This window comes from Pseudomonas sp. CFBP13509, from assembly GCF_005233485.1.
In the GTDB taxonomy this organism is placed as follows: Bacteria; Pseudomonadota; Gammaproteobacteria; order Pseudomonadales; family Pseudomonadaceae; genus Aquipseudomonas; species Aquipseudomonas marginalis.
The window spans coordinates 55,909-109,433 of record NZ_QGAA01000005.1; the positions used below are offsets into that span (position 1 = coordinate 55,909).

A 53,525-nucleotide genomic window follows, 5' to 3' on the forward strand; every position below is an offset into this window, starting at 1 on the left:
TATGCGAATGCGCCTTATGTTACTGGGCGGCGGGAATGCCCTCGGGCAGGCGCTGATTCGCCTCGGTGCAGAGGAAGACATTGGTTTCCTCGCACCCAAACCGCCCCAAGACGGCTGGGATGCCGCAAGCCTCACCCAATTGCTCGACGACACCCGTCCCGATGCGTTGATCAACCTCGCCTACTATTTCGACTGGTTCCAGGCCGAAGCCGTCAGCGAAACCCGCCTGGCCGCCCAGGAGTTCGCCATCGAGCGCCTGGCTGAACTGTGCCAGCACCACAACATTACCCTGCTGCAACCGTCCAGCTACCGCGTGTTCGATGGCTCCCGCGCCACCGCCTACAGCGAAAAGGACGAGCCGGTGCCCCTGGGCCTGCGCGGCCAGGCGTTATGGCGGATCGAACAGAGCGTGCGCGCGACGTGCCCGCAACATGTGCTGTTGCGTTTTGGCTGGCTGTTGGATGACAGCGTCGACGGCACCCTCGGGCGCTTCCTGGCCCGGGCCGAGAAACCGGATGAGTTGTTGATGGCGGACGACCGCCGCGGTAACCCGACGCCGGTGGACGATGCCGCACGGGTGATCATCTCGGTGCTCAAGCAACTCGATTGCGCGGCGCCGCTGTGGGGCACTTACCACTACGCCGGGCATGAGGCGACCACGCCGCTGGCGCTGGGCCAGGCGATCCTCACCGAAGCGCGCAGCTACCATGCGCTGGCCATCGAAGCGCCCACCGCCCAGGCCCACGCGGCACGGCCGGATGCAGCAGACGAACCGCAGCATGCGGTGCTGGCCTGCAAGAAAATCCTCCACACCTTCGGCATCAAGCCGCGGGCGTGGCGGGCGGGGCTACCGGCATTGCTGGACCGGTTCTACCGCCACAGCTGACTCAATACAAAACCAAATGTGGGAGGGGGATTGCTGTAGTGAGCGGGCTTGCCCCGCGCCGGACTGCGCAGCAGTCCCATTGGACCGCGGTGCACCCAGCGCGGGACAAGCCCCCTCACTACAGCAGCCCCCCTCCCACATTGGTTATGCAGTGTTGCTTAGAACTTGTAGCCGATACCCACCATGTAAACCATCGGGTCCACGTCCACATTGACCTTGGCCCGAGTGCCAGGCGCCACGGCGTTGTTTTCCACGGTGGCCTTGGTGCTGATGTCGATGTAACGCGCCTGGGCGTTGATCATCCACTTGTCGTTGATCATGTAGTCCGCGCCGATCTGCGCAGCCCAGCCCCAGGAGTTCTCGGCCTTGAAGTTGCTGAAACCGGCTTCGGAGGCGCGGCTGCCGACGTGTTCGTCGTAGATCCAGGTGTAGTTGATACCGGCGCCTACGTACGGCTGGAACGGGGATTTATTGTCCAGTGGGTAGTACACGACGCTCAGGGTCGGCGGCAGGTGTTTCAGCGTACCGAGCTTGCCGTTGGCGGCGCCGAGGGCGGTGTTCTTAAGCTTCACGTCATGCTCGAACGGCGTGGCCGCCAGCAGTTCGATACCGACATGGCTGGTGAGCATGTAGGCGAAGTTCAAACCCAGCTGGGTGTCGCTGCTCATGGTCGCCTTGCCGCCCAGGTTGGCGCCGGCCAGTGGACCCTGGTCAACTTTGACGGTGCCGCTGTCTGCCTTCGGGTTCACGGTGATTGCACCGGCACGAATCAGAATGTCGCCCGCTTCGTGAGCGTGGACGGCAGGGGCGGCGAGTGCGAGGGCGAAGAGGGACGCGCCGAGCAGAGACTTGTTCATGGGAGCTCCAGAGGACGTTTAGAAGTTGTACGTCCAATGGTAAAGATCGTTCCGTCCGGTCTGTTGACTCAGCTCAATGAAAGGGCGATCAGCGTTATTCCGGCAGTTCGTAGATATAAATTTTCTCGGCATCCATTTGGTAGCCGGCGTCGGCCAGTTCACTGGTGGACGGTTTGACCTGCATCGCACCCTCGATCCAGTACGGCTGGTAGAGCTCATCGAGTTTCACGCCGAGTTCGCTTTTCACGTGCACGATCTGGTTCGATGGCGGTGGCGGCACATGGATGCACGCGCCGAAATACGGCACCAGCAGGAACTCGGTGGTGCGGCCTTCTTCACTGACTTCCAGCGGCACGATATACCCGGGCAGGCGGATGTGCTGGCCATCGAGGCTCTGCACCACCGGCGCATTGGGCAGATCCTGCTTGGCCGCTGGCGCCGCTTCGACGGACAAGGCATCGGCCATGTTCGACAGGTCGTGCAGCGGTTTCATGTTGGGGATTTCCGGTGGCGCGTCCGGCGGGATCATCTCCTGCCAGGACAAATCCCTGGGCTGGTCCTCCGCCCAGGCCGGCACGGCCACCAGCAGCAATAACGCAAACAGAGCGCGACGCATCGAAGCCTTCCTCATAAACGTATGGACAGCCCATCGGCCAGGGATTGTCGGTAGGCGCGCCAGGCGGGCACGCTGCCCATCAATAGCGCTGCCGCCAGGATACCGGCGAGCAGGGTCCATTCATATTCGCTGGGCCACGACATCGGCAGGTCGAGGCCGTAATTGGCCTGCAAATACCCGCGCGATGCGGCGATGCACACATACAGCAAGCCCACGCCTGCGATCACGCCGGACAGGGCCAGGGCGAAGGCTTCGAAAATCAGCAAGGTTGCGATATGCCACGGCCGCGCGCCCACCGAGCGCAGGATCGCCATTTCGCGGCGGCGTTCGTTGAGGCTGGTGAGGATCGCCGTGAGCATGCCGATCAAACCGGTCAACACCACGAACAGCGAGATCACGAACAAGGCTTTTTCGGCGGTGCCCATCATGCTCCACAGCTCTTGCAGCGCCACGCCGGGCAGGATCGCCAGCATCGGTTCGCCACGGAATTCGTTGATCTCCCGCTGCAGGGCGAAGGTGGAAATCTTGTTGTTCAGGCCGAGCATAAAGGCCGTGATGGCTTGCGGGGTGAGGTCCATGTTGCGCGCCTGGTCGGCGCTGATGCGGCCTTTGCCCTGGGCCGGTACGCCGTTGTGCCAATCGATATGGATCGCCTCCATACCGCCGAGGCTGATATGCAGCGTGCGGTCCACCGGCGTGCCGGTGCGCTTGAGAATACCGACCACGGTGAACGGTTTGTCATCGTGTTTTACCAGGCTGACCACCGCCACGCCGTGGGCCAGCACCAGCTTGTCACCGAGCTTGTAGTGCAGGGCATCGGCGACTTCGGCGCCGAGTACTACTTCGAACGGGTCGGTGGCGAAGGCGCGGCCGCTGGCCAGTTCCAGGTTTTGCTTGCGCCCGTACTGGTAGTGCTCGAAGTAGGATTCGTTGGTGCCCATGACGCGGTAGCCACGATGGGAGTCGCCGAGAGAAATCGGGATCGCCCATTTCACCTGGGGGCTGGCGGCGAAGTGCTCGTAGCTGTCCCACCGAATGTTGTTGGTGGCGTTGCCGATGCGGAACACCGAGTACAGCAGCAGGTTGACCGAACCGGAGCGGGCGCCGACGATCAGGTCGGTGCCGCTGATGGTGCTGGCGAAACTGTTGCGCGCCTCAACGCGCACGCGTTCCACCGCCAGCAGCAGGCACACCGACAAGGCGATGGCGAAGGCGGTGAGGATCGCGGTAAAGCGGCGGTTAGCCAGGCTGGCCATGGCTAGACGAAACAGATACATCTCAAACCTCTGCGGGCGTGGCGGCGCGATTGAGTTCGGCCAGCGACAGGTTACGGTCGAACAGCGGCGCCAGGCTCTGGTCATGGCTGACAAACAACAGGCTGGCGCCGGCTTCGCGGCATTCGGCGAACAGCAGTCGAATGAAGGCTTCGCGGGCGTCGTAGTCCAGGGCCGAGGTGGGCTCGTCGGCGATCACCAACTCCGGTTGGCCGATCAGCGCACGGGCGGCGGCCACCCGTTGCTGTTGGCCGATGGACAGCGAGTCGGCGCGGCGCTCCAGCAAGTCCTTATCCTTCAGGCCCAGGTGCGCCAGCAATGTGGCGGCGGCTGTGTCGACACTGCCGTGGCGCAGCTTTGCCCGTTGCGCGCGCAGCTTGGAAAAGTGACAGGGCAGCTCGACGTTCTCGCGCACCGACAGGAACGGCAGCAGGTTGAACTGCTGGAAGATATAGCCGGTGTGGTCAACGCGAAAGCGGTCCCGGGCGCCGGCCGAAAGTTCGGTCAGCTCCTGGCCGAGCAGGCGGATACTGCCCAGGCTGGGCTTCTGCACACCGCCGAGCAGGCCGAGCAAGGTGGTTTTGCCACTGCCGCTCGGCCCCTTGAGAAACAGGGTTTCCCCCGCTTCCAGGCGGAACGCGGGGATGTCCAGCAACTGTGGGTGACCGGGCCAGTTAAAGCCCAGGTCAGACAGTTCGATCAATGGGTGGGTCATGGGCACTCAGAACTTCAGGGTGGCTGCTGTGGCCGTCGCTTCAACACCTTGCTGGCCGCTCGGGCCGATCAGTTGTACCTGAATTTTCTGGGTGGCGGGGAAGGTCTTGAACACCTGGGTCAGGTCCAGGTTGCCCAGGGCGGTCGGCGTGGCGCAGGTGAATTGGTAGTGGGCGTGGATTTCACTGTGATCGTGATGATGCTCGTGGGCGCCGTCTTTGGCGTCGTGGTCATCATCGTCGTCGTGGTCGGCTTCAGGTTTGTCGCCGAACAGCGGGCTGTTGAGTTCCTGGGAGCTGATCACGCAACCCGCGGCCTTGGGCAGGTTGAACAGGGCCAGTGGGTTCTCCAGCTGTTTGCGGGCGGCGGCGACCTTGGCTTTGTCGGCTGCGCTGGTGGCGAGGTGTTCGAAGCCCACCAGGTTCATCGCCGGGCTGTCCAGTTCAAGCTCCAGGGCCTGGCCGTCGAGTACCGCGTTAAGGCGGCCTACGCCATGCTCGTGGGCGCCGAGGCTGCCGTGTTCGTGATCGTGGTCATGCTCGTCAGCGGCGTGAGCGATGGCGAGTGGCAACAGGGCAAACGGCAAAGCAAGCAACAGACGGCGCATGGGAAAGCTCCAGGAGATGAAAGTTTTGTTATGTGATCTTATAACAATAGTGCCGAGAGTTTGACCGCCCGCTTGGCGTTGCGCAAGCCGCATGGGAGCATGCTCGTCAGAAAAAATGCAGGAGTAAGGACGATGTTGCGAATTCGTGGAACCATCGGCGACCTGCCAGTGGACTTGACCCTGGAGCTGGACGACGGCGATTGGGCACGACTCGGCGCGCAGCTGCAGGCGACGCCAGTGGCAAGCGCGACCGCCGCGCCGGCAGCGCCGGTCAAGCCGAACGATGATCTGTGGCAGAACGCCCAGGACCTGTTGCGCAACGCCGGGCAACTCAGCGGCCTGGAACTGCTTGATCGACTGGAAGGTTTGGCGGGGGATGCCGCGGCGGGCAAGCGCCTGTTGGTGCGCCTGCGCCATAGCGCCAAGGTCAAGGTGGCCAGCGGCGGGGATACGCCGCTGTACAGTTGGATCGGCGATTAGTACAGCGCGGCGAACAACTTGCGGCGGTACACGGTCACCAGCGGGTGATCATTGCCCAACAGCTCGAACACCTGCAGCAAGGTCTTGTGCGGCAGGCCTTCGCTGTAGCTGCGGTTGCGGATAAACAGCTTGAGCAAGCCTTCCAGCGCCGCGTCGTACTGCTGGCGCGCCAGCTGCTGGATGGCCAGTTGATAGGCGGCTTCGTCGTCCTGCGGGTTTTGCGCCAGGCGGCTTTTCAGCTCGGCGGTGTCCGGCAGGTCGGCGGCCTGGCGCAGGAAGGTGATTTGCGCCTTGGCGCCGGCGAGGGCGGCTTTGTGGTCATCGCTCTTCACTGCATCGAGCACGGTTTGGGCTTCACCCAACTCACCGCGTTCGGCCAGGCAGCGCGCGTATAGAATCAACGCGGCAGCGTTGGTGTTGTCTTCACCCAGCAGCGCCACCAGCACGGCCTCGGCGTCGCTGATGCGGCCATCGGTAAACAGCGCCTGGGCCTGCTCCAGTGGGTCAGCCGCCGCCGGTGGTGGCATCTTCACGTGAGGCTCCAGCAGCGCCCGCACCGCCGACTCCGGCTGCGCCCCGGCAAACCCATCCACCGGCTGGCCATCCTTGAACAGCACCACCGTCGGCAGGCTTTGAATGCCAAAGCGCGCGACGATGTCCTGCTCGGCCTCGCAATCGACCTTGGCGAGCAGCAACTCGCCCTGATAACTCTGGGCAATCTGCGCCAGCATCGGCATCAACGCCTTGCACGGCGCGCACCACTCGGCCCAGAAATCCACGAGCACGGGTTTTTCGAAGGAGTTCTGGATCACGGCCTGGTCGAAATTGGCGCTGGTGACGTCGAAGATGTACGGCGTGGGCTCACTCATGGGGCGTCTCGAATAAAGCGGGAATGGGGCAACTATAAGGGCTGGCGAAGGCTACCGGAAGCAGCGGGGTGTTCTGTTTCCAAGCGCATGCCAAAAAGGGTCCTGATACCAATCGAGAGGGAAGCCCATCGCTTTCAGGCTAACTTCCGGAAATTCGTAAATAAGGCGATGCAGGCGTTGATCCCAGTGACTGTGGGGGCTCACCTGATGCATCAAGTGATTCAGAATGCAGAGTGCTGCAAAAATGCGGGTGTGTGGCCCTGGCTGAAAGAGCTGTCCCGGCCATAAGAAGTTGGCTTTCCTTGGCAGTACGGGACGAATGCCTAACTCTCGGTTCCACAGTCGTGAATGATGGGCGCACATGTTTCGAATGGTGGTCAGGGTGTGCAGCCAGGACTGCATGAGGGGGGCCGCAAGTCCCAGGCGCTTGGCAATGGCCTTTTTATCCGCGTCTTTCGCCAAGCCCTTATATAAGTGGGATAAATCACCCAGCGTCAGTTCCTCCAACATGGCCCAGCCTGGCATAAGAGGTGGGTGGACGTAGGTTGCTGGGTAGTAACGGGCGTAGCTTTCTTTAGCTCTTTGGCGTTTAAGGAGGCGTTTTCTCATGTCGTCCGCGCGCAATCGATCGATGCTCTCGCATTCGCGCTGGAAGTGACGCATGGCTGTGGATTGTTTGAGGGACAGCGTCGTAAGCAGCCGCTGATGATCGAACATCTGATGGAACATCTGCGAGTTTATATACCAGTGACTGCCATGGGCGGGCCCCATGTGGTTGCTGATGGCCGAGCGCGATGCTATTTCGACTCTCTCGATGGCATCCATGGTCAGCAAGCGAAGCTGTCGGTCGAAGTCGTAGAGACGAGTTAACTGTTCAAACTGGCTACCGTCACGAAAACGATGGTTGACATCCTCCGGCTGCTGAAACGGCCGCATATAGGGGGTGAGCCGAAAGAAGCTGACCGATTGCAAAAAAGACGCGGCGCCAACCTCGTCCTGAACATTCAATCCGCGGTGCTTGAGCAGCTCAAGCTGGGCAGGAACGTCAATGGCGGGTTTGCTGAATGTCCTCATACCCAAAAAATACCGGGCATAAAAAACCCGCACAATTTGTGCTTGGCTACTGACGCAACCAGAGGCATGGCGGGTGTATTGCCGCAAAGATTAGTGAGCTGCCCGTTTTTTTGCAAGCGGGTTGCGTGGTCAGCAATGAGTGAAACTGTTTGGAAAAGCATGCAGGTCGATTGTCCAAGCCGCGTGCGAAAGGAGGGCATTTTCCATGCGCCTCTTTTCGTTGTCTTAACCAATCTATTGCTGAACATTTGTAAGGTGCAGCTTTAACGCCGCGAATGGTACAGGCTCACCTTGCGAAACTCCCAAGGCTCGGCCAGGTCCGGCAACGTCAGTGCATCGAGTATCTCCAGCCGCCGATAAGCCGGGTGCTGGAAGTCCCGCACGCGCGAGTCCGCCACCAGCGCTTCGCGGCCTCGGCTGAGGAAGTGGTCGAGCAACGGCAGGTTGGCGCGGTCGTAGAGCACGTCGGCGACCAGGATCAGGTCGAAGCGGTCGGCTTCGGCGAAAAAGTCCGGCGAGTAACTCAGTTCCACACCGTTGAGTTCGGCATTCGCCCGGCAGGACGCTAACGCCAGCGGATCCAGGTCGCAGGCCACCACTTCCAGCGCGCCGGCTTTAACCGCCGCAATCCCGGCCACACCGGAGCCCGCGCCGAAATCCAGCACGCGCTTACCTTTCACCCATTGCGGGTTCGCCGCCAGATACCGCGCCAGCGCCAAGCCGCTGGCCCAGCAAAAACTCCAGTAGGGCGGTTCATGCAGGATGCGCCGGGTTTCCTCGGGGCTGAAGGCGCGGTCCATGTTGTCCGCATCCAGCAGCCACAATGAAAGCGTGGTATCCGGCAGCGGGCAGGGCAGCAGTTGGGCGTCGCCGATCAGCGCGCTCAGGGCGCGCTGCAAGTCCAGCGGCGGCGTCATGGTGCCTTGACGAGTTCCAGGGGGCCGGTGGTCTGGGTGATCGCCTGGGTGATGCGTACGGCAGGCAGGTGCAGGATCAACTGGCCGGATTGGCTGGCACGGCCACGCAATTCAACCCGCGCACCGGCTGGGAACGCCTCGGGGTTGTAGCGCAGGCGGAAGGCCAGGGGCTTGCCATTGCCGGTCAAGACGCTGCTCGCCAACAGTTGTTGCGGGCGCGAACGGTCATCGATCACCAGCAGCGCCATCTCGACTTCGGCGCCGGCCGGCACGTTGGTGAGGCTGCCGCTGATTTCGCGTTGATAGGCGGGCAGGGGACCGAGGTCTTCAATGCCGGGGACTTTTTTCTCTTGTGCGGGCGTCGGTTGAGGGGCGGCCGGCTTGGGGGCTTCGCTGCTGCAGGCGACCAGGACACTGAACACGGTGAGCAAAACAAGTGGTCGTAACTGCATGTACGGCTCCAGAAAAGGACAAAATCCGTGGCTTGAAATATAAGAAACATATAGGCCTGCCTATATACCGTAAAGGCTATAGCTTGTCTTGCCACAGGGATGCGCTACCATGGCCCTCCCTTTTTTTGTTGCCTGCCACCATGCACTGTCCCTTCTGCGGTGCCAACGACACCAAGGTCATTGACTCGCGTCTGGTCGCCGAGGGCGATCAAGTGCGTCGCCGGCGCGAATGCCTGGCCTCTGGCTGCGGTGAACGTTTCACCACCTTCGAAACCGCCGAACTGGTATTGCCGCGCCTGATCAAGTCCGACGGCAGCCGCCAGCCTTTCGACGAAGAAAAACTGCGCGCCGGTATGCAGCGCGCCCTGGAAAAACGCCCGGTGAGTGTCGAGCGGCTGGAGGCGGCGCTGGCGCATATCAAGCACAAGCTGCGCGCCACCGGCGAACGCGAGGTCAAGAGCCTGGTGGTGGGAGAGCTGGTGATGGGCGAGCTGCAAAAGCTCGACGAAGTCGCCTATATCCGTTTCGCCTCGGTGTATCGACGCTTCCAGGACCTCAACGAGTTCCGCGAAGAGATCGACCGCCTGGCCCGTGAGCCGGTCAAAGAATGAACCCACTTTCTGCTGAACAGGCTGTGCTGGACGCCCATTACATGGCCCGCGCCCTCGAACTGGCGCGCAACGGCCTGTACACCACCCACCCCAACCCGCGTGTGGGCTGCGTGATTGTCCGCGCTGGGCAGATTGTCGGCGAAGGCTGGCATGTGCGCACCGGCGAGCCCCATGCGGAAGTGCATGCCTTGCGGGCTGCCGGTGACAAGGCGCGCGGCGCCACGGCGTACGTAACCCTCGAGCCCTGCAGCCACTACGGCCACACCCCGCCGTGCGCCGATGCGCTGGTGAGTGCCGGGCTGGCGCGGGTGGTCGCAGCGATGCAGGACCCCAACCCGGAAGTCGCCGGGCGCGGCATGCAGCGCCTGGCCCAGGCCGGGATCGTGGTGCGCAGCGGCGTGCTGGAAGGTGAAGCCAGGGCCCTGAATAAGGGCTTCCTCAAGCGTATGGAGCATGGCCTGCCGTTTGTGCGGGTCAAGCTGGCGATGAGTTTGGACGGCCGCACTGCCATGGCCAGCGGCGAAAGCCAATGGATCACCGGCCCCGCCGCCCGCGCCGCCGTGCAGCGCCTGCGTGCCGAGGCCAGCGTGGTGCTGACCGGTGCCGACACCGTATTGGCCGACGGCGCACGCCTGACCGTACGCGCCGCCGAACTCGGCCTGGACGACGCCACCACGGCCCTGGCCATGTCGCGCCCGCCGCTGCGTGTGCTGATCGACGGCCGTTTGCGCGTGCCGCTCAACGCACCGTTCTTTAAAGCCGGCCCGGCGCTGGTCATCACCTGTGTCACTGCGGAAAACCAGTTCCCCCGTGGCCCCGAGTGCCTGGTGGTGCCGGGCGTGGACGGCCAGGTCGACCTGCGCTCGGCGCTGGTGGCGCTGGCCGCCCGTGGCGTCAACGACGTACTGGTGGAAGCCGGCCCAAGCCTGGCGGGCGCGTTTGCCCAGCAGGGCCTGGTGGACGAATACGTGATTTTCGTCGCCGGCAAGTTCCTCGGCTCCGCTGCCCGGCCTTTGCTGGACTGGCCACTTGAGAAGCTGGCCGACGCTCCCCAACTCAAGATCACTGAAATGCGCGCTGTAGGCGACGACTGGCGAGTCACTGCCATCCCTGTGCCAGCAGCGAGCGTATAATTCTGACCGGGCGCTCAAGTGCCCGCACCGTTTTCCAGGAGAAGGCCATGTTCACCGGCATTATCGAATCCATCGGCAGCATCCGCGCCATGACCCCCAAGGGCGGCGACGTGCGCCTGCTGGTTGAAACCGGCAAGCTCGACCTCGGCGACGTCAAGCTGGGCGACAGCATCGCCGTCAGCGGCGTGTGCCTGACCGTCGTCGAACTGCCGGGCAACGGCTTTGCCGCCGACGTCAGCCGGGAAACCCTGGACTGCACCGCGATGAACGACCTCAAGGCCGGCAGCCCGGTCAACCTGGAAAAAGCCCTGACCCCGACCACCCGCCTGGGCGGCCACCTGGTCAGTGGCCACGTCGACGGCGTCGGCGAAGTGGTGGCCCGCAGCGAAAATGCGCGTGCCGTGGAATTCCGCATCCGCGCGCCCAAAGAGCTGGCCAAGTACATTGCCCACAAAGGTTCGATCACCGTCGACGGCACCAGCCTGACCGTGAACGCCGTGAATGGCGCCGAATTCGAACTGACCATCATTCCCCACACCCTGAGCGAGACCATCATGGCGTCGTACCAGCCTGGTCGCCGGGTGAACCTGGAAGTCGACTTGCTTGCCCGTTACCTGGAGCGCCTGCTTATGGGCGATAAGGCCGCAGAGCCTGCCGCCGGTAACATCACTGAAAGTTTTCTGGCCGCTAACGGCTACCTGAAATCCTGACCAAGGGGGTGCCCTGTGGCGCTCAATAGCATCGAAGAACTGGTTGAAGACATCCGCCAAGGCAAGATGGTCATCCTGATGGATGACGAAGACCGCGAAAACGAAGGCGATATCATCATGGCCGCCGAGGCCTGCAAGCCTGAGCACATCAACTTCATGGCCAAGCACGCCCGTGGGTTGATCTGCATGCCCATGAGCCGCGAGCGCTGCGAGCTGCTCAAGCTGCCGTTGATGGCGCCGCGCAATGGTTCAGGGTTTGGTACCAAGTTCACCGTATCGATTGAAGCGACCACCGGCGTCACCACCGGCATTTCCGCCGCCGATCGTGCCCGTACCGTGCAAGCCGCTGCCGCCAAGGACGCCAAGGCCGAAGACATCGTCAGCCCCGGCCACATCTTCCCGTTGATGGCTCAACCGGGCGGCACCCTCGCTCGCGCCGGCCACACCGAAGCCGCCTGCGACCTGGCGCGCATGGCCGGTTTCGAGCCCTGCGGCGTGATCTGCGAAGTGATGAACGACGACGGCACCATGGCCCGCCGCGCCGAACTCGAAGCCTTTGCCGCCGAACACAACATCAAGGTCGGCACCATTGCCGACCTGATTCACTACCGGATGATCCACGAACGTACCGTTCAGCGGATTGCCGAGCAGCCACTGGACAGCGAACTGGGCCAATTCAATTTGGTGACCTACCGTGATTCGGTGGAAGGCGACGTGCACATGGCCCTGACCCTGGGCAGCATCTGCGCCGACGAGCCGACCCTGGTGCGCGTGCACAACATGGACCCGTTGCGCGACCTGCTGATGGTCAAGCAACCGGGCCGCTGGAGCCTGCGCGCCGCCATGGCTGCGGTGTCCGAGGCCGGCAGCGGTGTGGTGCTGCTGCTGGGTAACCCGGTGGATGGCGACGTGTTGCTCGCACATATTCGCGAAACCGCCGAGCAGACCCAGGTGAAAACGCCGACCACCTACAGCATCGTCGGCGCCGGTTCGCAGATCCTGCGTGACCTCGGTGTGCGCAAAATGCGCCTGATGAGCGCACCGATGAAATTTAATGCGATATCCGGATTCGATCTGGAAGTTGTAGAATACGTGCCCTCCGAATAAAGGCCGGCGCTTTTTGCCCCTTGTTCGCGGTTAAATCATCACTGAGGGACGCACTTTTCGCGTCCCGGCTCTTTAAGAGATTTGTCGAATGACCCTGAAGACCATCGAAGGTACCTTCATCGCCCCCAAAGGCCGCTATGCCCTGGTGGTTGGCCGCTTCAACAGCTTCGTGGTTGAAAGCCTGGTAAGCGGTGCCGTGGATGCCCTGGTTCGCCACGGTGTGAGCGAGAGCGACATCACTATCATCCGCGCCCCTGGCGCCTTCGAAATTCCACTGGTTGCGCAAAAAGTTGCTCAGCAGGGTGAATACGCGGCGATCATCGCCCTGGGCGCGGTCATTCGTGGCGGTACTCCGCACTTCGAATACGTGGCCGGCGAATGCACCAAGGGCCTGGCCCAGGTGTCCATGGAGTTCGGCGTGCCAGTCGCTTTCGGCGTACTGACCGTGGACTCCATCGAGCAAGCCATCGAGCGTTCCGGCACCAAGGCCGGCAACAAAGGCGCTGAAGCTGCCCTGTCCGCCCTGGAAATGGTCAGCCTGCTGTCGCAGTTGGAGGCCAAGTGATTTCCGACGAGAGCGATTGCTTCAACCCACGCGACGAGCGCCCAGCGGACGCCGGCAAGCCGTCGAAAAGCGAAAAGCGCCGTGCTGCCCGCCAGCTCGCCACCCAGGCGCTGTACCAGCGTCACATGGCTGGTACCTCGCTGAACGAGATCGAAGCGCAGTTTCGCGTCGATAACGACTTCACGTTTGCCGACCAGAGCTACTTCCACGACATCCTGCACGGCGTTCCGGCCAACCTGGCCGAGATCGATGCGGCATTGACGCCGTGCCTGGACCTGACCCTCGAAGAACTGGACCCGGTTGAACTGGCTGTACTGCGCCTGTCCACCTGGGAGCTGCTCAAGCGCGTCGACGTGCCGTACCGCGTGGTGATCAACGAAGGCATCGAACTGGCGAAAGTCTACGGTTCGACCGACGGTCACAAGTTCGTCAACGGCGTGCTCGACAAGCTGGCCCCGCGCCTGCGTGAAGCCGAAGTGAAGGCGTACAAGCGCTAACCTGCGCTTGAGTCCTGAATGGGCGAGTTCGAGCTGATCCACCAGTACTTCGCCGCCGCGCCGTGCGCACAGGGCGGCGAGGGCATTGCCCTGGGGATCGGCGACGACTGTGCCCTGCTGGCGCTCCCCGCCGGGGAGCAACTGGCAATTTCCACCGATACCTTAGTGGCCGGCGTGCACTTTGCCGACCCCTGCGACCCGTTCCTGCTCGGCCAGCGCTCGCTGGCCGTGGCGGTCAGCGACCTGGCCGCCATGGGCGCCCACCCCCTCGCGTTTACCCTCGCACTCACTACGCCGACCGTCGATGCCGATTGGCTGCAACGCTATGCCCAGGGGTTGAACGCCATGGCGCAAAACTGCGGTGTGGGCCTGGTGGGCGGCGACACCACGCGCGGTCCGCTGAGCCTGACCCTGACCGTGTTTGGTCGTGTCCCGGCCGGTCAAGCGTTGACCCGCAGCGGCGCACAGCCGGGCGACCTCTTGTGTGTCGGCGGCGAGTTGGGTAATGCCGCCGGTGCCTTGCCGCTGGTATTGAGGCAGCGCAGCGCCGATGCCGCGATTGCCGACCCGCTGCTGGCCCATTACTGGTCGCCACAACCGCAGTTGGCCTTGGGCTTGGCTCTACGGGGCAAGGCCACATCGGCGATGGATATTTCTGACGGTCTTCTGGCCGATTGCGGGCATATCGCCAAGGCCTCGGCTGTCAGCCTGTTGATCGAGCGCCAGAAGCTGCCGCTGTCCCACGCGTTGCTGGCGTTTGTCGGTGATGACGAGGCGCGGGTCGCCGCATTGAGCGGCGGCGATGACTACGTGCTGGTGTTCACCCTGCCGCCCGTCGAGTTGGCGCCGTTGCTGGCTGACGGTTGGCCGGTGCATGTTATCGGCCAGGTCCAGGCGGGGCAGGGCGTAACGCTGCTTGACGCTCTCGGGCAAGACATCACCCCGGCCATCCGGGGCTATCAACATTTTTGCCCGGCACCTTGAATCGCGTGCTGCGCTACGCTCTATTACGTCGTTCTGGATGCTGGATTTGCAGGAGATCATCGCCATGGATGTACGCCGCTGGCTGCTGATGCTGCTGTGTGCCCTTCCGGCATGGTCCCAGGCGCAGGAGGTGCCGGTGGTGCCCGGCAAGGTCATGCTGGCCAGCGAGGCCTGGGACGACTACACCAATGCCGACGGCAGCGGCCTGGCCTGGGATGTGTTGCGGCACGTCTTCGAACCGGTCGGGATCACCCTGCAAACCCGCATTGAGCCCTATACCCGCTCGGTCGGCCTGGCCCAGCGCGGTGAAGTGGATGGCTGGGTCGGTTCCTACCGCGATGAAGTCAAGGGTGTGCTCTACCCGCACTGGAACTTCGATTCCGACCCCATCTACGCCCTTGGGCTGGCGACCTCGCCGATACCGAGCGCCGCGACGCTGGGGGATTATCGCCTGGCCTGGGTGCGGGGCTACAAGTACGAGGCGTATTTGCCCCATGTGCGCCGTTTCAATCAGATCCAGCGGCGCGATGGTATCTTGCCGATGCTGCAGCACGGTCGTGTCGACTTCTACATTGATGCGCTCACCGAAGCCCGATACATCCTCAGTCAGGCGGATGTCCCGTCCCAGTTCCGACTTACCCACATCATTGACCTGCCGCTCTACGTGGGTTTTGCCGATACCGAGCGTGGGCGGGCATTACGCACCGTGTTTGACCAGCGCATGGCGGTCCTGGTGAACAGCGGCGAGCTGAAGCCGATTTTCCTGCGCTGGAAACTGCCTTATCCGTTCTGACCTGCATAGAACCGGGACGAAGGCCAATCAAACCGATTGATCTTTATCAGCGATAATTCAGCTTAAGCGTCTGTAGGAACCTGCTGTTACAATGCCCGCCTCTGTGAAATCTGAAATCAGGAGCACACGGTGCCCGTCGTTTTCGTCGCTGCTTCCAAGCTGCCTACCCCTTTTGCCACGTTCACCATGAGCGGCTTTCTCGAAGAAGCCACCGGGCGCGAGCACGTTGTGCTCAGCCTCGGCGATATCGCCGATGGCGCACCGGTTCTCGGTCGCGTGCACTCCGAGTGCCTGACCGGCGATGCGCTGTTCAGCCAGCGCTGTGACTGCGGCTCGCAACTTGAAGCGGCGATGCGCGCCATCGCCCGTGAAGGCCGTGGGGTGCTGTTGTACTTGCGTCAGGAAGGCCGTGGCATTGGCCTGCTGAACAAGATTCGCGCCTACGAGCTGCAAGACGGCGGCGCCGATACCGTCGAGGCCAACGAGCGCCTGGGCTTCGCCGCCGACCAGCGTGACTACGCGATCTGCCTGCCGATGCTGGAGCACCTGGGCGTGAAGTCCCTGCGCCTGATGACCAACAACCCGCGCAAGGTCAAAGCCTTGACCGAGATGGGCATCACCGTGGCCGAGCGCGTACCGCTGCACACCGGGCACAACCCGCACAACAAGCTCTACCTGGCGACCAAGGCCAGCAAGCTCGACCACATGATGGGCAACGAGCATCAAGGCGAGGTCGACCGCGCGTGACCCGTGGCCAGGTGAAACGGCGACTGTCCTTCAACTGGTGGCAGTACCTGGCCCTGGCGCTGCTCCCGCTGTTCGTGATCAACCTGCTGTTTGGCCAGGCCGAGCCCTTGTTGCCGGTGCTGGCCATGCCGTTCTTCATCGCCGGCGTGGCGTCGATGTTTCTCAGCCTGCGCTACTTCAACGGCTATAAACACGCCCTGATCGCCACCTCCAAAGCCCTCGATACCGCTGAAGAACCGGCTGCCTGGATCACCCTGGCGGCCCGTCGGCGCACGGCCTTGATGGTGGCGGCCGTGCCGGCGTGGGTGGGCGCACTGGCGGTGTTCGTCGGCCTGGAGGCGGTGCCGCTTTTCCTGTTGGCGCTGTCGACGACGGTGCTGTTTTACCTCTACCGCATCCCGCGTCAGTTGGGATGATGCGCCGCTGGCTGGCGATTCTGCTGCTGGCATTCAGTGCCCAGGGCCTGGCGGTCGAACGGGTCGTGAGCCTGGCGCCCTCCCTGTCTGAAATCGTGGTTGAGCTGGGTGCTACCGACCTGCTGGTGGGCGTGCTCGATGGCGGTGAGCGGCCAGCGGCGCTGGCGAACGTGCCGTCGGTTGGGCGTTATGGGCAGTTGGACATGGAGCGCCTGCTGAGCCTCAAGCCCGACCTGATCCTGCTCTGGCCCGGCAGCGTCGGCCCCGCCCAGCGCGAGCAACTGCAGCGCCTGAATATCCCGGTGTATGTCGCCGAACCCCATAGCCTTGAACAAATGACCACCCAGGTCCAGGCCATCGCCGAGCAATTGGGCCGTGCCGACGCCGGCCGGCAATTGGCCGCGCACCTGCGCCAGCGCCTGGCGCAGTTGCGTCAGCGTTATCAGCGGGCCGAACCGTTGCGGGTGTTCTACCAGGTGTGGAACCAGCCGCTGTACACCGTGGGCGGCGGCCAGATCATCAGCGACGCGCTGAGCGTGTGCGGTGCGCGCAATGTGTTTGACGACCTGAAGCTGCCCGCGCCGCAGGTCAGCATCGAGTCGGTATTGCAGCGCAATCCCGAGATGATCCTGGTGGGCGATCAGGCTCAGAGGGAAGCCTGGAAGATCTGGCCAGCGATGGCGGCGCGGGTGCGGCTGGTTCCGGATAAAGGCCTGGAACGGCCCAGCGGGCAGATGCTGGAAGCGCTGGCGCGGCTGTGTCAGGTGATCGCTCCGAGCCGTTGAGACCAGTCCGGGCGACAATCAGATTTCAGGTGTCCAGGTCACGCCAAACATCCACGTCCGGCCTTCTTCACGGTAATCGTGATTGTTGACGAATGCCGGATCGTTGTAGCTGTAGCGCGCCCGCGCATAAGACTTGTCCAGCAGGTTGTCGACCTTCAGCGACAGCCCCACTTCCCGCGTCACCGCCCAACTGCCGCGCAGCCCGAGCAACCCATAGCCGCCCAGGCGCTGGGTGTTGGCTTCATCGTCATAGCTGTGGCTGATCGCCTGCCAACTGGCGCCCACGCCCACCTGGTCGAATTGCCGGTCCAGGTCCAGGCTCAACGTACGCCGCGCCCGGCGGGCCAGGGTGTGGCCACTGTCGCGGTCGCGCGGGTCGATGATCGACAGTCCGAGGTTGCCTTGCCAGCCGAACAGGTCCTGCTTGAGCGCCGCCTCAACACCGTTGAGGCGTGCCGACGCCACATTCTGCGGCTTGCCGGTTTGGTCGAGAATGATCGCATCGCTCAAATCGGTGCGGTACAGGGACGCTTCCAGGCGCGTGCTGTCACTCAACTGGCTGCGCCACTGCAGTTCGTAGCTCTTTGATGTTTCGGGCTGCAGGTGGGGGTTGCTGTACTTCGTGTCCGGATAATAGAGGTCGTTGAAGGTCGGCGCGCGGAAGCCTTCGCTGTAGCTCAGCAGCACGTCATTGTCGGGGTTGACCGGCAAGGTCAGGATGCCGCTCCAGCTGTTCTGCCCGCCGAACTGCTGGTTCTGGTCGTGACGCAGGCCCAGTTCGGTGGAAAACCACGCGCTGTGAAAGCGATGCTGCATAAAGGCGGCGCGGTTCCAGCGGCTGTTTTCGGTAAAGGTGGTGGAGCCGTGGAAGCGGTCTTCGTACCAGTCGCCGCCGAGGATCAGGCTGTTCTGCTCATCCAGCCTCAGGTCGTTCTGCCAGTTGACCGAATCACGGTAGGTGTTGAATACGCTGAAATCCTCGCTGAGGGTGTCGCGCTTGGTGTCGCGGTTCTCGCTGTGGCCCAGCTCCAGGCGCGATTGCCAGTGCTCATTGAGCGTGGCGTCGACATAGCCGCTGGCGCTGCTCACGGCGTAGTCGGTGTAGGGTTTCTGGCTAACGGTTTGCCCGGTGGCGGCGTCGTAGCGGCCGAAGCTGTTGTCGTACTCCGATTTGCCGCGGTTATCCAACAGATTGAAGCCCACCTCCAGTTCATCGCTGAAGGAGTGGCTGAGGTTCAGGCTCACGGACTGGTTGCGATAAGCATCATGGTCACCGTCGCTGGGGAACGACTGGCGGGTTGAGTTGATGCCGGCAGTGTCATCCAGGCTCGCGCCCAGGTTGAAGCGCGTCTGTTTGTCACCGCCCGAAAGGCCAAGGCTGCGCTCCCAGGTGTTGTGGCTGCCGAACCCGAGTTTCACGCGCGGTTGCACGCCTTGCTCGGCATTGCGCCGGGTGAATACCTGGATCACGCCGCCAATCGCGTCGCTGCCGTAGATCACCGAGCGCGAGCCGCGCAGCACTTCCACCCGCTCAATCTGGTCGACGTTGAGGTATTGCAGGCCGCTGTCGCCGGAGGTGGTGTTGGCGATGCGCTGGCCGTCTACCAGCACCAGGCTTTGGGCGGACTTGGTGCCCCGCAGGTAGATGCCCGGCAAATTGCCACGGCCGCCGGAGGGTGCGACTTGTACACCGGGCACACGGCTGAGCAGGTCGGTGAGGCTGGTGGGTTGCAGGCGGTCGATGTCGTCGCGGGTGAACACGGTGTTGGCGGCGCTGCTGTCGTTGCGTGCCTGGACCTGGCGGTTGGCGCTGATGACGACGTCGGGGAGTTTCAGGGCGTTGTCGCGGGTGTCGGAGAGCAATTCAGGGGAGGGCAGAAGCAGCAGGGCAAGGTACAGGTGTTTCATGGGCTGTCCATAGCGCTTGAGGATGGCACCAATCAAATGTGGGAGGGGGCAAGTCGAATCGTCGCACCGCCCCTCCCACATTGGGTCCCGGTTTCTACTGGGCCAGCAGCGCCAGGCGCTCGCGCACCGAAGCCTCGATCCCTGCTTCATCCAGCCCGCACTCAGCCAGCATCTGCGCCGGCTTGGCATGTTCGACGTAGGTATCCGGCAAGCCCAGGTGCAGCACCGACCTGAGGATGTTTTCCCGCGCCAGGAACTCACTGACCGCCGCACCGGCACCGCCCATGATGGCGTTCTCCTCGACGGTCACCAGCAGCTCATGACTGCCGGCGATGTCGCGCACCAGGGCTTCATCCAGCGGCTTGACGAAGCGCATGTCGACCACGGTGGCGTCGATCTTCTCGGCCACCTTGAGCGCTTCGGCCAATTGCACGCCAAACACCAGGAACGCGGTCCTGCTGCCCTGGCGACGCACAATGCCCTTGCCGATTTCGATCGGCTCCAGGTCCTTCTCGATCAGCGCGTTGGGGCCGTTGCCCCGTGGGTAACGCACGGCGGCCGGGCCGTTATACAGGTGGCCGGTGCTGAGCATCTTGCGCAGTTCGTTTTCGTCGCTCGGCGTCATCACCAGCATGCCGGGGATGCAGCGCAAGTAGGACAGGTCGAAGCTGCCCGCGTGAGTCGGGCCGTCTTCGCCGACTAGACCGGCGCGGTCGATGGCAAACAGCACGTCGAGGTTCTGCACGGCGACGTCATGCACCAACTGGTCATAACCCCGCTGCAGGAACGTTGAGTAGATTGCCACCACCGGCTTGGCGCCTTCGCAGGCCATACCGGCCGCGAACGTGACAGCGTGCTGCTCGGCAATGGCCACGTCGAAATAGCGCAGCGGGAAACGCTCGCTGAACGCCACCAGGTCGGAGCCTTCCTTCATCGCCGGGGTAATGCCCACCAGGCGTGGGTCGACGGCGGCCATGTCACACAACCATTCGCCGAACACACCGGAGTACTTCGGCCCGCTGGCTTTTTTCGGCGCAGCGGCGGGGGCGTCCAGGGGTTCCAGCTTGGTGATCGCGTGGTAGCCGATCGGGTCGACTTCCGCCGGGGCGAAGCCTTTGCCTTTCTTGGTGACGATGTGCAGGAACTGCGGGCCCTTGAGGTCGCGCATGTTGCGCAGTGTGGCAATCAGGGTCGGCAGGTCATGGCCGTCGATGGGGCCGATGTAGTTCCAGCCCAGCTCTTCGAACAGCGTGCCGGGGACCAGCATGCCCTTGGCATATTCTTCGGTACGCCGGGCAATTTCCCAGGCGCCGGGCAGACGCGAGAGCACCTTCTTGCTGCCTTCGCGCATGCTGGCATAGGTGCGGCTGGAGAGAATCTTGGCCAGGTAATTGGACAGGCCACCGACATTGCGCGAGATCGACATGTCGTTGTCGTTGAGGATCACCAGCATGTTGGCGTTCACTTCCGGCGCATGGTTCAGCGCTTCGAAGGCCATGCCGGCAGTCAGCGCGCCATCACCGATCACGGCGATTGCCTTGCGGTCGCTGCCTTGCAGCCGGGCGGCAATCGCCATGCCCAGCGCTGCGCTGATCGAGGTGCTGGAGTGGCCGACGCCAAAGGTGTCGTACTCGCTTTCGGCGCGGCGCGGGAAGGCGGCAACGCCGTCCTTCTGGCGCAGCGTGCCCATGCGCTCGCGGCGGCCCGTGAGGATCTTGTGCGGATACGCCTGATGGCCCACGTCCCACACCAGCCGGTCATCCGGGGTGTCGAACACGTAGTGCAACGCGATGGTCAGCTCGATGACGCCCAGGCCGGCACCGAAATGCCCACCGGTCTGGCCGACCGTGTAGAGCAATTCCAGGCGCAACTCATCGGCCAGGGTTTCCAGCTCGGCTTCACCCAGACGACGCAGGCCGTCCGGCGTGGCAGCACGGTCGAGCAGGGGCGTGGACGGGCGCTTGCGGGGAATCTCTTGAAACGTCGTGGGCATCAGGCGAATCGTTATAGGTATAGAAGAGGCGGCAGTTTACCTCAAGCATCGCAAACTGCCCACGCAGAGCGCCGAACTTGGCCGATATGCGGTTGCAATGGCCGCCGTAATCAGTGGCGGCGTTCGACGATATACCGCGCCAGGTCACGCAGTGGCTCGGCCGCCGCGTCGAAAGGTCGCAGGGCGTCCAGCGCCTGGTCGCGTAGTTCCACGGCGTAGGCCTTGGCGGCTTGCAGCCCGAGCAGCGCAGGATAAGTCGGTTTGTCCCGTGCGATATCGGCGCCCTGGCGTTTGCCCAGGGTGGCGGTATCGCTTTCCACGTCGAGAATGTCGTCCTGCACCTGAAACGCCAGGCCAATGGCCCGGGAATAGGTCTGCAGCGCCGCCAATTGCGTGGCTTCGGCATGTCCGCTGGCCAGCGCGCCCAAGTGCACGGCGGCTTCGATCAGTGCGCCGGTCTTGTGGCGGTGCATGTGCTCAAGGGCTTTTTGATCCAGCTTGACGCTGACTGAACCCATGTCGATCGCCTGCCCGCCCACCATGCCCGCAGGGCCGGCAGCCAGGGCCAGTGCGGTGACCATGCGCAGGCGGATCTCGGCGTTGACGCTGCTCAGGCGTGGGTCCAGCAACGCGCTGAACGCCAGGCTCTGCAAGCCATCACCGGCGAGGATCGCATAGGCTTCATCAAAGGCTTTATGGGTGGTGGGCTGGCCGCGACGCAGATCGTCATCGTCCATCGCCGGCAAATCGTCGTGTACCAGGGAATAGGCGTGAATCAGCTCGACCGCACAGGCGGCACCGTTGGCCTGTTCGGCCGGCGCGCCCAGCGCTTCACAGGCCGCATACGCCAGCAACGGGCGCACGCGCTTGCCGCCATTCATCACGCTGTAGCGCATGGCTTCATACAGACGCTTCATTTCCGGGCTTGGCGCAACAAACAAGGGCTCCAGCGCCGCATTCACCCGGGCTTGGCTACTGGCCTGATACGCGTCGATCATTCCGGCTGTTCCGCGTCGAAAGGTTCTTCGGCCAACTCTCCGTCACGCTCCAGCAATACCTGGACCTTCTGCTCCGCCTGCGCCAACGCGCTCTGGCAGTCACGGGTCAGGCCGATGCCTTGCTCAAACGCCGTCAGCGAGTCCTCCAGCGACAACTCGCCGTTCTCCAGACGCTCGACCAATGTTTGCAGGTCGGCGAGGGATTGTTCGAAATCGAGTGCAACTTTTTTGCGGGCCATGGCGGCTATTCCGGTAGACGGTAAACCGGCGCGACACTAGCAGACATGGGGATTCTGGGCAAATGAGTGGGGCGTCACTCGCCCCCTGTATTGACCTGATAACGCGTGCTGCGGCCGCCTCCGGGGAGACGGACCAGGCAGTTTTTTTCCAGCAGGTCCGCCAGGTGTCGCGTCGCTGTCGCCTTGGAGACCTTGGCCACCGCCTGGTACTGCGCCGCGCTGATGCCGTGTTCGAAGCCCTTCTCACCACCGTCGAGCAGTCGATTGAGGACCTTGATCTGTTCAGCCGACAAAGGGAGGTCGCGGTGTTGCTGCCAGAACCGACTCTTTTCCAGCACCCGGTCAATCCGCCCCATGGCCTGCTGCACGCTGCGTAACAGGGTTTTAAGGAACCACTCCAGCCAGGCAGTGATATCCAGGGAGGCCTTCTGGCTGGATTCCAGCGCGTTGTAGTAGCCGGTGCGGTCTTCGAGGATGCTGGCTGACATGGCATAGAAACGGATGGCCTGGTGTTCACCCTGGGCCAGTGCCAAATCGGTGATAGCGCGTGTCAGGCGACCATTGCCGTCATCGAAGGGGTGCAGTGTGACAAACCAGAAGTGCGCGACGCCGGCGCGTACCAATGGGTCCAGTTCCGGCTGATCGCGGCTGGTTTCGAACCACTCCAGGAAATCCGCCAGTGCCTGCTCCAGTCCCAGACGTGGCGGGGCCTCGAAATGCACGGTCGGCCGATCAAGCCGGCCCGACACCACTTGCATCGGCTCATCTCCCCTCAAGGATCCAATATTGAGCGCTCGAGCGGCATAGCCCGCTTCCGGGGCCGGGAACAATAAGTGATGCCAGTTCAATAGGCGGGCGAGGGTAAACGGCTGGGTGAATTGTTGAGTGGCATCCATCATCAACTCGGCGAGGCCTTCGCTGCGGCGGCTTACCTGACCGTCTTCCATCGCTTCCAGGCCCATCCGCCTTGCCAGGGACGAGCGCACCGAGCCGACATTCAACTGCTCACCCTCAATCGCCGAGGACGTCAGGATATTTTGCAGCAGCGCATCCAGTTCATTCTGTGCGCTGACTGCCTGGCTGACGGAGCCGAGCATGCCCAACAACTTGCCCTGGGCTTGTCCGCACTCGCGCAGCAAAGCCGCGAGGCGACCGGGTTGCCAGTGGAAGTGAGGCCAGTCGGCGCGTTGCCAGATCCAGTGCGGATGAGCCATAGTGGGATGCCTGGGGTGCGTGAGCCGAATAAAGAGGTTATTCGGCTCATTTTGTGAGCCGATTGTGCTGCGGATTTGGCTCAGGGTCTAGTCTGGTGATCGGTGTTTTCTGTAGTTTTTGTGATGTGAAATTTTGACTTATGCCCCTAGACCATATGGCTATCAGCAACCATTAGAAGATTACCTATCTGGCATCTAACAGTGGAAGCGTGGTCATTTGTCGTTAGAATATCAAAGGCAATATTTTGGGGTCTCAGCCCGTAATTAGCTCGTTATCAAAATAGCTGATTTTTTTGCGAACCTTTAGTGAGTTGTAATACTCGTTGTCCTAGACACCGGACACACAAGTTAATCCCAGCGAGCCTATCTATTGTATGCGATCCATAAACCCCACCTACCCAACAGTGGGTTAACGATTTACCGTGGCATTTCTGGCGAGCAGTTCCACGGCAGCAAGGCTTCATCATCTTCAAGCGACGAAGCCTGAGGCAGCCACGTATAGGGCTCCTGGCCGTTGACCTTGGCGGTCTCGACCAAGCTGTAGATCTTTGCGCTGGCGGCGGCGCCGTTGATGGTATCGCTCGCCAGGCCAAGCAGGGTTGGGGCAGCAAGGTTATTGAACGTCTTTCCCAGGATTTACGCGCAGCCTTCCCGAACATGAAGGGTTTTTCTCCACGTAATTTGAAGTACATGCGTGCTTTTGCCGAAGCTTGGCCGGATTCGGAATTTGTGCAAGAGGTGCTTGCACAATTGCCCTGGTATCACCAACTGGCGCTGCAGGACAAACTCCCTGGCCCCGAAACCCGTCGCTGGTACGTCGGCCAGGCAATTGAACACAACTGGTCGCGCAACACGCTGGTCATGCACATCGAAAACCGTTTGCTGGAGCGCAGTGGTAAAGCTGTCAGCAACTTCGAAATCCATCTGCCCAAACCTCAATCCGATCTGGCGCGTGAATCGCTGAAAGACCCTTACCGCTTTGACTTCCTCAGTCTGACCTTGGGTGCGCAGGAGCGCGATATTGAAAACGCCTTGATCAAGCACGTCACCGACTTTTTATTAGCGCTTGGTGCGGGTTTCGCTTTCGTTGGTCAGCAGGTGTTGCTGGATGTCGGCGGTGACGAGTTCTTCGTTGACCTGCTGTTCTATCACTTGAAGCTGCGCTGCTACGTCGTGATCGAGCTCAAGGCCGGCAAGTTCAAGCCCGAGCATCTGGGCAAGTTGAGTTTCTATCTCGCCGCCGTGGATGCCCAACTTAAGCATCCACAGGATGGCCCGACAATTGGTCTGCTGCTGTGCAAGAGCAAGAACGAAGTGGTAGCCGAATATGCGCTTCGCGATAACAACCGGCCCATAGGTGTGGCGCAGTATCAGTTGGTGGAGTCCTTGCCAGCGGAGCTGCAAACCAGTTTGCCGAGCATAGAGCAGATAGAGCGCGAGCTTGCCAAATAACAACAAAGCCTGCTTTTGAAGGCAGGCTTATCGCGAATCTCGGCTCACTTACTTCTGATGCGCCGTCAACGCCGCATACCCATTCATCAGGTTGCGATAGTTGGGAATGCGCTGGGACAACAGATTGCCCAGGCCTTCGATATCGTTGCGCCAGTCGCGGTGCAGCTCACAGGCTACCGAGAACCAATTCATCAACTGTGCACCGGCCTGGGTCATCCGGCTCCACGCCGCCTGCTGCACCGTGGTATTGAACGTGCCGGAGGCATCGGTCACCACAAACACCTCAAACCCTTCCGCCAGTGCCGACAAGGTCGGGAACGCTACGCATACATCCGTGACCACGCCGGCGATGATGATCTGCTTGCGGCCGGTGGCTTTGATTGCCTTGACGAAGTCTTCGTTGTCCCAGGCATTGATCTGGCCGGGGCGGGCGATGTACGGCGCGTCCGGGAACATCTCTTTCAACTCCGGTACCAGCGGGCCGTTGGGGCCTTGTTCGAAGCTGGTGGTGAGGATGGTCGGCAGGTTGAAGAACTTGGCCAAGTCGGCCAGGGCCAGCACGTTGTTCTTGAACTCGTTGGGCGAGAAGTCCTGCACCAGGGAAATCAGGCCGGTCTGGTGGTCGACCAGCAGGACTACGGCGTCGTCTTTGTTCAAGCGGTTGTAGGTTGGAGTGCTCATGGTTGAATCCTTTTTTGTTCAGGTTGGTTGGGCGTTGCGTTCAACATGGGCACAGATTAATGGGTGGATGCTGGGGGATAAATCGGCTGGAATGGGTAATACCGTCAACTCAAAGGCGACAATTCATGGATTGTCAGTAGGACTGATCCTTTTAGCGGTCGGGAAGGTAAGTCAAAAAATCTCACGCGTGAGCTATTGAGTGTGGCAAAAAATGCCTGTAGATTTTCTCACGCGTGAGTTTTTCACAGCGAGGTCAGTACCATGGAAAGCAGCTCTCCATCGAGTCCGCCTAAAGGGCCCGATACCGATTCAGCAAGCCTCAAGGGAGAGCGCTTGAAGCCGTCCGCCAAAAAGCCATCGAGCTTTTACATGAAGCAGATGCGTGCAGGCCTGGCGGCCGCCGGCTACGTGAAACACGAGACTTGGGTGCTTCCCGAAAACCGAAGCCTGCTCAAGCAGATGGAGAAACAGCTTCGCCAGCCGATTCTGGCTGGCTCATTCATGTCGGAGAATTTCATGAGCGCAGGTACCAACTGGAATATCGATCGCCTCTTCACCGCTCTTCAGGCCCTGGACGACGTGGTGTCCAAGGACATTACGCTTTCTCTGGTTCAAGGCTCCGAGTCCAGCATCAAGCTGGAAATGAACGACTTCGGTGGCCTGCCGATTTACATCGCGGTGGTGGGCGAGCAGATCATCGTTGACACCGTGCTGGTCGATGTCGAGTCCATCAACGATGTCGCTAAATTCAATGACGCGGTGTTGCGCAGCCGGGAAATGTTCCCGCTGTCCTCCATCGGCATCGAGTCCATGCCTAACGGGCAAGTGGTCTACAACATGTTCGGTGCATTGAGCTCCGACTCCAGCCTGACCAATATCGTCACCGAGGTGAAAACCCTGGTCGACAACGTGCAGCGCGCCAGCGAAGCCTTCGAACGTTTCTTCAATTAAGTATTCGGGAGTATCCAATGACTCAGTCCATCTGGAGCAAATTGTTCACCGCGCTGCGTGGCGGTGCCAACGAAGTCGGCGAATCGATCGTCGACCAACAGGCCCTGCGCATCCTCGATCAGGAAATCCGCGATGCCGACACCGCGCTGGCCAACGCCAAGCGTGAGCTGGTGAGCATCATGGCCAAGCACAAATTGGCGACTGATCGCGTCAATGAGTACGACGCCAAGATCAAGGACCTGGAGTCCAAGGCCGTAGCTGCCCTGCAGGCCAATCGTGAAGACCTCGCCCTGGAAGTGGCCGAAGCCATCTCGACCCTGACCAACGAGCGGGATGTCGAGCATAAGCAAGCCACCGAGTTCGGTGGCTATGCGGAAGGCATGCGCAAGGACATCACCAAGGCCGAAAGCCGGATCAAAAGCCTGCGTCAGCAAGTGGACATGGCCAAGGCGCGCGACAGCGTACAGAAGGCCCAGGTCAGCGCCTCCATCGCCAGCGGCGGTGCCAACGGCAAGCTGGAAACCGCCGTCGGTACGCTGAATCGTTTGCAGGCCAAGCAGCAGCAACGCGCCGCTGAACTGCAAGCCCAGGATGAACTGGCAGATGCATCGACCGGGACCGACCTGGAGCGCAAGCTGCGCGACGCCGGCATCACGCCGAACGAAGGCAGCGCCAATGCGATTCTGGAGCGTTTGAAGCAAAAATCGGCCGAGTAAGCAACGTCGCCGCAGGAAGGGCAGTGTCTGCCCTTCTTTTTTTACGTCGAGGTCAGGATGGGCGCCCTGAAGGGTTTCAAGACAATCGCAGGCCTGGCGCTGTTCATGGTCGCGCTGCAACTGCTCAATGCAGCGACCGGTTACAGCCTGATGGCGTTCGGCCTGATCCCGAGAACGCTGCAGGGGCTGCCGGGCATCCTCACCTCACCGTTTTTGCACGGCTCGTTCGCCCACCTGAGCGCGAACCTGGTTGCCTTTTTGATCCTGGGCACCCTGGTGATTATCGAAGGGCTCAATCGGTTTGTGACCGTCAGCGCGATCATCATCCTGCTGGGCGGTTCGCTGGTCTGGCTGTTCGGTTTTGCGGGTGTGCACGTGGGGGCCAGCGGCTGGGTGTTCGGGTTGTGGGCCTACCTGTTGTCTCGCGCCTGGTTCCGCAGGAGCTGGAGCAACCTGATCACTGCCGGTGTGGTGGCGGTACTGTATGGCGGACTGGTCCTTGGCTTCCTGCCTCGCCAAGGCGTTTCCTTCGAAGGGCATCTGTTTGGTGCCTTCGCCGGATTTATTGCCGCCAAGGTACTTCTCTCTCAACCACGCAGCAGGTTTAATGCCGGCTGAACGCACTTGAGCACCCAGGGAGTCAGGGACGCAATGCCGATTTTTCTTTTGTTGCGCAGGTACGCCGCTTCCCTCTTTCACCGCTTCGGCTGGGCAGGCCTGGTCATCGCCTTGGGGGTACACCTGAGCACGGCTTATCTGGGCCTGGTGGTTCTGGGCGAACAACACCTCACCGCGCCCGCCACGTTCGTTTACTTCTATCTCACCACCACGCTGACCGTCGGCTATGGCGATCTATCGCCGCAGACCTCTTTGGGACGCTTGTTCGTGGCGACCTGGGTCATGCTCGGAGGCATTGCGCTGCTGACGGCAGCCATCGGCAAAACCACCAGCACTGTCATCGATGCATGGAGAAAAGGCATGAAGGGCAAAGGCGATTTCACCGGCAAAATCGGCCATACCGTGCTCATTGGCTGGGAGGGCGCGTCCAGTGAACGGGTCATCGAGTTGTTGCTGCAAGACGAAACCTCGAACGACAACCTGATCGTCATCTGCGATTGCACCCTCGAAGAAAACCCGATGCCGGGCAAGGCGGCCTTTATCCGGGGTGAGAGCTTGTCCTCCACAGCGCTGTTGCTGCGTGCCGGTGTGGCCGGTGCCGAGCGTGTGCTGGTGCGAACCCCGTCTGACGATCTGACGCTGGCCACCGTGCTGGCGGTGAATCAATTGAATCCGGTCGGGCATGTGGTCGCCCACTTCAATGCAAGTGAGATCGCCGCACTGGCCAGTTCCTACGCCCCCAGCCTGGAATGCACCTCAAGCATGGCTATCGAAATGCTGGTGCGCGCCTCTCAGGACCCGGGCTCGTCGGTGGTCATTAATGAGCTACTGTGCGTGGGGCAGGGGGCCACCCAATACTTGATGAGATTGCCCGAGGCGTTTGAAGCCACGTTCGGCGATCTGTACACCCAGATGAAAGAACGCCACAACGCCACCCTCATCGGCTATCGCGCCAAAGGTGCCCCGCAACCGTCGATCAACCCGCCCAGTGCCACGCGCGTTGAAGGCGGCGAGCTCTTCTACATTGCCTCCACCCGCCTCAAGGAAATCTCCAATGGGATGGTTTAAACAGTTGATGGGGCTTGAGGCCCCGCAAGCGAATACACACTCGAAAGGCGCCGCCGAACCGCTGCCGACCACCGGGCCGCTTGGCCTGGCGCCGGGCAAAGGCGTGATATTCGACACGACCCTGAAGTTGTTGCTCGAAGGGAAGACCACGGTGGTTATCCCCGGCTCCCAGGAAATCTGGAGTAACGGCACCGTTGACCTCGGGCAGTCGACCTGGCTGTCGCGCTACTACATGAACGACGAAGATTACTGGCTGCAGGTGCACACCACGGGCGACATCGCCGGGCAGGTCGAGTCTGTGATCCTGTTCAACTACCTGAGCTACGTCACTATCAGCAGCGAAGCTGAATTGCGCCGGCTGGCGGGGCCGCAGAGTCCGATCGGGTTGCCGACCTACACCCATAACGGCGTCGAATACGCGCGCGTGTGGGGCAGCGAGGCTGGCCAGACAGAATTGGTGGCCATGAGCGAGCAGGTGATAAACCCCGAGGACTCCTACAGCGTCGAACACCGCTCGATGCTATATGCCCGTGACACCGGCCTGACCGATCGACGGGAGTTTCTGCTGTTCTCTGTCGAAGAAGACGCTGAAGGCACTGTCAGCCTGAGCACCTCCCTGGGCATTTCACTGTACACAACCGACTTGAATGCGCTCTAAAAAAGGAAGAAATCCATGCTAGAAGCTCTCTCCATCTCCCTGAACAAAGCCGCCGTGCTCGGGTTTGTCACCTACATCCTGGGGGCTGCCGTACTGTTTGCGCTGTTCCAGTTCATCTACACCCGCGTCACCCCGCACAAGGAATTCGAGCTGATCCGGGCGGGCAACGTTTCCGCGGCAGTCGCCTTGGGCGGCGCCATCGTCGGTTTCGCCATTCCGGCCAGCAACGTGATTGCCTACTCGATCAGCATCGTCGACTTCGTCGTCTGGGCGGTGATCGCAGCCGTCGTCCAACTGTTGGCATTTCTGCTGACCAGCCTCGTGCTCAAAGGCACTTCCGAGCGCATCAAGAGAGGCGAGCTCGCAGCGGGCATCTATGTGGCGGCGGTGGCCATCAGCGTCGGCATGTTGAATGCCGCCTGCATGACACCTACCCAGAACTGATTGCGCACGGAGCTCCCGATGAAACGAAGCAAGTACGTCCAGCTTTCGCTGGCAGCGTCGGTCGCCATGGCGATATCCGGTTGTGGGCCGACGGAAAAAACCTACGATTTGCAGAAGAAGTACAACTTCCAGTCGGTGCAGCAATGCGCCGATGAAAAACTGCCGGTGGACGTCTGTTCGGACGCCTACATGACGGCCCTGGCCGAGCATCGCCGCATCGCCCCGGTATACGCCAGCCAGGCCGATTGCGATGCCGACTTTGTCGCCGGCTGGTGCCAGCTGGACTCCAATGGCCAGTTCATTCCCAAGCTGGGCGGTTTCGAACTGACCGCCGAAGGCCAGGTGACACAATCCCAGGTAGACGCGGCCAACGCCCAGGCGGGCAACGCTCAGGCAAGCGGCGGCTCCGGCTTCTCCACTAGCAGCCTGCTGACCGGTCTGCTGATCGGCAACATGCTGAGCAGCAATCGCAACAGCTACCGCTCTGAGCCCGTGTATCGCTATCGCGATGATCGCGGTGATTACGGCAACTCGACGCTCAATCAGCGCGTCTCCAATGGCGCGACGTTTGGCCGCTCGAATCAGGCCCGTTACGGCAGCAGCAATTACACCAACACGCTGCGCACCTCCAGCCAGTCGAGCTCCGTGGCGTCGGCCACCTCCCGTGGCGGCTTCGGCAGCAAGGCCAGCGCACGCAGCGGCTGGGGCGGTGGCGGGTCGAGCAGTTAAGGAAACCGGGCCATGAAGAAAATCCATTGTGCAGAACGTCATGACTGGAAACAGACGGCTGAAAACCTCGGCTTTCTGTTCCATACCATCGACAACGAACCCTACTGGGACGAGCGCGCGTATTACCAGTTCACGCTCAAGCAAATCGAGCACGACCTCGAAGACCCGACCACCGAGATCCACGACATGTGCATGGACCTCGTCGCCCGCGTGGTCCAGAGCGAAGAGCTGCTCGAACGCCTGAGCATTCCCGCGCCCTTCTTCGACATGATCAAAACCTCATGGCTCGAAGGCCACCCGCACCTGTACGGGCGCATGGACTTCTCCTACAACGGCACCGGGCCCGCCAAGCTGCTGGAACTCAACTACGACACACCGACCAGCCTCTACGAGGCCGCGGCGTTCCAATGGGGTTGGCTCGAGCAATGCATCGAACGCGGCCTGCTGCCCAAGCATGCCGACCAGTTCAACAGCATCGACACCAAACTGCACCAGGCCTTCGCCCAACTGCAAATCAACCAGCCGTTCTACTTCGCCTCGATGAAAGACTCGGTCGAAGACAAAGGCACCACCGACTACCTGCGCCTCGTCGCGGAAAAAGTCGGCATCGAATCACGCCACATCGACATCGAAGACATCGGCCTGACCAGCGAAGGCCGCTTCGTCGACCTCCAGGACCGCTGGATTCCCCACCTGTTCAAACTGCACGCCTGGGAATTCATCTTCCACGAACCCTTCGGCGCCGCGATTGCCGAGAGCGACACCCAGTTTTTCGAGCCTGCGTGGAAATCCATCATTTCCAACAAAGGCATCCTGCCGCTGCTGTGGGAATTCAACAAAGGCCACCCGAATCTGCTCGCGGCCCACCTGGATACCGAATCGGGTAAAGCTGTGCCGAAGGGCTGGGTGCGCAAGCCATTCTTCTCGCGGGAAGGGGCGAATATCGAGCTGCAAACGGCCGATGGGCTGATTGTTAAGGAGGACGGGCCCTATACGGATGCGCCGTTTATTCTCCAGGAGTTTGCGCCGTTGCCGCGGTTTGGGGACAGCTACACGTTGATTGGGTCTTGGGTGATTGGGGACCAGGCGGCGGGGATTGGGGTGCGGGAGGATAATAGTTTGATTACCAAGGATTCGAGCCGGTTTTTGCCGCATTTGATATTGGATTGAGGCTGGAGCTTAAAGGGCCAGCAGGGCTGATCCCTTTCATTTGCAGGACGTTTCCGAGAGAATTCCAACTGCATTGCGCCAGCGGGAATGGTTGACTAGGCTGCGGATCGTCACTGCCTATTCAGTGATCGGGTTTAGTCGCCCTTACCTCGCTAGGCGCACGCCATCTCAAAGACAGGTGTCTTCTCATCTGCACTTTATGGTGGCTGTGCGCAGGGCACCCTCGGGTGCGCCGGTGCCTAGCGGCCGGTCGACTAACCTGCGTACAGCCGCCACCTCTGATTGTTTAGTCGCGAAAGGACGGTGGTAATCACTTACTGCTAGAGGTTTTGCTATGGATAACGTTATTTCGGATTCACAGTCTTCGCGTGCAACCAATCCATTTGTCGTAAATGAAGAGTTGAGCTTTGAGGATGCCTGGGTGCGTGTGGCTGAGTTGCTGCAGTGTGCGGTGGCGACTTCGCAAGTTCTTGGGGAGCCGGTGGCTGCACCGCAGAGGGCGGTGATGCATCTGGTGGAGATGGCGAAGATGGTGGCGGATCGGGCTGTGGAGTGCATGCGGCCCGCATAAGGCGACTGAGAGAAGGGCCGGATATGACAGCCCGCTTTTGATTACTCAATTGTCCAACAGCTGTTGGACAATTGAGTCTCGATACTTATCAGGCATTAAAAAGCCGGCTTGTGGCCGGCTTCTCTGTGATCGCCTCAGCTTGTTTTTGACAAACCTCAGCAGTCTTCAAATCGCTCAGCCCACATTGCGTCGGGCTGAATAGTAGGGGCATCTGCGGGAAATCCTCCGCATCGCCGAGCAGGGTGGATAGCGCAAAGCCACCCCCTGCCAAATGTGCGGCGCATGATACCCACATTCACTTCAGTTGCCCACCTCCGGATCCGATTTAGAGCCTTCCCAGCCCAATAAATGCTCATCCAGCGGCACCGGCGGCCTACGGTTATTCAACGTGGACCACCAGAACACCCACCCCACAATCTGGAAGTTCTGCTCAAACCGTTGCTCGTGGGTCAGGTATTCGTCCGGATGTTCACCGGCATTGTGGCTGCGCATGCGCAACCCACCTCCAGGGCGGTTGTAGAGGTATTTGATGCGGAGCATTCCGTCGTGTTCGACCGCGTAGATTTCACCGTCGATGATTTGGGTGCGGCCTTTGTCGATGGCGAGGGTGGCGCCTTGTTGGATGATGTCGATCATGCTGTTGTCGACCATGTAGGCGCCCAGCGCGCGGTCGGGGTTGACGTTGAGGGTTTCGAGGGTGTGCAGGGAGACGCGGATGCGTTCGGTTGAGGTGAAGGTGGGGTGGAGGGGGATTTCCACGTCGATTTTTTCCGGGCGGCAGGCGGGGCCTGTGAGGTATTTGCCAGTTTCTTCGCGGGCGGGGAGTCCTTTCCTGGTGCCGGGGCCTTCCAGCAGGAAGTTGGCCGGTGGGTGTTTGGGGCCTTCGCCGGTGCGTAGCCAACGGCTGGAGATGCACAGCAGTTCTGCGATCTCGTTGAGTCGGCCCATGGGTACACCGCGTTTGAACCAGTTGTTCACGTGTTGAGGCGTGACACCACGGTTCTTGGCGAAGTCGGAGGCGGAAAGATGAACTTCCCGTAATAGCGCTTTTAAGCGATCACCTGATGTATTCATAAACGCAGAGTTTACTGGCCGAGAAAACACATCAAATAAACCATGCGTTGAGTTAGGCCTGTAGGTTTTTGCTTAGTTGTGGCTTATTACTTCGGAATTCACAGATGATTAAACTAAGTTTATAAGATGTTGAACTTGTCGTTTAATTTTTCCCACAAAAAAAGCCCCAAGTAATCGGGGCTTTTTCAATTGCCGAGGCAATGAGTAGCCGGTATCAGCCTTTGTAGGCAGCGACCGACTTCATGATTTCGGCGCGGGCGGCGTCTGCGTTGCCCCAACCGTCGATCTTCACCCATTTGCCTTTTTCGAGGTCTTTGTAGTTCTCGAAGAAGTGCTTGATCTGTTCCAGCAGCAGTGGCGGCAGGTCGGTGTATTCCTTCACGTCCACGTACAGCTGGGACAGCTTGTCGTGTGGCACGGCGATCACTTTGGCATCGCCACCGCCGTCGTCGGTCATGTGCAGGATGCCGACCGGGCGAGCGCGGATGACCGAGCCTGGGGTAACCGGGTAAGGGGTTACGACCAGCACGTCGAGGGGGTCACCGTCGTCGGCCAGGGTGTTCGGGATAAAACCGTAGTTGGCCGGGTAGAACATCGGGGTGGCCATGAAACGGTCAACGAACAGGCAGTCGCTGTCTTTGTCGATTTCGTATTTGATCGGCGCGTGGTTGGCCGGAATCTCGATGGCGACGTAGATGTCGTTCGGCAGGTCTTTGCCAGCCGGAATCTTGCTGTAGCTCATTGGGCGTTGCCCCCGTAGTTGGCCATATGACATGGCCGGATTGGCCTAAAAGTGGCGGCGATTATAGGCATATTCTGACGGCGATGCCATGCGCCAGACGTCGTACGGTCATTCGCCTTGTGGCTGATAACGCGGGTCGTGCGCTTGCAGTTGGGTCAGGCGGGCCAAGGGATCCTGGCGGTAAAAGCGGCTGAGTTGGGCGTACACCTGTGGATAACTATTGACGAGTAAATCCGGGGCGCTGAAAAAATATTCGCTGGTGACCGCAAAGAACTCCGCCGGGTTTTCCGCCGCGTACGGGTCTATCTCCGTCTCGGCGTCGGGGTTGGCGTCCAGCTGGCGATTGAGGTCGTCATAAGCACCCTGCATCACGCTGGCCCACTCCTGCACGCGCATGTCGTGGTGCAGTGGCGGCAGGCCATTGGCGTCGCCGTTGAGCATGTCGAGTTTGTGGGCCAGTTCGTGGATCACCAGGTTGTAGCCTTCCCACTGACCGCTGGCCAGTACGCCGGGCCAGGCAAGAATCACCGGGCCTTGCTGCCAGGCTTCGCCGCTGTGTTCGCCGTCCCACTCGTGTTCGATGCCGCTGCTGTCGCGATGGCGCTGGGGGCTGAGGAAGTCGTCGGGGTACAGCACGATTTCATGGAAACCCTGGTACCAGTCGAGGTCGCCCAGGTTCATCAGCGGCAGTTGCGCCTGGGCGGCGAGCAGCAGGCGTTGTTCCTGGTGCAGCTCGACGCCGGGCAGGGCGGTGAGGTGTTTTTCGGCGAGGAACACCACGCAGGCTTCGCGCAGCCACTGGTCCTGCTCGGCACTGATGCCGTCGAGGAAGGTCAGGTGGTGGCGCACCCGCTGCCAGGTGTCATCGGCAATCGGGTGCTTGGCCAGCAGGCGTCGGCGCCGCCAGGCGCTGAGGGACCACATGCCGGGTTACTGCGATTTGGCTTCTGAAGACGTGCGACCAAAGCGGCTGCGGAACACGCCAATGATCATCGGCACCAGCGACAGCAGGATGATGAACACCACCAGCAGCGAAAGGTTTTTCTTGATAAATGGCACGTTGCCGAAGAAGTAGCCCAGGGTCACCAGGCCGCCGACCCAGAGAATGGTGCCCAGCACGCTGAAACCGAAGAAGCGTGCATAGGGCATTTTCGCGATGCCGGCAACGAACGGCGCAAAGGTGCGCAGGATCGGCAGGAAACGCGCGAGGGTCACGGTTTTGCCGCCGTGCCTGTCGTAGAAATCGTGGGTCTTTTGCAGGTAGTCGCGGCGGAAGATTTTCGAGTTCGGGTTGCTGAACAGGCGTTCTCCCGCCGTTCGCCCGATCACATAATTGGTACTGTCGCCGAGGATTGCCGCCAGCATCAGCAGCCCGCCCAGCAATACCGGGTCCATGCCACCGCCTGCTGCCACGGCGCCGGCGATAAACAGCAACGAATCACCTGGTAGGAACGGCATGACCACCAGGCCGGTTTCGCAAAAGATGACCAGGAACAGAATGGCGTATATCCACGGACCATAATTGGTTACCAGCATGTCGAGGTACACGTCGAGATGCAGGATAAGGTCGAGCGGGTTGAAATCCATGGATGGCACCTGTGTGAACGGCCCGACTCGGCAGGCCTGTGCGGAAGCTCGGGTAATAAGGCTACACGTGTATGTAGTGTTTCTTACAACCCTGAAAGGTCCGCATTATACGGATTGAGAGGTGAAAAGCGTGTTGGTTTTGTAGCGGGGGATGTCGCGGGGGGACGGTCCACAGATCGCCAGAAAGGCACTGTGGGAGCGAGTTTGCTCGCGAAAGCATTCGGTCAGTTATAAATAGTCTGACTGAACAGCCGCCATCGGGGTAGCCCCCTCCCACAAGGTGTCCATGGTGTCAGGGCGTCAGTCTTCGCTGATCGGCAAGGTGTAGTTCTTGAACTCGGTGTCTTCACGAAACCCGATGGACTCGTACGTCTTCTGCGCCACCTGGTTATCACTGCTGGTCGATACCCGCAGCCGCACTGCGTGGGTTTCCTTGGCCATTTTCTTCGCCGTGCGCATCAGGTTATCCGCCACCAGTTGCCGGCGCGCGTCTTCGGCCACATAGATGTCGTTGAGGATCCACACGCGTTTAAGCGACAGCGAGGAAAAGCTCGGGTAAAGCTGGCAAAACCCGAGCACGCGTTTGTCGTCGTCATCGGCTAGGGCCAGGTAGATCACCGACTCCTTGCGGCGCAGGCGCTTTTCCAGGAAGGCCCGTGACGAATCCGGAAAGGGCAGGGCCCCGTAGAACTCGCGGTACTTGACGAACAACGGGGTCAACAGGTCCAGGTGTTCCAGGGTCGCTTGAGTAATCCGCATGCCAGGCCTCAACTTCCAAATGGGGTATGACCACACGAGCGGCCGTGACTTGATGCTGCCTAAAGGCGCGAAAAAGCGCAATCGTGCCGGGATCAGTCGGTGGGTGGGCTGAGCAGGAAATTGCCCTTCATCAGGTCCGGGTCGTCGGATTCAAGGGTCTGAACCTGCGCCTCGTCCTTCAGGTTGACCCCCGACAGCTGCCGGCGACACGCCTCTCGCATCAAGTACAGCAGGCGATGGGCCGCCATGCCATAGCTCAGGCCTTCCAAGCGCACATTGGAGATGCAGTTGCGATAGGCATCGGTGAGGCCGACCTTGGGGTTGTAGGTGAAGTACAGCCCCAAACTGTCCGGCGAACTGAGCCCCGGCCGTTCGCCGATGAGGATCACCACCATCTTGGCGCCGAGCAGTTGCCCGATTTCATCCGCGACCGCCACGCGGCCCTGTTCCACCAGGATCACCGGCGACAAGGACCACCCTTCAGCGTGGGTCTGCTCTTCCATGCGCGTCAGAAACGGCAACGTATGTTTATGTACTGCCAGCGCCGACAGACCGTCCGCCACCACGACCGCCAGGTCCATGCCGCCCGGATGCTCCGCCGCGTAATCCCGCAGGCTTTGGGCCGATTCGTCACTCAAGCGCCGCCCCAAATCCGGGCGTTGCAGGTAGCTGTGCCGGTCGGTTGCCGCGCTGTGCAGCAACAGGCTATCGCGCCCACGCTCGGCCAACTGACTGCTCAGGCCTGCATGGTCGAAGGGCAGGTGCACCGCGTCCCGTGCCTGGGCGTGGGCAAATTGGAAATCAAGTTGGGCGTTGGTGGGAATGCTGGTACCGGTGCGGCCCAGGGCAATTCGCGCCGGGGTCAGGCGGCGCAGTTCCAGCCATGGGTTTTCAGGCAGGTCGAGTTGCACGGGCGGCTCCTTCATCCCAATTGCGCCAGGGCGTGGCGAAACGCCGGTGGCAGGCTGTTGCCGAAGCGCACCTTGCCGTCGGCTTGCGTAAAGATGCCCATTTTGGCCAGCCACTGTTCAAACTCCGGCGCCGGTTTTAAACCCAATGTCTGGCGAGCGTACAAGGCGTCGTGGAACGAGGTGGTCTGGTAGTTGAGCATGATGTCGTCGGAGCCGGGGATGCCCATGATGAAGTTGATCCCGGCGACGCCCAGCAGGGTCAGCAGGGTGTCCATGTCGTCCTGGTCGGCTTCGGCGTGGTTGGTGTAGCAGATGTCGCAGCCCATGGGCACGCCCAGCAGCTTGCCGCAGAAGTGGTCTTCAAGGCCGGCGCGGATGATCTGCTTGCCGTTGTACAGGTACTCGGGGCCGATAAAACCGACCACGGTGTTGACCAGAAACGGCTTGAAATGCCGGGCCACCGCATAGGCGCGGGTTTCGCAGGTTTGCTGGTCGACGCCAAAATGCGCGTTGGCCGACAAGGCACTGCCCTGGCCGGTTTCGAAATACATCAGGTTCTGGCCCAAGGTGCCCCGGTTCAGGCTCAAGCCCGCCTCGTAACCTTCCTGCAGCACGCTCAGGCTGATGCCGAAACTGGCATTGGCCGCCTCGGTGCCGGCAATCGACTGGAACACCAGGTCCAGCGGCACGCCGCGGTTGATGGCTTCGATGGAAGTGGTGACGTGGGTCAGCACACAGGCCTGGGTGGGGATTTCGTAGCGCTGGATGATTGCGTCGAGCATCTCCAGCATGGCGCAGATCGAGGCGATGCTGTCGGTGGCCGGGTTGATGCCGATCATGGCGTCGCCGTTGCCGTAGAGCAGGCCGTCGAGAATGCTCGCGGCGATACCCGCCGGCTCGTCGGTCGGGTGGTTGGGTTGCAGGCGGGTCGACAGGCGTCCGCGCAGGCCCATGGTGCCGCGAAACCGGGTGACCACACGGATCTTCTGCGCCACCAGTACCAGGTCTTGCACGCGCATGATCTTCGACACCGCCGCTGCCATTTCCGGTGTCAGCCCCGGCGCCAATGCGCGTAGGGATTGTTCATCGGCGGCGTCGCTGAGCAGCCAGTCGCGCAGGCCGCCGACGGTCAGGTGGCTGACCACGGCGAAAGCCTGCTTGTCGTGGGTGTCGATGATCAGCCGCGTGACTTCATCGCTTTCATAGGGGATCAGCGCTTCTTCGAGGAAGTGTTTCAGCGGGATATTTGCCAGCGCCATTTGCGCCGCCACCCGCTCACCGTCGTTCTGCGCGGCGACGCCGGCCAGAAAGTCCCCGGAACGCGCGGGACTGGCCTTGGCCATCACGTCCTTGAGGCTGTCGAAGCGGTAGGTCTGTGCACCGACCGCGTGGGAAAAGCTTGCCATACAGTGTCTCCTTGACGACGCGGGCAGGAGAGGAACCCGCGTCGAGGTTTACGGCAGTTAGTGCAAGGCGGCCTCTGCGGCCTGGATCGCGGCGAATTCTTCTTCGGGCGTGCCTGCTACCAAGTGATGCCGGCTGTAGAAAGCAAAGTAAGCAATTAATACTCCATAGATGATCGCGGCGCCAATCACCACCCGTGGATCCACCAGAAAGCCCGCAACGACGGCCACGCAGGCCAGTACCAAGGCGACGCCGGACGTGAAGATGCCGCCCGGCGTGCGATAAGGACGGTCCATTTTGGGGCGACGGATACGCAGGGTGATGTGCGCGGCCATCATCAGCACGTAGGAAATGGTCGCGCCAAACACCGCCACCAGAATCAACAGATCCCCCTGGCCGGTCAGCGACAGGCCGAAGCCGATAATCCCGGGGATCACCAGGGCCAGTACCGGGGCCTTGCTCTTGTTGGTCTGGGACAGTTTGCGCGGCAGGTAGCCGGCACGGGACAAGGCAAAGATCTGCCGCGAATAGGCGTAGATAATCGAGAAAAAGCTCGCGATCAAGCCTGCCAGACCGACCAGGTTGACGAAGCTGCCCATCCAGGTCGAACCGCCATAGGACAGCGCCAGCGCTTCCACCAGCGGGTTACCGGATTTGACCAGTGCGTAGGTGCCCGCGCCGCCCGGTGCGATCACCAGGATCAACAGGGCAAAGCTGGTCAGCACCACAATGGCGCCGATCAGGCCCCGGGGCAGGTCGCGCTTGGGGTTCTTGGTTTCTTCGGCGGCCAGGGGCACGCCCTCTACGGCGAGGAAAAACCAGATCGCATAGGGGATCGCCGCCCACACGCCGACATAGCCGAATGGCAGGAAGGTGCTGGCGCCCTTGGCCTCGGTCACCGGAATATCCAGCAGGTTGGCGACATTGAAGTGCGGCACCATCGACACCAGGAACACGCCCAGCGCAATCGCGGCGATGGCGGTGATCACGAACATCAGCTTCAAGGCTTCGCCGACGCCAAAGATATGGATGCCGATAAAGATGATGTAGAACGCCAGGTAAATCATCCAGCCGCCGATGCCGAACAGCGACTCGCAATAGGCGCCGATAAACACCGCGATGGCGGCGGGGGCGATGGCGTATTCGATCAGGATGGCGGTGCCCGTCAGGAACCCGCCCCAGGGCCCGAAGGCACTGCGGGCAAAACCGTAGCCACCGCCGGCGGTGGGGATCATGGAAGACAGTTCGGCCAGGGAAAAGCACATGCACAGGTACATGGTGGCCATCAGCAATGTGGCGAGGAACATCCCGCCCCAGCCACCCTGGGCCAGGCCGAAGTTCCAGCCGGCGTAGTCGCCGGAGATGACGTAGGCAACGCCAAGACCAACCAGCAGGACCCAGCCGGCGGCGCCTTTTTTCAGTTCGCGTTGTTGGAAGTATTGGGAGTCGACTTTTTCGAAGTCGACAGAAGATCCAGTCGGTTCGCTAGGCATGGGAAAGTACCTTTCATTGTTATTGTTTTTTAACTCGGCCTCTGTGTGCCGAATGCAATTGGCAAGTACTTGTGGAGAGCTAAGTGTGGGAGAGGGCAAGCCCCTCCCACATTTGAGTGCATTTCAACTGTGGGAGGGGTTAGTTAGAAGAAGCCCAACGGATTAATGTCGTAGCTCACCAGCAGGTTCTTGGTCTGCTGGTAGTGATCCAACATCATCTTGTGGGTCTCACGGCCCACGCCGGACTTCTTGTAACCGCCAAACGCGGCATGCGCCGGGTACAGGTGGTAGCAGTTGGTCCACACGCGGCCCGCCTTGATCGCGCGGCCCATGCGGTAGGCGCGGTTGATGTCGCGGGTCCACACACCGGCGCCCAGGCCGAACTCGGTGTCGTTGGCAATCGCCAGGGCTTCGGCTTCGTCCTTGAAGGTGGTGATGCTCACTACCGGGCCGAAGATTTCTTCCTGGAACACGCGCATTTCATTGGTGCCCTTGAGCAGGGTCGGCTGGATGTAATAGCCGCCGGCCATATCGCCGGTGAGCTGCTCGACCTTACCGCCAGTGAGCAATTGCGCGCCTTCGCCCTTGGCAATTTCCAGGTAGGACAGGATCTTGTCGAACTGCTGCTCGGACGCCTGGGCGCCGACCATGGTGTCGGTGTCCAGCGGGTCGCCGCGCTTGATCTGCTCGACCTTCTTCATCACCACTTTCATGAAGTCGTCGTAGATCGACTCTTCCACCAGCGCGCGGGATGGGCAGGTGCACACTTCGCCCTGGTTGAAGAACGCCAGCACCAGGCCTTCGGCGGCTTTCTCGATGAACGACGGTTCGGCTTTCATGATGTCGGCGAAGAAGATGTTCGGCGACTTGCCGCCCAGCTCGACGGTGGACGGAATGATGTTCTCGGCCGCCGCATGCATGATGTGCGAGCCCACCGGGGTGGAGCCGGTGAAGGCGATCTTGGCGATGCGCTTGCTGGTGGCCAGGGCTTCGCCGGCCTCCTTGCCGAAGCCGTGCACCACGTTCAGCACGCCCGGTGGCAGCAGGTCGCCGATGACTTCCAGCAGCACGTTGATGCCCAGCGGTGTTTGCTCGGCAGGCTTGAGCACCACGCAGTTGCCGGCGGCCAGGGCCGGGGCGAGTTTCCACGCGGCCATCAGCAGCGGGAAGTTCCACGGGATGATCTGGCCGACCACGCCCAGCGGCTCGTGGAAGTGATAGGACGCGGTGTGTTCGTTGATCTCGGCGCTGGTGCCTTCCTGGGCGCGGATGCAACCGGCGAAGTAGCGGAAGTGGTCGGCGGCCAGCGGGATGTCGGCGTTGAGGGTTTCACGCACCGCCTTGCCGTTGTCCCAGGTTTCGGTGATGGCCAGCAGTTCGAGGTTCTGTTCGATGCGGTCGGCGATTTTCAGCAGCACCAGCGAGCGGTCCTGGGCCGAGGTCTTGCCCCAGGCGTCAGCGGCAGCGTGGGCGGCGTCCAGCGCCTTGTCGATGTCTTTGGCAGTGGAGCGCGGGAAATCGGCGATAGGCTTGCCGTTGACCGGCGAGGTGTTGGTGAAATAGTTGCCATCGACCGGGGCAACGAATTCGCCACCAATGTAGTTGCCGTACTTGGCCTTGAACGAAACGATCGCGCCTTCAGTACCGGGGTGTGCGTAACGCATGGTGGGTATCTCCTGGCTTTTATGTTTATTGGAGTGCAGCGCGCAAGCGCTTGATAAAGCGTAGAGCAAAGGTTGGGCCACTGCTTTGCAGGCCAGGAAAATCAAGGGCTTGGGGTTTGTTGCAAGGCGTTGCTGTGACACGGGTGGTACAGGCGCTGTGACAGTTTGTGCTATAAACGGTACAGGCCGTGACCGGCGAGTCGGCCCGGGATTGCATTGGCTGGGTGCCTGGGGGATGCTGGTGGCTCTCACGCAGGGAGAATAATAAGAACATGCACAACGATCATTTCAGTCGCCATGCCCAGCAAGTCCTTACTGTGGCGCGTGGGCGCGACCCGTCGAGCGACCCGTCCATCGCCCGCTCCTGGCTGCGCTGCCTGGAGGACTACCACCTCGATCCTGCCCAGACCATCGCCCCTACGGTGCTTGAGCACGGCCGCCTGCTGGAAAGCCGCGAGCGCCTGCAACAGGTGCTGCATATCGCCGGCAGCGAGATGAACAGCCTGCACCAGCAGCTGTCGGGCGCTGGCCACGCGGTGCTGCTGACCGATGCCCGTGGGGTGATCCTCAACTGTGTCACAGCACCGTCCGAGCGCAAGATTTTCGAACGCGCCGGGCTGTGGCTCGGTGCCGATTGGAGCGAAGCGTGCGAGGGCACCAATGGCATCGGCACCTGCCTGGTGGAGCGCCAGTCGTTGACCATTCATCGCGATGAACATTTTCGTGGGCGCCACACCGGGCTGACCTGTTCGGCGAGCCCGGTGTTCGACCCCCACGGCGACCTGTTGGCGGTGCTGGACGTGTCGTCGGCCCGGGAGGAGGTGTCGCGGCAGAGCCAGTTCCACACCATGGCGCTGGTTAACCTGTCGGCGAAGATGATCGAGAGTTGCTACTTCCTGCGTCACTTCGAAAACCATTGGCTGCTGCGCTTTCACCTGCAGGCCGAGTCGGTGGGCCTGTTCAGCGAAGGGTTGTTGGCGTTTGACGGCGAAGGGCGGATATGTGCCGTCAACCAGAGCGCACTCAACCTGCTGGGGCAGGTGCGTGGTGGGTTGCTGGGGCAACCGGTGGAGGCGTTGTTCGAGTGTTCCCTGGACCAACTGCTCGGTCGCGCCAGCGCCAATGCCACCGCCAGTTGGCCATTGCGCACGCGGGATGGTCGGCACTTGTTCGCGGCCTTGCGTGGTCAATCGCGCAGTGTACCTGCGCCCATCGCCAAGCCTGAACCCGTGCGCCTGGCCGGTATCTGCCTGGGCGACCCGGCGCTGCAGATTGACTTCCGTAAAGCGCTGCGGGTATTCGAGCGCGATGTGCCCTTGCTGATCAACGGCGAAACCGGCTCCGGCAAAGAGGCTTTCGCCAAGGCGGTGCATCACGCCAGCCAGCGTGCCGACAAGGCGTTCGTTGCCCTCAACTGCGCCGCCATCCCGGAAAGCCTGATCGAAAGCGAACTGTTCGGCTATCGCGGCGGCAGCTTTACCGGCGCGCGCAAGGACGGCATGCAGGGCAAGTTGCAACAGGCCGACGGCGGTACGCTGTTCCTCGATGAAATCGGCGATATGCCGTTGGCGCTGCAGACGCGCCTGTTAAGGGTGCTGGAGGACCGCATGGTGGTGCCCATCGGCGGTGAGCCCCAGGCGGTTGATGTCAGAATTATCAGCGCGACTCACCGGAATTTGCTGGAGCGCGTGCAGGACGGAAGTTTTCGGGAAGACCTGTATTACCGCCTCAACGGCCTGGAAGTCGTTTTGCCAGCGTTGCGTGAACGCAGCGATAAGCCTCAGTTGCTGGATTTCCTGCTGGCGCAGGAGGCGGGCGGCCAGAGCATAAGGCTCGACCCGGCGGCGCGTTCGGCGCTGCTGTCCTACCCCTGGCCGGGCAACGTTCGGCAACTGCGCACGGTGTTGCGAACGCTGGCGGCGCTGTGTGACGACGGGCGGGTCGGCCTTGAGGATTTGCCAGCGTTGATTCGCCAGGCACGGCCGCAAGCAGTGGCCGAGGCCAGGCTTGCAGAGTCGCCCCTGGGCGACGCCGAGCGACTCGCCCTGCTCACGGCCCTGGAGCAACAACGCTGGCACATGACCCATACGGCGGAGCAGCTGGGTGTCAGCCGTAACACGCTGTATAGAAAGCTGCGCCGGCACGGTATTGCACGGGCTGCGCCATAGATCGGTCCTACAGCTAAAGAGTGCGATTTTCGCCCCCCTGCGCTAACCTGCCTCGATGTTTACGAGGTCGACTATGCACATTCATATTCTTGGTATCTGCGGCACCTTCATGGGTTCGATGGCGGTTCTGGCCAAAGAACTGGGCCATCACGTAACGGGCTCCGATGCCAATGTTTACCCACCCATGAGCACGCAACTCGAGGCCCAGGGCATTGAACTGACCCAGGGTTACGATCCGGCGCAATTCGACCCGGTACCGGACCTGGTGGTGATCGGCAATGCCATGTCCCGGGGCAATCCGGCAGTCGAATACGTCCTCAACAAAGGCTTGCCTTACGTGTCCGGCCCGCAATGGCTGGCCGACCATGTGCTGCAAGGTCGCTGGGTATTGGCCGTTGCCGGCACCCACGGCAAGACCACCACCAGCAGCATGCTCGCCTGGGTGCTGGAACACGCGGGCATGAGCCCGGGCTTCCTGATCGGCGGCGTGCCGCAGAACTTCTCGGTGTCGGCGCGCCTGGGCGATACGCCGTTCTTCGTGATCGAAGCCGACGAGTACGACAGTGCGTTCTTCGACAAGCGCTCCAAGTTCGTCCACTACCGTCCACGCACCGCGATCCTCAACAACCTTGAGTTCGATCACGCCGACATCTTCCCCGACCTGGCGGCGATCGAGCGGCAGTTCCACCATTTGGTGCGCACCATTGCGAGCGAAGGCCTGGTCATCCACCCGACCACCGAGCCGGCCTTGCAGCGCGTGATCCAGATGGGCTGCTGGACCCCGGTGCAAACCACCGGTGCGGGTGGGCAATGGCAGGTCAAGTTGCTCAGTGAAGACGGTTCCCGGTTTGAAGTGCTGTTTGAAGGCGAGGCCCAAGGCATCGTCGAGTGGGACATGACTGGCCAGCACAACGTCGCCAATGCCTTGGTCACCTTGGCGGCCGCGCGGCATGTGGGCGTGGTGCCGTCCATGGGCATTGCTGCGTTGAGCGCATTCAAGAGCGTGAAGCGCCGTATGGAAAAGGTCGCCGACGTGAATGGGATTACCATCTACGACGACTTTGCCCACCACCCAACGGCCATTGCCACCACCCTCGACGGCCTGCGCAAACGTGTTGGCGATGCCCCGATCATTGCGATTGTCGAGCCGCGCTCAAACTCCATGAAGCTCGGCGCACACCGCGACGGCCTGCCGGAAAGCGTTAACGATGCCGACCAGGTGGTGTGGTATGCCCCGGCCAATCTCGGCTGGGACCTGCCGGCGATTGCGGCGCAATGCACGGTGCCGTCGAAAGTCTGTGATTCCATCGAGGGCATCATTGCGTTCGTCAAGCACCAGGCCAAGCCTGGCACCCATGTGGTGGTGATGAGCAACGGCGGCTTCGGCGGCTTGCACGGCAAACTGGCCGAGGCCTTGAAATGAGTGGCCCGGAGCGCGTCACCCTGGCGATGACCGGCGCATCCGGCGCGCCCTATGGCTTGCGCCTGCTCGATTGCCTGGTGCGTGAAGACCGTGAGGTGCACTTTCTGATCTCCAAGGCCGCGCAGTTGGTGATGGCCACCGAGACTGATGTCGCGCTGCCAGCCAAGGTGCAGATGATGCAAGCCTTCCTCACCGAGTACACCGGTGCGGCGGCGGGACAGATCAAGGTCTACGGCAAGGAAGACTGGATGTCGCCGGTGGCTTCGGGCTCCGGTGCGCCGGCGGCAATGGTCGTGGTGCCGTGCTCCACGGGAACGTTGTCGGCGATTGCCACCGGCGCTTGCAATAACCTGATCGAGCGCGCCGCCGACGTGACGTTGAAGGAGCGCCGCCAGTTGATCCTGGTGCCGCGTGAGGCGCCGTACTCGAGCATTCATCTGGAGCACATGCTCAAGCTGTCGAACCTGGGGGTGACCATCCTGCCGGCGTCGCCCGGCTTCTATCACCAGCCGCAGACCATCGATGACCTGGTGGATTTCGTGGTGGCGCGCATTCTCAACCTGTTGAATATCCCCCAGGACATGCTGCCGCGTTGGGGCGAACACCATTTGAGCAGCGATGAATAAGGCGCTGTTGGTGATACTGGCGCTGCAATTGGCCGGCTGCGCCACCGCGCGTACCCTGGACGCCGCGCAGCCCGGCGCGCCGGTGGTGTATGCCGGCACGCGATTGGATTTGTATGCAATGAACGGAGGTTGCTGCGCCAAGGACCGGTTCGGTGCCGAGGCGCCCAGCTACCCCGGTGTCGACCTGCCGGCCAGCGCGTTGCTCGACACGCTTTTATTGCCGCTGTCAGTGTTGACGGTGCTCGGTGTGGGATTTAACGCCACGGGCGGGCTCTAGCCTGGATTTTAAAAGCACCACAAAACCAATGTGGGTGGGCAAGCCCCTCCCACATTCTGCTTTGTGTTCGGCTTTATTTACCGAGCTTGCGCAGTTCATCCGACTCCACCACCCGCACCCCGTCCTGCTCTTCCAGCGCCAGGCGCCACATGGCCCGGGCCAGTTCGCAGACTTCAATGCCGTGGTATTTCCCCGGAATCAACCGTGACAGCGGCCCGGCCAGTTGCTCGGCCAAACGGGGCTCCAGCCGTTCCCCCAGCAGCAACGAAGGCCGCACGATGGTCAGTTGCGGCCAGTCCTGGGCCTTGAGTGCCTGTTCCATTTCCCCTTTGACCCGGTTGTAGAACACCGAGGATTTCGGGTCGGCGCCAATCGCGCTGATCACGATCAGGTGCCGCGCGCCCATCTCCCGCGCGCGCTTGGCAAAGGCTACGACCATATCCAGGTCGACGGCACGAAAAGCTTCTTCCGAACCGGCTTTCTTGATGGTGGTACCCAGGCAGCAGAAGGCAATATCTACCTGGCCGCTCAGTTGCGGCAGGAACACCGCCGGGTCGCCCACCGGGTTTTCCAGGTGCGGATGCTCGGCCAGCGGCTTGCGGCTGGGTGCCAGCACACGGGTCACGGTAGGTTCGTTGAGCAGGCGGTCGAGCAGGTGTTCGCCGGTCAGGCCAGAGGCGCCAGCGAGCAGGATATGCTGAGGTGTCAGGTACATGGTGTTTCCCCCTTGTTACACGTTACAGCTTAGTTGCCTTTGGCTTCCTTGCTATTCATTGAGACGCTTTCCAGCGCCTTTCGTGCCTGCTGCTTGCGTAATAATTGCCAGTGGGCGATCACGCCTTTGGGGGCCCAGATCTGCGGTTCGGACGCTTCGAAGTTGTCTGCCTGTTCGCGTTCGCTCACATGCAGCTGCGCCAGCTTGAAGGCTTGCTGCAGATCGTCGGTCTGGTTGAAGGCTTGGGCGAAGAGGGCATCGCCGAAGTAGGTGAAGTCGGCCTCTTCGGAACAGCCGAAGGACACGCGGTCGGCGCGTGAGGCGGTCATGATCAGGGTGCGTTCGTCTTTGAGCGTCGGGATGAATCCACCGGAGTAGCAGGCTGAAATCACCACGATCTTGTCGCGGTTTTTCAGCGGCGCGAGCACGGCGGCCAGTTCATCGGCGGGCAGGTCGGCCAGTTCCATGCGCGGTTGGTCCAGCACCAGTTCGTGTTCGTGGGTGCCGTGGCTGGTCATGTAGATAAACACCAGGTCTTCCGGTCCGGTGCGCTCGGCCAGGGTTTGCACGGCCCGGCGCAGGCTTTCGCGGGTGGCCAGTGGTCGGTCAGCGATATGGTCGCGGTGGTTGACCAGGCGGATCTGCCCCCGTGCGCCGAAGCGAGTGGTGAGCATATTGCTGACGTAATCGGCTTCGCGCAGGAACACGCTTTGTTTGCCGTCGCCGGCCACGGCCAGGGTGTACAGCTCCACTGCGGGGGTGGACGCAGGTACGGCAGCGAGGGCGGCATCGAGCAAATGGCCCTGGGCCAGTACGCCGATCTCCAGTGGGTCGGGCAACAATGCGCCGTCAGCATCACGTACGCGCATGCCGTTGACCCAGGTACCGGCCTGCACGGTGCCGTCGGTGAGTACCAGGGTGCCGCGGCCTTGATAGTTGTCGCTGTCAAAGCCGCCGATATAGAAGCTGCCGTCGGTCAGGTTCAGGCGGCCTTCGCCGGTAAAGCGCCAGTCGCTGAACTGGCCGACGTAGTGGCTGCCATCCACGCCGATCAGTTCGCCCTTGCCGCTGAGTGCGCCTTCCTTGAACTGGCCGATCCACACGTCGCCATCGGCGTTTTCATAGCGGCCCTTGCCGTTGAGCTGGTTCTGCTTGAACTGGCCGACATAGATGTCGCCGTCGGCGCTGTTGAACGTACCGTTGCCCTCCAGCTGGCCGTCGACGAAGTGGCCGCTGAACTGGTTGCCGCTGTCGTCATTGCGCTGGCCTTCGCCGTTCGGCTTGCCGTGGGCGAACTGGCCCTGATACTGGCTGCCGTCGGCCAGTTCCAGGCGGCCAAGGCCGGAATACTGGTCGTCCTTGAATTCGCCGCGATAGGTCATCTGCCCTTCTTTGAGGGTGCCTTCGCCGTTGCGCCGACCGTTCTTGAACCCGCCCACATAGTGGCTGCCGGCCGTGGTGAGGCTGCCCTGGCCATCGAACAGGCCTTGCTGGAACTGGCCTTTATAGACTTCGCCGTTGCTGCCATGCCATTCGCCCTGGCCGTGCCACTGGCCTTTGTCGAACTGCCCGGCGTACCAGCTGCCGTTGGGATAATCCACGCGGCCCTGGCCTTGCAGCAGACCATTGACCACATCGCCCCGGTAACGGCCGCCATCGGGCAGGCGCGCATCGGGCGGCAACAGCGATTCGCCGTCTCCGCAAGCGGTGAGCAACAGGGCAAGGGCAAGGGGAGCGAGTGGGCGCATAGCGGGATCCGGATAATTGAGCGCCGAGTATGCCGCAGCTGCGAGATTCATACATAAATTTACATACCCTGTGGCGAGTTTCAGTGGCTCGCCACAGGGATGGGCTTACACGAAGTACAGCGACAACGACTCGGCGACGTAAGCGGGTTTTTCCTGGCCATCGATTTCCAGGGTGGCGGTGGCCTTGAGCAGCCATTGGCCGGGCTTTTTCTCGGTGACGTCGGTGAGGGTCACGTTCAGGCGCACCTTGGAATTGGCTTTCACCGGCTGGATAAAGCGCACGCTGTCCAGGCCATAGTTGACGGCCATCTTCAGGCCTTCGGGCACGATCAGGATGTCTTCCATCAGCTTGGGCATCAGCGACAGCGACAGGAAGCCGTGGGCGATGGTGCTGCCGAACGGGGTTTGTGCGGCCTTGACCGGATCGACGTGGATGAACTGATGATCGCCAGTGGCCTCGGCGAACAGGTTGATACGTGCCTGGTCGATGGTGAGCCATTCGGAACGTCCCAGTTCCTTGCCGACATAATCTTTGAGCTGCGCTACGGGTACATAGGGCATTGCGTCTCTCCTTGGTTCATCGGTGCTGTTGTTATGGGTTACAGAGAACCAATGTAGATCATCATGGCCAACCAGCCCGGTCAACCCACCATGCTTTTGGCGAATGCCGGAGCATAGGGCGGGCATGCTTATAATGCGGGCGGGTCTTGAGGGGGAAAAAACGGATGCTGTTACGCGGTCTGACATGGCTGGTGCTGTTTCAATTGATCGGCACGGCGATCAATCATTTGCTGGTGCCGGTACTGCCGGGGCCGATCATCGGCCTGCTGTTGATGCTCGGGTTCCTGATCTGGCGTGGCGAAGTCGGCGAGCCCCTGAGCCTGGCGGCCAGCAGCCTGCTGCGCTACTTGCCGTTGCTGCTGGTGCCGCCGGCGGTGGGGGTGATGGTGTATGCCAGGGATATTGCCGCCGATTTCTGGGCTATCGTCGGTGCACTGGTGTTGTCGCTGGTGATCGCCATGGGCTTTGTCGGGCTGTTGATGGAACGCATGGTCAAGCGCAAGGAGCAGGATCAATGATCTTCGACTGGCACGGCGCATGGACGGCGGTGATTCATCACCCGCTGTTCGGTATCGGGATCACCCTGGGCGCCTATCAGCTGGTGCTGGCGGGTTTCGAGAAAACCCGCTGGATTTTCCTGCAGCCGGTGCTGGTCTCCATGCTGCTGGTGATCGGCGTGTTGCTCACGTGCGGCCTGAGCTATGCCGAGTACCGCAAGAGCACGGAGATCATGGGGATCCTGCTGGGCCCGGCGACGGTGGCCCTGGCGGTGCCGCTCTATCTGAACCTGCGGCGGATTCGGCAATTGTTCTGGCCGATTTTTACTACGCTGTTGATAGGCGGCGTGTTGGCCACCGGCCTGTGCGTGCTGCTGGGCTGGTGGTTCGGCGCTGAACACAGGATGTTGATGACCATGGCGCCGAAGTCGGTGACATCGCCGATTGCCATGCTGGTGGCCGAGCAGATCGGCGGCGTGGCGGCGTTGGCGGCGGTGTTTGTGCTGATTACCGGGGTGGTGGGCGCGATGGTTGGCCCGGCGTTACTCTCGCGTCTTGGGGTGCACAGCCCCGAGGCGCGCGGCATGGCCTTGGGCATGACCGCCCACGCCGTCGGCACCTCGGTGGCCCTGCAGGAAAGCGAAGAGTGTGGCGCCTTTGCGGCGCTGGCCATGAGTCTGATGGGCGTAGCCACAGCGGTATTCCTGCCGCTGGCCGTGTCAGTGATTGTTTAAACCGGGTTTAAGGAAGCCTTTATGAGTCTGGCGCTGTTCCCCCTCAATACCGTGCTGTTCCCTGGCTGCATCCTCGACCTGCAACTGTTCGAGGCGCGCTACCTGGACATGATCAGCCGCTGCATGAAAAAGGGCGAAAGCTTCGGCGTGGTGTGCATCCTCGATGGCAAGGAGGTGGGCATGGCTCCGGATGGCTATGCCTTGATCGGCTGTGAAGCGTTGATTCGCGACTTCAAGCAGCAGGACAACGGCCTGCTGGGGATTCGCGTCGAAGGCGGGCGGCGCTTCCGCGTGCGAGACGCCGGTGTGCAGAAGGACCAGTTGCTGGTGGCCGAGGTGCAATGGCTGGAAGAACTGCCGGACCAGGCGCTGGAAGAAGAGGATGCCGACCTGCTGGCCTTGCTCCAGGCCCTGGCCGAACACCCGATGGTCGCGTCGCTGGACATGGACACTCACGCCGATGGCCAGCGAGCCTTGGGCAATCAACTGGCTTATCTCTTGCCGTTCACTGAGGCCGACAAGATCGACCTGCTGCAACTCGACGACCCGCAGCAGCGGCTGGATGCGATCCAGATGCTGCTCGATGAGCTTCAGGGTGAGTTGTTTGCCTGAGCCTCGGATCTGTCCTGCGCGGTTTTCAGAGGTTTCCTCGTTGTTCCCTGCGCGTCGCCTGAAATAGTCACCGATCACACAACAATGATTGGGGGTGAACATGATTCGGCTAGCGCCATCGGAACAGGCTGCCTGGGACGTTTTTTTTGTCAGTATTGCCGTGCAGCTGCTGCCGCTGGATGCCAAGCGGGGCCCGGAATACATCGCTGAACGCGCCGCGGAAATCGCCGATGAGATGATGCTGGAGCGACGTGAGCGTTGTGTTGAACGCCGCGCCGCGCCAATCCATTGGCTCGGCCCGACCCAGGGTCAGTAGGCATACCTGAGCAGCGCGTGTGGGGTGCCGGTAAAGGCAATGAAGCCGAGCACCGCCACCACAGCGGGTAATACCAGCCACCAGGCCTTCTGCGGCATCGGCGGCAAAGGGCTGCGGTACTGGCAGACGGTGAGGCTGAATGCACACACGGTCATTGCCAGCAGCGTGCCAGCCAGGATGTCGGTGGGCCAATGGGCGCCAAGGTAGACCCGTGACAGCGCGATGAAGGCCGCAGGAATACAGCCCAGCAACATCCAGGTCAGGCGCAGGCGCGTGGGTTGTCCGCGACCGGCCAGCACCGACAACGCCAGGAAAAACGCAAACGCACCGGAGGCGTGGCCGCTGGGCATGCTGAAGCTGGTCAATGGGTCGGTGAGGATTTCCGGGCGGCCACGGGCGAAAAACAGTTTGGTCCCGGTATTGATCACCGCCGCCCCGGCCAGTGTTGCACCGACAAACACGGCATGACGCCATTGCCGCGCCAGTAGCAGCAGCGCGGTGAATACGGCGCTGGCGAAGAACATCTTCTTGAACTCACCCAGTTGGGTCACCATCACCATGGTGTGGTCCAGCCAGGGGCTGCGATGTTCCTGTACCAGCGCGCTCAGGCCCTGGTCAAAGTCATCCAGGTGCGGATAGCCGATAAACAGGGCGATCAACAACGCCAGGCTGGCACACCCTATCCATAGGGTCGCGCGACGATGGCCACGCAGGCTGGTGTTCAGGCTCAGTCCCAGCACGACCGCCAGGCACGCTGTGACAACCCCCGCCTCAGGCCAGAACCCCTCCGGCAATGGCAGGCGGAACGCGGCGCCGGTGGCCCAGCCCGGCAGCAGGTAGGCCAATGACCAACCGGCTGCCGCCAGAAGGCTGACCAGGGCGAAACGCGGGAACGGCATGTCGCACATTCCGGCCACCATCGGCAGCATCGGCCGCAATGGCCCGATGAAACGTCCCACCAGCAGACTGGCGATGCCGTATTTGTGGAAGTAGGTTTCCGCGCCATCCATCCATTCCGGATGGTGGCGCAGGCCGGGCAGGCGGCGGATATTCTGATGGAAGTGTCGGCCGAGGAAGTAGGAAATCCCGTCGCCCAGCAAGCCTCCCAGGAACCCCATCAGCAGGGTTTCACTCAGGGACAAGGCGCCGCTGCCAGCCAGTGCCGCAATGGCAAACAGCAGCACCGTGCCTGGCACGATCAGCCCGGCAATGGCCAGGCATTCCACGCACGCGACGATAAACACCGCCGCCGCCAGCCATTGCGGGTTGAGGGTCAGCCAGCCGGTAATGCCATCGAGCCATTGGCCCATAAATCGTTACTCCATCGCCACAGATTCAAATCAGGAAATAGTCGCGGCCTTCGACCTGGCCCCGGCGCAGCGGGTTCCGCGTGCAGTAGGGCGCATAGCCGGCATCGACGAAGCGGTACATCAAGTGCTCGTCACGGCCGCTGGGGATGCCCAGGCGGGTGGTCTGGATGATCTGTATCGGTGTCTGGCCGACGTCTTCGACAAAGAGCAATTCTTGATCAAAGCGCTTGGCATCCCACATCGGCACCTTCAGGCCCAGCGCCTTGCACAGCAACGTCTGGCCGGCACACAGCTTTTGCGACGCGCGCGGGCTGCCGTCGGCATTCGGGTTGTTCAGCAGCATCTGCGCCAGGCTGGCGGGCCCGGAGGTTTCATCGACCCAGGGATAGGCTGATTTGAT

60 protein-coding genes and 2 pseudogenes (1 of these 62 running past the window's edge) are annotated in these 53,525 nt (G+C 61.6%); 32 read left to right on the forward strand and 30 right to left on the reverse strand.

Annotated features, from left to right (window positions below; genetic code table 11):
* Position 1: 1 nt before the first annotated feature.
* On the forward strand, positions 2–886 hold the full coding sequence (locus PspCFBP13509_RS10015) for a sugar nucleotide-binding protein (RefSeq protein WP_027605180.1): 885 nt from the start codon (positions 2–4) through the stop codon (positions 884–886).
* Positions 887–1,044: 158 nt separating this feature from the next.
* Here PspCFBP13509_RS10015 and PspCFBP13509_RS10020 read toward each other — a convergent pair whose 3' ends face one another.
* From PspCFBP13509_RS10020 to PspCFBP13509_RS10040, 5 genes are all read right to left on the reverse strand, one after another.
* Positions 1,045–1,743, reverse strand: a complete 699-nt coding sequence (locus PspCFBP13509_RS10020; protein WP_065925131.1) for an OmpW/AlkL family protein — start codon at positions 1,741–1,743, stop codon at positions 1,045–1,047.
* Positions 1,744–1,837: 94 nt separating this feature from the next.
* A complete protein-coding gene (locus tag PspCFBP13509_RS10025) occupies positions 1,838–2,359 on the reverse strand; it encodes a DUF3299 domain-containing protein (protein WP_074847751.1) in 522 nt (173 codons plus the stop codon).
* Positions 2,360–2,370: 11 nt separating this feature from the next.
* A complete protein-coding gene (locus tag PspCFBP13509_RS10030; RefSeq protein WP_027605183.1) occupies positions 2,371–3,636 on the reverse strand; it encodes an ABC transporter permease in 1,266 nt (421 codons plus the stop codon).
* Between the two features lies 1 nt (position 3,637).
* Entirely contained in the window at positions 3,638–4,348 is a 711-nt protein-coding gene (locus tag PspCFBP13509_RS10035; RefSeq protein WP_065925133.1) for an ABC transporter ATP-binding protein, read from the reverse strand.
* Positions 4,349–4,354: 6 nt separating this feature from the next.
* Positions 4,355–4,954 carry a DUF2796 domain-containing protein gene (locus tag PspCFBP13509_RS10040; RefSeq protein WP_137211979.1) on the reverse strand — a complete coding sequence of 200 codons (600 nt, stop codon included), beginning with the start codon at positions 4,952–4,954 and terminating at the stop codon, positions 4,355–4,357.
* A gap of 132 nt (positions 4,955–5,086) precedes the next feature.
* Here PspCFBP13509_RS10040 and PspCFBP13509_RS10045 point away from each other — a divergent pair, with 132 nt between their 5' ends.
* Positions 5,087–5,434, forward strand: a complete 348-nt coding sequence (locus tag PspCFBP13509_RS10045) for a hypothetical protein (protein WP_065946590.1) — start codon at positions 5,087–5,089, stop codon at positions 5,432–5,434.
* Here PspCFBP13509_RS10045 and trxA read toward each other — a convergent pair.
* The 4 genes from trxA to PspCFBP13509_RS10065 form a co-directional block, all read right to left on the reverse strand.
* Entirely contained in the window at positions 5,431–6,303 is an 873-nt protein-coding gene (gene trxA / locus PspCFBP13509_RS10050) for a thioredoxin (protein WP_065925136.1), read from the reverse strand. The two genes, PspCFBP13509_RS10045 and trxA, sit on opposite strands and share 4 nt — an antisense overlap.
* Before the next feature lie 51 nt (positions 6,304–6,354).
* Positions 6,355–7,377, reverse strand: a complete 1,023-nt coding sequence (locus PspCFBP13509_RS10055; RefSeq protein WP_137211980.1) for an Abi family protein — start codon at positions 7,375–7,377, stop codon at positions 6,355–6,357.
* Between the two features lie 263 nt (positions 7,378–7,640).
* Positions 7,641–8,294 carry a class I SAM-dependent methyltransferase gene (locus tag PspCFBP13509_RS10060; protein ID WP_065924910.1) on the reverse strand — a complete coding sequence of 218 codons (654 nt, stop codon included), beginning with the start codon at positions 8,292–8,294 and terminating at the stop codon, positions 7,641–7,643.
* On the reverse strand, positions 8,291–8,746 hold the full coding sequence (locus PspCFBP13509_RS10065) for a YbaY family lipoprotein (protein WP_027605189.1): 456 nt from the start codon (positions 8,744–8,746) through the stop codon (positions 8,291–8,293). The genes PspCFBP13509_RS10060 and PspCFBP13509_RS10065 overlap by 4 nt, the downstream gene beginning before the upstream one ends.
* 140 nt (positions 8,747–8,886) lie before the next feature.
* Between PspCFBP13509_RS10065 and nrdR the strand changes: the two genes are divergently transcribed.
* From nrdR to PspCFBP13509_RS10120, 11 genes are all read left to right on the forward strand, one after another.
* Positions 8,887–9,357 (forward strand): transcriptional regulator NrdR, encoded by a 471-nt coding sequence (nrdR, locus tag PspCFBP13509_RS10070; protein ID WP_027605190.1) that lies wholly within the window; start codon positions 8,887–8,889, stop codon positions 9,355–9,357.
* Positions 9,354–10,490, forward strand: a complete 1,137-nt coding sequence (gene ribD, locus PspCFBP13509_RS10075) for a bifunctional diaminohydroxyphosphoribosylaminopyrimidine deaminase/5-amino-6-(5-phosphoribosylamino)uracil reductase RibD (protein WP_065924909.1) — start codon at positions 9,354–9,356, stop codon at positions 10,488–10,490. The genes nrdR and ribD overlap by 4 nt, the downstream gene beginning before the upstream one ends.
* Positions 10,491–10,537: 47 nt before the next feature.
* A complete protein-coding gene (locus tag PspCFBP13509_RS10080) occupies positions 10,538–11,200 on the forward strand; it encodes a riboflavin synthase (protein ID WP_065946586.1) in 663 nt (220 codons plus the stop codon).
* Between the two features lie 15 nt (positions 11,201–11,215).
* Positions 11,216–12,307: a bifunctional 3,4-dihydroxy-2-butanone-4-phosphate synthase/GTP cyclohydrolase II gene (ribBA, locus tag PspCFBP13509_RS10085; RefSeq protein WP_065924907.1), complete on the forward strand. Its 1,092-nt coding sequence runs from the start codon at positions 11,216–11,218 to the stop codon at positions 12,305–12,307.
* A gap of 88 nt (positions 12,308–12,395) precedes the next feature.
* Positions 12,396–12,872: a 6,7-dimethyl-8-ribityllumazine synthase gene (gene ribH, locus PspCFBP13509_RS10090; protein ID WP_003176356.1), complete on the forward strand. Its 477-nt coding sequence runs from the start codon at positions 12,396–12,398 to the stop codon at positions 12,870–12,872.
* Positions 12,869–13,369 (forward strand): transcription antitermination factor NusB, encoded by a 501-nt coding sequence (gene nusB / locus PspCFBP13509_RS10095; protein ID WP_027605194.1) that lies wholly within the window; start codon positions 12,869–12,871, stop codon positions 13,367–13,369. Before ribH ends, nusB begins: the two co-directional genes overlap by 4 nt.
* 18 nt (positions 13,370–13,387) lie before the next feature.
* Positions 13,388–14,353, forward strand: a complete 966-nt coding sequence (gene thiL / locus PspCFBP13509_RS10100; protein WP_065924906.1) for a thiamine-phosphate kinase — start codon at positions 13,388–13,390, stop codon at positions 14,351–14,353.
* 64 nt (positions 14,354–14,417) lie between these two features.
* Positions 14,418–15,146 (forward strand): substrate-binding periplasmic protein, encoded by a 729-nt coding sequence (locus PspCFBP13509_RS10105; RefSeq protein WP_065924911.1) that lies wholly within the window; start codon positions 14,418–14,420, stop codon positions 15,144–15,146.
* Between the two features lie 129 nt (positions 15,147–15,275).
* On the forward strand, positions 15,276–15,893 hold the full coding sequence (ribA, locus tag PspCFBP13509_RS10110; protein WP_065924905.1) for a GTP cyclohydrolase II: 618 nt from the start codon (positions 15,276–15,278) through the stop codon (positions 15,891–15,893).
* Positions 15,890–16,309: an MFS transporter gene (locus tag PspCFBP13509_RS10115; RefSeq protein WP_065924904.1), complete on the forward strand. Its 420-nt coding sequence runs from the start codon at positions 15,890–15,892 to the stop codon at positions 16,307–16,309. The genes ribA and PspCFBP13509_RS10115 overlap by 4 nt, the downstream gene beginning before the upstream one ends.
* Positions 16,306–17,094: a cobalamin-binding protein gene (locus PspCFBP13509_RS10120; RefSeq protein ID WP_065924903.1), complete on the forward strand. Its 789-nt coding sequence runs from the start codon at positions 16,306–16,308 to the stop codon at positions 17,092–17,094. The genes PspCFBP13509_RS10115 and PspCFBP13509_RS10120 overlap by 4 nt, the downstream gene beginning before the upstream one ends.
* Positions 17,095–17,112: 18 nt before the next feature.
* Here PspCFBP13509_RS10120 and PspCFBP13509_RS10125 read toward each other — a convergent pair whose 3' ends face one another.
* From PspCFBP13509_RS10125 to PspCFBP13509_RS10150, 6 genes and pseudogenes are all read right to left on the reverse strand, one after another.
* Complete coding sequence (locus PspCFBP13509_RS10125; RefSeq protein WP_065924902.1) at positions 17,113–19,002, reverse strand: TonB-dependent receptor domain-containing protein; 1,890 nt, start codon at positions 19,000–19,002, stop codon at positions 17,113–17,115.
* A gap of 94 nt (positions 19,003–19,096) precedes the next feature.
* Entirely contained in the window at positions 19,097–20,995 is a 1,899-nt protein-coding gene (gene dxs, locus PspCFBP13509_RS10130) for a 1-deoxy-D-xylulose-5-phosphate synthase (RefSeq protein WP_065924901.1), read from the reverse strand.
* A gap of 110 nt (positions 20,996–21,105) precedes the next feature.
* Positions 21,106–21,993, reverse strand: a complete 888-nt coding sequence (ispA, locus tag PspCFBP13509_RS10135; protein ID WP_065924900.1) for a (2E,6E)-farnesyl diphosphate synthase — start codon at positions 21,991–21,993, stop codon at positions 21,106–21,108.
* Positions 21,990–22,232, reverse strand: a complete 243-nt coding sequence (locus tag PspCFBP13509_RS10140) for an exodeoxyribonuclease VII small subunit (RefSeq protein WP_003176346.1) — start codon at positions 22,230–22,232, stop codon at positions 21,990–21,992. Before PspCFBP13509_RS10140 ends, ispA begins: the two co-directional genes overlap by 4 nt.
* Positions 22,233–22,306: 74 nt before the next feature.
* Positions 22,307–23,446: a Fic family protein gene (locus tag PspCFBP13509_RS10145; protein WP_065924899.1), complete on the reverse strand. Its 1,140-nt coding sequence runs from the start codon at positions 23,444–23,446 to the stop codon at positions 22,307–22,309.
* 417 nt (positions 23,447–23,863) lie between these two features.
* A pseudogene (locus PspCFBP13509_RS10150) lies at positions 23,864–24,034 on the reverse strand (transposase domain-containing protein); the annotation flags it as partial.
* On the opposite strand from PspCFBP13509_RS10150, the pseudogene PspCFBP13509_RS10155 reads away from it, so the two are divergent.
* Positions 24,017–24,898, forward strand: a pseudogene (locus PspCFBP13509_RS10155) (PDDEXK nuclease domain-containing protein); the annotation flags it as partial. The pseudogenes PspCFBP13509_RS10150 and PspCFBP13509_RS10155 overlap by 18 nt on opposite strands.
* 48 nt (positions 24,899–24,946) lie before the next feature.
* Here the strand turns inward: PspCFBP13509_RS10155 and ycaC are convergent.
* The gene (ycaC, locus tag PspCFBP13509_RS10160) at positions 24,947–25,579 is read right to left on the reverse strand and encodes an isochorismate family cysteine hydrolase YcaC (RefSeq protein ID WP_027605204.1); all 633 of its coding nucleotides are present in this window, start codon (positions 25,577–25,579) and stop codon (positions 24,947–24,949) included.
* On the opposite strand from ycaC, the gene PspCFBP13509_RS10165 reads away from it, so the two are divergent.
* From PspCFBP13509_RS10165 to PspCFBP13509_RS10210, 10 genes are all read left to right on the forward strand, one after another.
* Positions 25,578–25,778, forward strand: a complete 201-nt coding sequence (locus PspCFBP13509_RS10165; RefSeq protein ID WP_137211982.1) for a hypothetical protein — start codon at positions 25,578–25,580, stop codon at positions 25,776–25,778. The two genes, ycaC and PspCFBP13509_RS10165, sit on opposite strands and share 2 nt — an antisense overlap.
* 170 nt (positions 25,779–25,948) lie before the next feature.
* Positions 25,949–26,530, forward strand: a complete 582-nt coding sequence (locus PspCFBP13509_RS10170; protein WP_027605205.1) for a YjfI family protein — start codon at positions 25,949–25,951, stop codon at positions 26,528–26,530.
* Positions 26,531–26,547: 17 nt separating this feature from the next.
* The gene (locus tag PspCFBP13509_RS10175) at positions 26,548–27,246 is read left to right on the forward strand and encodes a PspA/IM30 family protein (protein WP_027605206.1); all 699 of its coding nucleotides are present in this window, start codon (positions 26,548–26,550) and stop codon (positions 27,244–27,246) included.
* Positions 27,247–27,303: 57 nt separating this feature from the next.
* Positions 27,304–27,864, forward strand: coding sequence for a rhomboid family intramembrane serine protease (locus PspCFBP13509_RS10180; protein ID WP_065946582.1), 561 nt, complete (start codon positions 27,304–27,306; stop codon positions 27,862–27,864).
* 33 nt (positions 27,865–27,897) lie between these two features.
* Positions 27,898–28,932, forward strand: a complete 1,035-nt coding sequence (locus PspCFBP13509_RS10185; RefSeq protein ID WP_137211983.1) for an ion channel — start codon at positions 27,898–27,900, stop codon at positions 28,930–28,932.
* Positions 28,919–29,590 (forward strand): DUF2491 family protein, encoded by a 672-nt coding sequence (locus PspCFBP13509_RS10190; RefSeq protein ID WP_065924896.1) that lies wholly within the window; start codon positions 28,919–28,921, stop codon positions 29,588–29,590. Before PspCFBP13509_RS10185 ends, PspCFBP13509_RS10190 begins: the two co-directional genes overlap by 14 nt.
* A gap of 15 nt (positions 29,591–29,605) precedes the next feature.
* On the forward strand, positions 29,606–30,034 hold the full coding sequence (locus tag PspCFBP13509_RS10195; protein ID WP_137211984.1) for a DUF350 domain-containing protein: 429 nt from the start codon (positions 29,606–29,608) through the stop codon (positions 30,032–30,034).
* A gap of 18 nt (positions 30,035–30,052) precedes the next feature.
* Positions 30,053–30,763: a DUF1190 domain-containing protein gene (locus PspCFBP13509_RS10200; RefSeq protein WP_137211985.1), complete on the forward strand. Its 711-nt coding sequence runs from the start codon at positions 30,053–30,055 to the stop codon at positions 30,761–30,763.
* Between the two features lie 12 nt (positions 30,764–30,775).
* Entirely contained in the window at positions 30,776–31,933 is a 1,158-nt protein-coding gene (locus PspCFBP13509_RS10205; protein WP_137211986.1) for a glutathionylspermidine synthase family protein, read from the forward strand.
* Between the two features lie 334 nt (positions 31,934–32,267).
* A complete protein-coding gene (locus tag PspCFBP13509_RS10210; RefSeq protein ID WP_065924893.1) occupies positions 32,268–32,504 on the forward strand; it encodes a hypothetical protein in 237 nt (78 codons plus the stop codon).
* 300 nt (positions 32,505–32,804) lie between these two features.
* On the opposite strand, the gene PspCFBP13509_RS10220 is transcribed toward PspCFBP13509_RS10210, so the two are convergent.
* From PspCFBP13509_RS10220 to exaC, 9 genes are all read right to left on the reverse strand, one after another.
* Positions 32,805–33,578 (reverse strand): LexA family transcriptional regulator, encoded by a 774-nt coding sequence (locus tag PspCFBP13509_RS10220; protein WP_027605213.1) that lies wholly within the window; start codon positions 33,576–33,578, stop codon positions 32,805–32,807.
* Positions 33,579–33,792: 214 nt separating this feature from the next.
* On the reverse strand, positions 33,793–34,320 hold the full coding sequence (gene ppa, locus PspCFBP13509_RS10225; RefSeq protein WP_065924892.1) for an inorganic diphosphatase: 528 nt from the start codon (positions 34,318–34,320) through the stop codon (positions 33,793–33,795).
* A 108-nt stretch (positions 34,321–34,428) separates the two neighbouring features.
* Entirely contained in the window at positions 34,429–35,244 is an 816-nt protein-coding gene (locus PspCFBP13509_RS10230; protein ID WP_065924891.1) for a M90 family metallopeptidase, read from the reverse strand.
* Between the two features lie 6 nt (positions 35,245–35,250).
* Positions 35,251–35,907, reverse strand: a complete 657-nt coding sequence (locus PspCFBP13509_RS10235; protein WP_027605215.1) for a DedA family protein — start codon at positions 35,905–35,907, stop codon at positions 35,251–35,253.
* A 300-nt stretch (positions 35,908–36,207) separates the two neighbouring features.
* Complete coding sequence (locus PspCFBP13509_RS10240; RefSeq protein ID WP_027605216.1) at positions 36,208–36,666, reverse strand: GNAT family N-acetyltransferase; 459 nt, start codon at positions 36,664–36,666, stop codon at positions 36,208–36,210.
* 92 nt (positions 36,667–36,758) lie between these two features.
* A complete protein-coding gene (gene eutC / locus PspCFBP13509_RS10245) occupies positions 36,759–37,592 on the reverse strand; it encodes an ethanolamine ammonia-lyase subunit EutC (protein WP_074847733.1) in 834 nt (277 codons plus the stop codon).
* Positions 37,589–38,983: an ethanolamine ammonia-lyase subunit EutB gene (locus PspCFBP13509_RS10250; protein WP_065924889.1), complete on the reverse strand. Its 1,395-nt coding sequence runs from the start codon at positions 38,981–38,983 to the stop codon at positions 37,589–37,591. Before PspCFBP13509_RS10250 ends, eutC begins: the two co-directional genes overlap by 4 nt.
* Positions 38,984–39,040: 57 nt before the next feature.
* Positions 39,041–40,474, reverse strand: a complete 1,434-nt coding sequence (gene eat / locus PspCFBP13509_RS10255) for an ethanolamine permease (protein ID WP_024077594.1) — start codon at positions 40,472–40,474, stop codon at positions 39,041–39,043.
* 143 nt (positions 40,475–40,617) lie between these two features.
* Positions 40,618–42,138 carry an acetaldehyde dehydrogenase ExaC gene (gene exaC, locus PspCFBP13509_RS10260; RefSeq protein ID WP_137211987.1) on the reverse strand — a complete coding sequence of 507 codons (1,521 nt, stop codon included), beginning with the start codon at positions 42,136–42,138 and terminating at the stop codon, positions 40,618–40,620.
* Positions 42,139–42,410: 272 nt separating this feature from the next.
* On the opposite strand from exaC, the gene PspCFBP13509_RS10265 reads away from it, so the two are divergent.
* The 4 genes from PspCFBP13509_RS10265 to PspCFBP13509_RS10280 all read left to right on the forward strand — a co-directional run bounded on the left by PspCFBP13509_RS10265 (position 42,411) and on the right by PspCFBP13509_RS10280 (position 46,632).
* Positions 42,411–44,306 carry a sigma-54-dependent Fis family transcriptional regulator gene (locus tag PspCFBP13509_RS10265; protein ID WP_065946576.1) on the forward strand — a complete coding sequence of 632 codons (1,896 nt, stop codon included), beginning with the start codon at positions 42,411–42,413 and terminating at the stop codon, positions 44,304–44,306.
* 73 nt (positions 44,307–44,379) lie between these two features.
* Positions 44,380–45,729: a UDP-N-acetylmuramate:L-alanyl-gamma-D-glutamyl-meso-diaminopimelate ligase gene (gene mpl, locus PspCFBP13509_RS10270; RefSeq protein ID WP_065924887.1), complete on the forward strand. Its 1,350-nt coding sequence runs from the start codon at positions 44,380–44,382 to the stop codon at positions 45,727–45,729.
* Entirely contained in the window at positions 45,726–46,355 is a 630-nt protein-coding gene (gene ubiX, locus PspCFBP13509_RS10275; RefSeq protein ID WP_027605222.1) for a flavin prenyltransferase UbiX, read from the forward strand. Before mpl ends, ubiX begins: the two co-directional genes overlap by 4 nt.
* Positions 46,348–46,632 (forward strand): YceK/YidQ family lipoprotein, encoded by a 285-nt coding sequence (locus PspCFBP13509_RS10280; protein ID WP_027605223.1) that lies wholly within the window; start codon positions 46,348–46,350, stop codon positions 46,630–46,632. Before ubiX ends, PspCFBP13509_RS10280 begins: the two co-directional genes overlap by 8 nt.
* Positions 46,633–46,705: 73 nt before the next feature.
* On the opposite strand, the gene PspCFBP13509_RS10285 is transcribed toward PspCFBP13509_RS10280, so the two are convergent.
* From PspCFBP13509_RS10285 to PspCFBP13509_RS10295, 3 genes are all read right to left on the reverse strand, one after another.
* Complete coding sequence (locus PspCFBP13509_RS10285; protein WP_027605224.1) at positions 46,706–47,347, reverse strand: oxidoreductase; 642 nt, start codon at positions 47,345–47,347, stop codon at positions 46,706–46,708.
* Positions 47,348–47,376: 29 nt separating this feature from the next.
* A complete protein-coding gene (locus tag PspCFBP13509_RS10290; protein ID WP_065946575.1) occupies positions 47,377–49,095 on the reverse strand; it encodes a C13 family peptidase in 1,719 nt (572 codons plus the stop codon).
* Between the two features lie 105 nt (positions 49,096–49,200).
* Entirely contained in the window at positions 49,201–49,656 is a 456-nt protein-coding gene (locus PspCFBP13509_RS10295) for a MaoC family dehydratase (RefSeq protein WP_137211988.1), read from the reverse strand.
* 164 nt (positions 49,657–49,820) lie between these two features.
* Here PspCFBP13509_RS10295 and PspCFBP13509_RS10300 point away from each other — a divergent pair, with 164 nt between their 5' ends.
* From PspCFBP13509_RS10300 to PspCFBP13509_RS10315, 4 genes are all read left to right on the forward strand, one after another.
* A complete protein-coding gene (locus PspCFBP13509_RS10300; protein WP_065924885.1) occupies positions 49,821–50,174 on the forward strand; it encodes a CidA/LrgA family protein in 354 nt (117 codons plus the stop codon).
* Positions 50,171–50,887: an LrgB family protein gene (locus PspCFBP13509_RS10305; RefSeq protein WP_137211989.1), complete on the forward strand. Its 717-nt coding sequence runs from the start codon at positions 50,171–50,173 to the stop codon at positions 50,885–50,887. The genes PspCFBP13509_RS10300 and PspCFBP13509_RS10305 overlap by 4 nt, the downstream gene beginning before the upstream one ends.
* A gap of 21 nt (positions 50,888–50,908) precedes the next feature.
* Positions 50,909–51,499, forward strand: coding sequence for an LON peptidase substrate-binding domain-containing protein (locus PspCFBP13509_RS10310; RefSeq protein WP_065924883.1), 591 nt, complete (start codon positions 50,909–50,911; stop codon positions 51,497–51,499).
* 100 nt (positions 51,500–51,599) lie between these two features.
* Entirely contained in the window at positions 51,600–51,815 is a 216-nt protein-coding gene (locus PspCFBP13509_RS10315) for a hypothetical protein (RefSeq protein ID WP_074847728.1), read from the forward strand.
* Here the strand turns inward: PspCFBP13509_RS10315 and PspCFBP13509_RS10320 are convergent.
* Both PspCFBP13509_RS10320 and PspCFBP13509_RS10325 read right to left on the reverse strand, forming a co-directional pair.
* The gene (locus tag PspCFBP13509_RS10320) at positions 51,809–53,125 is read right to left on the reverse strand and encodes a bifunctional DedA family/phosphatase PAP2 family protein (protein ID WP_137211990.1); all 1,317 of its coding nucleotides are present in this window, start codon (positions 53,123–53,125) and stop codon (positions 51,809–51,811) included. The two genes, PspCFBP13509_RS10315 and PspCFBP13509_RS10320, sit on opposite strands and share 7 nt — an antisense overlap.
* 25 nt (positions 53,126–53,150) lie before the next feature.
* On the reverse strand, positions 53,151–53,525 hold the 3' portion of the coding sequence (locus PspCFBP13509_RS10325) for a DNA-3-methyladenine glycosylase (protein ID WP_065946574.1). Its footprint extends 309 nt past the window's final position; only the last 375 of its 684 coding nucleotides appear in the window; its start codon lies off the right edge, out of view; it ends in the stop codon at positions 53,151–53,153.

Bases quoted from the DNA above. Each gene is read 5' to 3' on its own strand.
- PspCFBP13509_RS10015 (WP_027605180.1), top strand. From the start codon at position 2: ATGCGAATGCGCCTTATGTTACTGGGCGGCGGGAATGCCCTCGGGCAG.
- PspCFBP13509_RS10020 (WP_065925131.1), bottom strand. From the start codon at position 1,743: ATGAACAAGTCTCTGCTCGGCGCGTCCCTCTTCGCCCTCGCACTCGCC.
- PspCFBP13509_RS10025 (WP_074847751.1), bottom strand. From the start codon at position 2,359: ATGCGTCGCGCTCTGTTTGCGTTATTGCTGCTGGTGGCCGTGCCGGCC.
- PspCFBP13509_RS10030 (WP_027605183.1), bottom strand. From the start codon at position 3,636: ATGTATCTGTTTCGTCTAGCCATGGCCAGCCTGGCTAACCGCCGCTTT.
- PspCFBP13509_RS10035 (WP_065925133.1), bottom strand. From the start codon at position 4,348: ATGACCCACCCATTGATCGAACTGTCTGACCTGGGCTTTAACTGGCCC.
- PspCFBP13509_RS10040 (WP_137211979.1), bottom strand. From the start codon at position 4,954: ATGCGCCGTCTGTTGCTTGCTTTGCCGTTTGCCCTGTTGCCACTCGCC.
- PspCFBP13509_RS10045 (WP_065946590.1), top strand. From the start codon at position 5,087: ATGTTGCGAATTCGTGGAACCATCGGCGACCTGCCAGTGGACTTGACC.
- trxA (WP_065925136.1), bottom strand. From the start codon at position 6,303: ATGAGTGAGCCCACGCCGTACATCTTCGACGTCACCAGCGCCAATTTC.
- PspCFBP13509_RS10055 (WP_137211980.1), bottom strand. From the start codon at position 7,377: ATGAGGACATTCAGCAAACCCGCCATTGACGTTCCTGCCCAGCTTGAG.
- PspCFBP13509_RS10060 (WP_065924910.1), bottom strand. From the start codon at position 8,294: ATGACGCCGCCGCTGGACTTGCAGCGCGCCCTGAGCGCGCTGATCGGC.
- PspCFBP13509_RS10065 (WP_027605189.1), bottom strand. From the start codon at position 8,746: ATGCAGTTACGACCACTTGTTTTGCTCACCGTGTTCAGTGTCCTGGTC.
- nrdR (WP_027605190.1), top strand. From the start codon at position 8,887: ATGCACTGTCCCTTCTGCGGTGCCAACGACACCAAGGTCATTGACTCG.
- ribD (WP_065924909.1), top strand. From the start codon at position 9,354: ATGAACCCACTTTCTGCTGAACAGGCTGTGCTGGACGCCCATTACATG.
- PspCFBP13509_RS10080 (WP_065946586.1), top strand. From the start codon at position 10,538: ATGTTCACCGGCATTATCGAATCCATCGGCAGCATCCGCGCCATGACC.
- ribH (WP_003176356.1), top strand. From the start codon at position 12,396: ATGACCCTGAAGACCATCGAAGGTACCTTCATCGCCCCCAAAGGCCGC.
- thiL (WP_065924906.1), top strand. From the start codon at position 13,388: ATGGGCGAGTTCGAGCTGATCCACCAGTACTTCGCCGCCGCGCCGTGC.
- PspCFBP13509_RS10105 (WP_065924911.1), top strand. From the start codon at position 14,418: ATGGATGTACGCCGCTGGCTGCTGATGCTGCTGTGTGCCCTTCCGGCA.
- PspCFBP13509_RS10120 (WP_065924903.1), top strand. From the start codon at position 16,306: ATGATGCGCCGCTGGCTGGCGATTCTGCTGCTGGCATTCAGTGCCCAG.
- PspCFBP13509_RS10125 (WP_065924902.1), bottom strand. From the start codon at position 19,002: ATGAAACACCTGTACCTTGCCCTGCTGCTTCTGCCCTCCCCTGAATTG.
- dxs (WP_065924901.1), bottom strand. From the start codon at position 20,995: ATGCCCACGACGTTTCAAGAGATTCCCCGCAAGCGCCCGTCCACGCCC.
- ispA (WP_065924900.1), bottom strand. From the start codon at position 21,993: ATGATCGACGCGTATCAGGCCAGTAGCCAAGCCCGGGTGAATGCGGCG.
- PspCFBP13509_RS10140 (WP_003176346.1), bottom strand. From the start codon at position 22,232: ATGGCCCGCAAAAAAGTTGCACTCGATTTCGAACAATCCCTCGCCGAC.
- PspCFBP13509_RS10145 (WP_065924899.1), bottom strand. From the start codon at position 23,446: ATGGCTCATCCGCACTGGATCTGGCAACGCGCCGACTGGCCTCACTTC.
- PspCFBP13509_RS10165 (WP_137211982.1), top strand. From the start codon at position 25,578: ATGGTTGAATCCTTTTTTGTTCAGGTTGGTTGGGCGTTGCGTTCAACA.
- ycaC (WP_027605204.1), bottom strand. From the start codon at position 25,579: ATGAGCACTCCAACCTACAACCGCTTGAACAAAGACGACGCCGTAGTC.
- PspCFBP13509_RS10170 (WP_027605205.1), top strand. From the start codon at position 25,949: ATGAAGCAGATGCGTGCAGGCCTGGCGGCCGCCGGCTACGTGAAACAC.
- PspCFBP13509_RS10175 (WP_027605206.1), top strand. From the start codon at position 26,548: ATGACTCAGTCCATCTGGAGCAAATTGTTCACCGCGCTGCGTGGCGGT.
- PspCFBP13509_RS10180 (WP_065946582.1), top strand. From the start codon at position 27,304: ATGGGCGCCCTGAAGGGTTTCAAGACAATCGCAGGCCTGGCGCTGTTC.
- PspCFBP13509_RS10185 (WP_137211983.1), top strand. From the start codon at position 27,898: ATGCCGATTTTTCTTTTGTTGCGCAGGTACGCCGCTTCCCTCTTTCAC.
- PspCFBP13509_RS10190 (WP_065924896.1), top strand. From the start codon at position 28,919: ATGGGATGGTTTAAACAGTTGATGGGGCTTGAGGCCCCGCAAGCGAAT.
- PspCFBP13509_RS10195 (WP_137211984.1), top strand. From the start codon at position 29,606: ATGCTAGAAGCTCTCTCCATCTCCCTGAACAAAGCCGCCGTGCTCGGG.
- PspCFBP13509_RS10200 (WP_137211985.1), top strand. From the start codon at position 30,053: ATGAAACGAAGCAAGTACGTCCAGCTTTCGCTGGCAGCGTCGGTCGCC.
- PspCFBP13509_RS10205 (WP_137211986.1), top strand. From the start codon at position 30,776: ATGAAGAAAATCCATTGTGCAGAACGTCATGACTGGAAACAGACGGCT.
- PspCFBP13509_RS10210 (WP_065924893.1), top strand. From the start codon at position 32,268: ATGGATAACGTTATTTCGGATTCACAGTCTTCGCGTGCAACCAATCCA.
- PspCFBP13509_RS10220 (WP_027605213.1), bottom strand. From the start codon at position 33,578: ATGAATACATCAGGTGATCGCTTAAAAGCGCTATTACGGGAAGTTCAT.
- ppa (WP_065924892.1), bottom strand. From the start codon at position 34,320: ATGAGCTACAGCAAGATTCCGGCTGGCAAAGACCTGCCGAACGACATC.
- PspCFBP13509_RS10230 (WP_065924891.1), bottom strand. From the start codon at position 35,244: ATGTGGTCCCTCAGCGCCTGGCGGCGCCGACGCCTGCTGGCCAAGCAC.
- PspCFBP13509_RS10235 (WP_027605215.1), bottom strand. From the start codon at position 35,907: ATGGATTTCAACCCGCTCGACCTTATCCTGCATCTCGACGTGTACCTC.
- PspCFBP13509_RS10240 (WP_027605216.1), bottom strand. From the start codon at position 36,666: ATGCGGATTACTCAAGCGACCCTGGAACACCTGGACCTGTTGACCCCG.
- eutC (WP_074847733.1), bottom strand. From the start codon at position 37,592: ATGAAGGAGCCGCCCGTGCAACTCGACCTGCCTGAAAACCCATGGCTG.
- PspCFBP13509_RS10250 (WP_065924889.1), bottom strand. From the start codon at position 38,983: ATGGCAAGCTTTTCCCACGCGGTCGGTGCACAGACCTACCGCTTCGAC.
- eat (WP_024077594.1), bottom strand. From the start codon at position 40,474: ATGCCTAGCGAACCGACTGGATCTTCTGTCGACTTCGAAAAAGTCGAC.
- exaC (WP_137211987.1), bottom strand. From the start codon at position 42,138: ATGCGTTACGCACACCCCGGTACTGAAGGCGCGATCGTTTCGTTCAAG.
- PspCFBP13509_RS10265 (WP_065946576.1), top strand. From the start codon at position 42,411: ATGCACAACGATCATTTCAGTCGCCATGCCCAGCAAGTCCTTACTGTG.
- mpl (WP_065924887.1), top strand. From the start codon at position 44,380: ATGCACATTCATATTCTTGGTATCTGCGGCACCTTCATGGGTTCGATG.
- ubiX (WP_027605222.1), top strand. From the start codon at position 45,726: ATGAGTGGCCCGGAGCGCGTCACCCTGGCGATGACCGGCGCATCCGGC.
- PspCFBP13509_RS10280 (WP_027605223.1), top strand. From the start codon at position 46,348: ATGAATAAGGCGCTGTTGGTGATACTGGCGCTGCAATTGGCCGGCTGC.
- PspCFBP13509_RS10285 (WP_027605224.1), bottom strand. From the start codon at position 47,347: ATGTACCTGACACCTCAGCATATCCTGCTCGCTGGCGCCTCTGGCCTG.
- PspCFBP13509_RS10290 (WP_065946575.1), bottom strand. From the start codon at position 49,095: ATGCGCCCACTCGCTCCCCTTGCCCTTGCCCTGTTGCTCACCGCTTGC.
- PspCFBP13509_RS10295 (WP_137211988.1), bottom strand. From the start codon at position 49,656: ATGCCCTATGTACCCGTAGCGCAGCTCAAAGATTATGTCGGCAAGGAA.
- PspCFBP13509_RS10300 (WP_065924885.1), top strand. From the start codon at position 49,821: ATGCTGTTACGCGGTCTGACATGGCTGGTGCTGTTTCAATTGATCGGC.
- PspCFBP13509_RS10305 (WP_137211989.1), top strand. From the start codon at position 50,171: ATGATCTTCGACTGGCACGGCGCATGGACGGCGGTGATTCATCACCCG.
- PspCFBP13509_RS10310 (WP_065924883.1), top strand. From the start codon at position 50,909: ATGAGTCTGGCGCTGTTCCCCCTCAATACCGTGCTGTTCCCTGGCTGC.
- PspCFBP13509_RS10315 (WP_074847728.1), top strand. From the start codon at position 51,600: ATGATTCGGCTAGCGCCATCGGAACAGGCTGCCTGGGACGTTTTTTTT.
- PspCFBP13509_RS10320 (WP_137211990.1), bottom strand. From the start codon at position 53,125: ATGGGCCAATGGCTCGATGGCATTACCGGCTGGCTGACCCTCAACCCG.